51 protein-coding genes (2 of these 51 running past the window's edge) are annotated in these 56,264 nt (G+C 68.6%); 22 read left to right on the forward strand and 29 right to left on the reverse strand.

The window, feature by feature from the left end; all coding sequences use genetic code 11:
- The 8 genes from ASF34_RS10165 to ASF34_RS10200 all read right to left on the reverse strand — a co-directional run.
- On the reverse strand, positions 1-147 hold the 5' end (the start) of the coding sequence (locus ASF34_RS10165; protein ID WP_056160871.1) for a monovalent cation/H+ antiporter subunit D. It extends 1,461 nt beyond the left edge of the window; the window shows 147 of its 1,608 coding nt (coding positions 1-147); its start codon is at positions 145-147; its stop codon lies off the left edge, out of view.
- The gene (locus ASF34_RS10170) at positions 144-512 is read right to left on the reverse strand and encodes a Na+/H+ antiporter subunit C (RefSeq protein ID WP_018041828.1); all 369 of its coding nucleotides are present in this window, start codon (positions 510-512) and stop codon (positions 144-146) included. The genes ASF34_RS10165 and ASF34_RS10170 overlap by 4 nt, the downstream gene beginning before the upstream one ends.
- A complete protein-coding gene (locus ASF34_RS10175) occupies positions 512-3,442 on the reverse strand; it encodes a monovalent cation/H+ antiporter subunit A (RefSeq protein ID WP_056160873.1) in 2,931 nt (976 codons plus the stop codon). Before ASF34_RS10175 ends, ASF34_RS10170 begins: the two co-directional genes overlap by 1 nt.
- Before the next feature lie 197 nt (positions 3,443-3,639).
- Positions 3,640-4,203, reverse strand: coding sequence for a DNA-3-methyladenine glycosylase (locus ASF34_RS10180; RefSeq protein ID WP_082473256.1), 564 nt, complete (start codon positions 4,201-4,203; stop codon positions 3,640-3,642).
- A 14-nt stretch (positions 4,204-4,217) separates the two neighbouring features.
- Positions 4,218-4,934 (reverse strand): ribonuclease HI, encoded by a 717-nt coding sequence (gene rnhA, locus ASF34_RS10185; RefSeq protein WP_056160875.1) that lies wholly within the window; start codon positions 4,932-4,934, stop codon positions 4,218-4,220.
- 33 nt (positions 4,935-4,967) lie between these two features.
- The gene (locus tag ASF34_RS10190) at positions 4,968-5,633 is read right to left on the reverse strand and encodes a DUF1989 domain-containing protein (RefSeq protein ID WP_056160877.1); all 666 of its coding nucleotides are present in this window, start codon (positions 5,631-5,633) and stop codon (positions 4,968-4,970) included.
- Complete coding sequence (gene gntA / locus ASF34_RS10195; RefSeq protein WP_056147696.1) at positions 5,614-6,336, reverse strand: guanitoxin biosynthesis heme-dependent pre-guanitoxin N-hydroxylase GntA; 723 nt, start codon at positions 6,334-6,336, stop codon at positions 5,614-5,616. Before gntA ends, ASF34_RS10190 begins: the two co-directional genes overlap by 20 nt.
- A 265-nt stretch (positions 6,337-6,601) precedes the next feature.
- Positions 6,602-8,062, reverse strand: a complete 1,461-nt coding sequence (locus ASF34_RS10200; protein WP_056160880.1) for an aminotransferase-like domain-containing protein — start codon at positions 8,060-8,062, stop codon at positions 6,602-6,604.
- A 354-nt stretch (positions 8,063-8,416) separates the two neighbouring features.
- On the opposite strand from ASF34_RS10200, the gene ASF34_RS10205 reads away from it, so the two are divergent.
- The 8 genes from ASF34_RS10205 (at position 8,417) to ASF34_RS10240 (ending at position 15,514) form a co-directional block, all read left to right on the forward strand.
- The gene (locus tag ASF34_RS10205) at positions 8,417-8,899 is read left to right on the forward strand and encodes an MSMEG_0572/Sll0783 family nitrogen starvation response protein (protein WP_018041839.1); all 483 of its coding nucleotides are present in this window, start codon (positions 8,417-8,419) and stop codon (positions 8,897-8,899) included.
- 186 nt (positions 8,900-9,085) lie between these two features.
- Positions 9,086-10,177: a Nit6803 family nitrilase gene (locus ASF34_RS10210; RefSeq protein ID WP_156465696.1), complete on the forward strand. Its 1,092-nt coding sequence runs from the start codon at positions 9,086-9,088 to the stop codon at positions 10,175-10,177.
- Entirely contained in the window at positions 10,122-11,210 is a 1,089-nt protein-coding gene (locus tag ASF34_RS10215) for an MSMEG_0568 family radical SAM protein (protein WP_056160883.1), read from the forward strand. The genes ASF34_RS10210 and ASF34_RS10215 overlap by 56 nt, the downstream gene beginning before the upstream one ends.
- Before the next feature lie 8 nt (positions 11,211-11,218).
- The gene (locus ASF34_RS10220; RefSeq protein WP_056160885.1) at positions 11,219-11,764 is read left to right on the forward strand and encodes an MSMEG_0567/Sll0786 family nitrogen starvation N-acetyltransferase; all 546 of its coding nucleotides are present in this window, start codon (positions 11,219-11,221) and stop codon (positions 11,762-11,764) included.
- A gap of 2 nt (positions 11,765-11,766) precedes the next feature.
- Positions 11,767-12,741: a sll0787 family AIR synthase-like protein gene (locus ASF34_RS10225; protein WP_056160887.1), complete on the forward strand. Its 975-nt coding sequence runs from the start codon at positions 11,767-11,769 to the stop codon at positions 12,739-12,741.
- 5 nt (positions 12,742-12,746) lie between these two features.
- Positions 12,747-13,925 carry an MSMEG_0565 family glycosyltransferase gene (locus ASF34_RS10230; protein WP_056160889.1) on the forward strand — a complete coding sequence of 393 codons (1,179 nt, stop codon included), beginning with the start codon at positions 12,747-12,749 and terminating at the stop codon, positions 13,923-13,925.
- Positions 13,918-14,205: an MSMEG_0570 family nitrogen starvation response protein gene (locus ASF34_RS10235; protein WP_056160891.1), complete on the forward strand. Its 288-nt coding sequence runs from the start codon at positions 13,918-13,920 to the stop codon at positions 14,203-14,205. The genes ASF34_RS10230 and ASF34_RS10235 overlap by 8 nt, the downstream gene beginning before the upstream one ends.
- A 25-nt stretch (positions 14,206-14,230) precedes the next feature.
- Positions 14,231-15,514, forward strand: a complete 1,284-nt coding sequence (locus ASF34_RS10240) for an MSMEG_0569 family flavin-dependent oxidoreductase (RefSeq protein WP_056160893.1) — start codon at positions 14,231-14,233, stop codon at positions 15,512-15,514.
- Positions 15,515-15,594: 80 nt separating this feature from the next.
- On the opposite strand, the gene ASF34_RS10245 is transcribed toward ASF34_RS10240, so the two are convergent.
- From ASF34_RS10245 to ASF34_RS10260, 4 genes are all read right to left on the reverse strand, one after another.
- Positions 15,595-17,850, reverse strand: coding sequence for a xanthine dehydrogenase family protein molybdopterin-binding subunit (locus ASF34_RS10245; RefSeq protein WP_056160895.1), 2,256 nt, complete (start codon positions 17,848-17,850; stop codon positions 15,595-15,597).
- A 14-nt stretch (positions 17,851-17,864) separates the two neighbouring features.
- The gene (locus ASF34_RS10250) at positions 17,865-18,878 is read right to left on the reverse strand and encodes an FAD binding domain-containing protein (RefSeq protein ID WP_056160897.1); all 1,014 of its coding nucleotides are present in this window, start codon (positions 18,876-18,878) and stop codon (positions 17,865-17,867) included.
- Positions 18,875-19,393: a (2Fe-2S)-binding protein gene (locus ASF34_RS10255; RefSeq protein ID WP_056160898.1), complete on the reverse strand. Its 519-nt coding sequence runs from the start codon at positions 19,391-19,393 to the stop codon at positions 18,875-18,877. The genes ASF34_RS10250 and ASF34_RS10255 overlap by 4 nt, the downstream gene beginning before the upstream one ends.
- Before the next feature lie 258 nt (positions 19,394-19,651).
- Positions 19,652-20,617, reverse strand: coding sequence for a GlxA family transcriptional regulator (locus ASF34_RS10260; protein ID WP_018041851.1), 966 nt, complete (start codon positions 20,615-20,617; stop codon positions 19,652-19,654).
- Between the two features lie 118 nt (positions 20,618-20,735).
- Here ASF34_RS10260 and ASF34_RS10265 point away from each other — a divergent pair, with 118 nt between their 5' ends.
- Positions 20,736-21,413, forward strand: a complete 678-nt coding sequence (locus ASF34_RS10265) for an HD domain-containing protein (protein WP_056160900.1) — start codon at positions 20,736-20,738, stop codon at positions 21,411-21,413.
- Positions 21,414-21,715: 302 nt separating this feature from the next.
- Positions 21,716-23,101 (forward strand): dipeptidase, encoded by a 1,386-nt coding sequence (locus ASF34_RS10270; RefSeq protein WP_056160903.1) that lies wholly within the window; start codon positions 21,716-21,718, stop codon positions 23,099-23,101.
- A 286-nt stretch (positions 23,102-23,387) separates the two neighbouring features.
- On the opposite strand, the gene ASF34_RS10275 is transcribed toward ASF34_RS10270, so the two are convergent.
- The 6 genes from ASF34_RS10275 to ASF34_RS10300 form a co-directional block, all read right to left on the reverse strand.
- Entirely contained in the window at positions 23,388-24,068 is a 681-nt protein-coding gene (locus ASF34_RS10275) for a ParA family protein (RefSeq protein ID WP_056160904.1), read from the reverse strand.
- 228 nt (positions 24,069-24,296) lie between these two features.
- A complete protein-coding gene (locus ASF34_RS10280) occupies positions 24,297-24,704 on the reverse strand; it encodes a DoxX family protein (protein ID WP_056160906.1) in 408 nt (135 codons plus the stop codon).
- A 168-nt stretch (positions 24,705-24,872) separates the two neighbouring features.
- On the reverse strand, positions 24,873-25,361 hold the full coding sequence (cynS, locus tag ASF34_RS10285; protein ID WP_018041857.1) for a cyanase: 489 nt from the start codon (positions 25,359-25,361) through the stop codon (positions 24,873-24,875).
- 61 nt (positions 25,362-25,422) lie between these two features.
- Positions 25,423-26,385 carry an ABC transporter ATP-binding protein gene (locus ASF34_RS10290; RefSeq protein WP_056160908.1) on the reverse strand — a complete coding sequence of 321 codons (963 nt, stop codon included), beginning with the start codon at positions 26,383-26,385 and terminating at the stop codon, positions 25,423-25,425.
- A 9-nt stretch (positions 26,386-26,394) separates the two neighbouring features.
- Complete coding sequence (ntrB, locus tag ASF34_RS10295) at positions 26,395-27,234, reverse strand: nitrate ABC transporter permease (RefSeq protein ID WP_056160911.1); 840 nt, start codon at positions 27,232-27,234, stop codon at positions 26,395-26,397.
- Between the two features lie 3 nt (positions 27,235-27,237).
- Positions 27,238-28,599 carry a CmpA/NrtA family ABC transporter substrate-binding protein gene (locus ASF34_RS10300; protein ID WP_056160912.1) on the reverse strand — a complete coding sequence of 454 codons (1,362 nt, stop codon included), beginning with the start codon at positions 28,597-28,599 and terminating at the stop codon, positions 27,238-27,240.
- A 160-nt stretch (positions 28,600-28,759) separates the two neighbouring features.
- Here ASF34_RS10300 and ASF34_RS10305 point away from each other — a divergent pair, with 160 nt between their 5' ends.
- Positions 28,760-30,676 (forward strand): sigma 54-interacting transcriptional regulator, encoded by a 1,917-nt coding sequence (locus ASF34_RS10305; protein ID WP_056160913.1) that lies wholly within the window; start codon positions 28,760-28,762, stop codon positions 30,674-30,676.
- Positions 30,677-30,817: 141 nt separating this feature from the next.
- Positions 30,818-31,393: a PilZ domain-containing protein gene (locus ASF34_RS10310; protein ID WP_018041862.1), complete on the forward strand. Its 576-nt coding sequence runs from the start codon at positions 30,818-30,820 to the stop codon at positions 31,391-31,393.
- Positions 31,394-31,401: 8 nt separating this feature from the next.
- Here ASF34_RS10310 and ASF34_RS10315 read toward each other — a convergent pair whose 3' ends face one another.
- A complete protein-coding gene (locus tag ASF34_RS10315; RefSeq protein WP_056160915.1) occupies positions 31,402-32,328 on the reverse strand; it encodes a LysR family transcriptional regulator in 927 nt (308 codons plus the stop codon).
- Positions 32,329-32,457: 129 nt separating this feature from the next.
- On the opposite strand from ASF34_RS10315, the gene ASF34_RS10320 reads away from it, so the two are divergent.
- Entirely contained in the window at positions 32,458-33,390 is a 933-nt protein-coding gene (locus ASF34_RS10320) for a ring-cleaving dioxygenase (RefSeq protein WP_056160916.1), read from the forward strand.
- 56 nt (positions 33,391-33,446) lie between these two features.
- Positions 33,447-34,076: an alpha/beta hydrolase gene (locus tag ASF34_RS10325; protein WP_056160918.1), complete on the forward strand. Its 630-nt coding sequence runs from the start codon at positions 33,447-33,449 to the stop codon at positions 34,074-34,076.
- Here the strand turns inward: ASF34_RS10325 and ASF34_RS10330 are convergent.
- On the reverse strand, positions 34,034-35,281 hold the full coding sequence (locus ASF34_RS10330; RefSeq protein WP_056161165.1) for a glycosyltransferase family 4 protein: 1,248 nt from the start codon (positions 35,279-35,281) through the stop codon (positions 34,034-34,036). The genes ASF34_RS10325 and ASF34_RS10330 overlap by 43 nt on opposite strands.
- A 23-nt stretch (positions 35,282-35,304) precedes the next feature.
- A complete protein-coding gene (locus ASF34_RS10335; RefSeq protein WP_244478954.1) occupies positions 35,305-36,120 on the reverse strand; it encodes a class I SAM-dependent methyltransferase in 816 nt (271 codons plus the stop codon).
- Positions 36,121-36,433: 313 nt separating this feature from the next.
- Here ASF34_RS10335 and ASF34_RS10340 point away from each other — a divergent pair, with 313 nt between their 5' ends.
- Both ASF34_RS10340 and ASF34_RS10345 read left to right on the forward strand, forming a co-directional pair.
- Positions 36,434-37,525: an adenylate/guanylate cyclase domain-containing protein gene (locus ASF34_RS10340; protein WP_056160922.1), complete on the forward strand. Its 1,092-nt coding sequence runs from the start codon at positions 36,434-36,436 to the stop codon at positions 37,523-37,525.
- Positions 37,522-38,004 (forward strand): YaiI/YqxD family protein, encoded by a 483-nt coding sequence (locus ASF34_RS10345; RefSeq protein WP_056160924.1) that lies wholly within the window; start codon positions 37,522-37,524, stop codon positions 38,002-38,004. Before ASF34_RS10340 ends, ASF34_RS10345 begins: the two co-directional genes overlap by 4 nt.
- Before the next feature lie 45 nt (positions 38,005-38,049).
- Here ASF34_RS10345 and ASF34_RS10350 read toward each other — a convergent pair whose 3' ends face one another.
- Together ASF34_RS10350 and ASF34_RS10355 are read right to left on the reverse strand one after the other, a co-directional pair.
- Positions 38,050-38,997 carry an HD-GYP domain-containing protein gene (locus ASF34_RS10350; RefSeq protein WP_244478955.1) on the reverse strand — a complete coding sequence of 316 codons (948 nt, stop codon included), beginning with the start codon at positions 38,995-38,997 and terminating at the stop codon, positions 38,050-38,052.
- Between the two features lie 236 nt (positions 38,998-39,233).
- Entirely contained in the window at positions 39,234-40,565 is a 1,332-nt protein-coding gene (locus ASF34_RS10355) for a flavin monoamine oxidase family protein (RefSeq protein ID WP_056160928.1), read from the reverse strand.
- 270 nt (positions 40,566-40,835) lie between these two features.
- Here ASF34_RS10355 and ASF34_RS10360 point away from each other — a divergent pair, with 270 nt between their 5' ends.
- Positions 40,836-41,552, forward strand: a complete 717-nt coding sequence (locus tag ASF34_RS10360; RefSeq protein WP_018041872.1) for a sulfate transporter family protein — start codon at positions 40,836-40,838, stop codon at positions 41,550-41,552.
- A 12-nt stretch (positions 41,553-41,564) separates the two neighbouring features.
- Here the strand turns inward: ASF34_RS10360 and ASF34_RS10365 are convergent, their stop codons facing one another.
- Positions 41,565-42,722 carry a complex I NDUFA9 subunit family protein gene (locus ASF34_RS10365; protein ID WP_018041873.1) on the reverse strand — a complete coding sequence of 386 codons (1,158 nt, stop codon included), beginning with the start codon at positions 42,720-42,722 and terminating at the stop codon, positions 41,565-41,567.
- Between the two features lie 538 nt (positions 42,723-43,260).
- Between ASF34_RS10365 and sfnG the strand changes: the two genes are divergently transcribed.
- From sfnG to gltX, 3 genes are all read left to right on the forward strand, one after another.
- Positions 43,261-44,370, forward strand: a complete 1,110-nt coding sequence (gene sfnG, locus ASF34_RS10370) for a dimethylsulfone monooxygenase SfnG (RefSeq protein WP_056160930.1) — start codon at positions 43,261-43,263, stop codon at positions 44,368-44,370.
- Positions 44,371-44,675: 305 nt separating this feature from the next.
- Positions 44,676-45,926 carry an SfnB family sulfur acquisition oxidoreductase gene (locus tag ASF34_RS10375; protein ID WP_056160933.1) on the forward strand — a complete coding sequence of 417 codons (1,251 nt, stop codon included), beginning with the start codon at positions 44,676-44,678 and terminating at the stop codon, positions 45,924-45,926.
- A 73-nt stretch (positions 45,927-45,999) separates the two neighbouring features.
- On the forward strand, positions 46,000-47,346 hold the full coding sequence (gltX, locus tag ASF34_RS10380; RefSeq protein ID WP_056160935.1) for a glutamate--tRNA ligase: 1,347 nt from the start codon (positions 46,000-46,002) through the stop codon (positions 47,344-47,346).
- A gap of 282 nt (positions 47,347-47,628) precedes the next feature.
- Here gltX and ASF34_RS10385 read toward each other — a convergent pair whose 3' ends face one another.
- Complete coding sequence (locus ASF34_RS10385; protein ID WP_018041877.1) at positions 47,629-49,326, reverse strand: methyl-accepting chemotaxis protein; 1,698 nt, start codon at positions 49,324-49,326, stop codon at positions 47,629-47,631.
- A 358-nt stretch (positions 49,327-49,684) separates the two neighbouring features.
- A complete protein-coding gene (locus tag ASF34_RS10390; protein ID WP_056160938.1) occupies positions 49,685-50,596 on the reverse strand; it encodes a LysR family transcriptional regulator in 912 nt (303 codons plus the stop codon).
- A gap of 120 nt (positions 50,597-50,716) precedes the next feature.
- Here ASF34_RS10390 and ASF34_RS10395 point away from each other — a divergent pair, with 120 nt between their 5' ends.
- On the forward strand, positions 50,717-51,577 hold the full coding sequence (locus ASF34_RS10395) for a DMT family transporter (protein ID WP_056160939.1): 861 nt from the start codon (positions 50,717-50,719) through the stop codon (positions 51,575-51,577).
- Complete coding sequence (locus ASF34_RS10400) at positions 51,570-52,016, forward strand: DMT family transporter (RefSeq protein ID WP_056160941.1); 447 nt, start codon at positions 51,570-51,572, stop codon at positions 52,014-52,016. Before ASF34_RS10395 ends, ASF34_RS10400 begins: the two co-directional genes overlap by 8 nt.
- A 3-nt stretch (positions 52,017-52,019) precedes the next feature.
- Here the strand turns inward: ASF34_RS10400 and ASF34_RS10405 are convergent, their stop codons facing one another.
- The 3 genes from ASF34_RS10405 to ASF34_RS10415 form a co-directional block, all read right to left on the reverse strand.
- Positions 52,020-53,291 carry a hemolysin family protein gene (locus ASF34_RS10405; RefSeq protein WP_056160943.1) on the reverse strand — a complete coding sequence of 424 codons (1,272 nt, stop codon included), beginning with the start codon at positions 53,289-53,291 and terminating at the stop codon, positions 52,020-52,022.
- Between the two features lie 125 nt (positions 53,292-53,416).
- Complete coding sequence (locus ASF34_RS10410) at positions 53,417-54,646, reverse strand: MFS transporter (RefSeq protein ID WP_056160945.1); 1,230 nt, start codon at positions 54,644-54,646, stop codon at positions 53,417-53,419.
- A gap of 149 nt (positions 54,647-54,795) precedes the next feature.
- Positions 54,796-56,264, reverse strand: partial view of an OmpA family protein gene (locus ASF34_RS10415; protein WP_056160947.1) — the 3' portion only. It continues 658 nt past the right edge of the window; 1,469 of the gene's 2,127 nt are visible here — the last part of the coding sequence; the start codon falls outside the window, past its right edge; its stop codon occupies positions 54,796-54,798.

Here is a 56,264-nt window from a genome sequence, read left to right on the forward strand (position 1 = left end):
GAGGCTGAGTGCCCCTTTCAGCCGACTCCGGCGCTCGTCCATGAGGAACATCGCCCCGGCCACCGCGATCGGCAGAACGATGGGCAGGACGACGAGATGGTCGGTCCAGTCGCTGACCAGGGGGGCATTCAGAACCGTGGCGTTCATGGATGCGGGTTCTCTGGATTCGGCTCCGCCAGGTGCGGCTCGCGGCCGTCCACATGGTCGCTGCCGGTGATGCCGCGGGCGGCGAGCAGCACGACGAGGAAGAGCGCGGTGAGCGCGAAGCCGATCACCAGGGCGGTGAGGACCAGGGCCTGCGGCACCGGATCGTCCACGGAGACGATGTCGGCCCCTGCCCCGAGCACCGGCGGCGCGCCCACGGTCAGCCGGCCCATGGCGAAGATGAACAGGTTGACGGCGTAGCTCAGCAGCGAGATGCCGAGCACGACCTGGAAGGTGCGGGGACGCAGCATCAGCCAGATGCCCGAGGCGGCGAAGACGCCGATCCCCAGGGACAGCACGATCTCCATCAGGCGGGCTCCTTCTCGACGGCCCGCTCCGCCGCCGCCTCGGCGGGGCGGGTGCGCCGCAGGGATTGGTGCGCCAGGGCGACGAGCATCAGCGCGCTCGCGCCCACTACCAGCACCATGATCCCGAGATCGAACAGCAGCGCGCTCGCCACCGGGACCTTGCCCAGGAGCGGCGGCTTCCAATAGGCGAAATAGGCGGTCAGGAACGGACGCCCGAACAGCCAGGAGCCGGCGCCGACCGAGACGGAGACCAGCAGGCCGATGCCGATCCACGAGATCGGCTGGATCCGAAGCCGCGCCTCCACCCACTGCGCGCCCTGGGCCATGTATTGCAGCATGAAGGCGATGGTGAGCGCGATGCCCGCCGCGAAGCCGCCGCCCGGCAGGTCGTGGCCGCGCAGGAACAGGTGCAGGGCGAGGAGGACGATGAAGGGGAACAGCCACGTCATCACCACGCGTGGGACGAGGAGAGCATCGGCGGTGGTGTCGCCGAGCTCGCGGCCCTCGCGGGCATCGTCATAGGCGTCGTGGTTCACCTGCTGCTTGGGAGGCCCCAGACTGTCGGAGGCGGGTCGGAAGCGGCGAAGGAGCGCGAACACCGTCAGGCCGACGATGCCCAGCACGCAGATTTCGCCCAGGGTGTCGAAGGCCCGGAAATCCACCAGCAGGACGTTGACGACGTTGCGTCCGCCCGCCTGCGGGTAGGCCTCCTCGATGAACCAGCGGGCGATCCCGTCGACGGCGGGCCGGGTCATCACCGCGTAAGCCAGCCCGGCGAGCCCCAGGCCGGCAAAGGCGGCGATGCCGAGATCGATCATCCGTCGACGGCGGGACCGCGTCTTCTCCCAAGCCGGCGCCGGAATCGCCGCGTCGCGCTTGGGCAGCCAGCGCAGGCCCAGCAGCAGCAGCACGGTGGTGACGATCTCCACCAGGATCTGCGTCACCGCGAGATCCGGGGCGGAGAGCCAGAGGAAGGTGAGGCTGCTCACGAGCCCCGCCCCGCCGACGAAGATGGCGGCGGACAGCCGGTGGTACTTCGCCCGCTCCGCCGCGCCGATGGCGCAGGCCGCGCCCACGAGCCACATCAGCGCGAAGGCCGGGTCGAACTCCGTGGTCTTGCCCGGCGCGAACAGGTCGAGCCCCCGTGTCGCTCCCGTCGCTACGGCGGCCAGGAGCACGGTGAGGAAGAGGATGCGCAACTGCGCCTGGAGGCGCTCGGCGCCGAGCACGGCTTCCAGGCGGCGCGCGCCGTTCACGAGGCCGGTCATGGTCCGCTCGAACAGCCAGCCGCCGTCGATCCGGTCCATCAGCCAGGGTCCGCCGCGGGGGTTGGTGTTGATCCGCCGCCCGAACGCAACATAGAGCGCGATGCCGCCCAGCAGCGCCACCATGCTGAGCGCCAGCGGCGCGTTGAAGCCGTGCCAGATGGCGAGGTCGTAATCGGGGGTCCGCTCACCCAGGACCGCCCGGACCGCGCCTGCGAGGAGGGGGCCGATCGTCAGGTTCGGCACGAGGCCGATGGCGACGCAGACGAGGACGAGCAACTCGATCGGGATGCGCATCCAGCGGACCGGCTCGTGAGGCGCGTGCGGCAGGTCGTGCGGGGCGGGTCCGAAGAAGGCCTGCCGGATGAAGCGCACGGAATAGAGCATGGTGAAGGCGCTCGCCAACGTCGCCAGCACCGGCAAAGCGAGGTTGAGCAGGTGGCCGTCCGCGTTGTCGACCGCCTCCGCCAGGAACATCTCCTTCGACAGGAAGCCGTTGAGGAGCGGCACACCCGCCATCGCGGCGGCGGCCACCATCGCCAGGGTGGCGGTATAGGGCATGGCCTGCCACAGGCCGCTGAGACGGCGCATGTCGCGCGTCCCGGTCTCGTGGTCGATGATGCCCACCGCCATGAACAGCGAGGCCTTGAACGTCGCGTGGTTCACCGTGTGGAAGATCGCCGCCACGACGGCCAGCGGCGAGTCGAGGCCGAGGAGCAGGGTGATCAGCCCGAGATGGCTGATGGTGGAATAGGCGAGCAGACCCTTGAGGTCGTGCTGGAAGATCGCGCTCCACGCGCCCACCAGCATCGTGATCATGCCGGCGGTGCCGACGATCCAGTACCAGGCCTCGGTGTCGGCCAGCACCGGCCAGAACCGGATCATCAGGAAGATGCCGGCCTTCACCATGGTGGCCGAATGCAGGTAGGCGCTGATCGGCGTCGGTGCCGCCATGGCGCGCGGCAGCCAGATGTGGAACGGGAACTGCGCCGATTTGGTGAGCGCGCCGGCCAGTACCAGGACCAGGGCCGGCAGGTAGAGCGGATTGTTGCGGATCGCGTCGCCCGAGGCGAGCACCGCCGAGAGGTCGTAGCTGCCGACGATCTGCCCGATGAGCACCAGACCGACGAACAGGCAGAGGCCGCCCGCCGCCGTGATGGTCAGCGCCATCCGCGCGCCGTCCCGTGCGGAGGCGTTGTCGGACCAATAGCCGATGAGCAGGAACGAGACGATGCTCGTCAATTCCCAGAAGACGAAGAGCTGGATCAGGTTGCCCGAGAGCACGATGCCCAGCATCGCGCCGACGAAGGCGAGGAAATACGAGAACAGACGCGGCACCGGGTCCGCTTCCGCCATGTAGTAGCGCGCATAGAGCACCACGAGCGCGCCGATTCCGAGCACCAGGACGGCGAACAGCCAGGACAGCCCGTCGAGCCGCAGCACGAACCGGACGCCGAGCGTCGGCAGCCAGTCCACCGCCCAGATAACGGGGTCCGGGCCGGCGACGGCGGGGTAGAGTAGCCCGATGCAGGCGAGGCAGGTCACCATCACGACACCCGCAACGATCGCGGCGGCGTTGCGTGCGTTGCCCGGCAGGCAGATCGCCACGACACTGCCGAGTAAGGGCAGGATGGCGGCGGTGGCGAGGAGCAGGTGAGGCGGCATCGGCTCGGGCAAGACCCTCGTTGGGCGGGACCGCCATCCATGGGGTGTGGAGGGGATCCCGGCGAAGCGAAGAGCGGAGCGCTCGCGCGGATAAGCTGCGGTATAGGCTGCAACATCAGACGTGGCGAGGGCGGAGAGCCGCGAGATTCCGGGAATTACCGCGACATCGAAGGCACTTCCGCCCTGTTCCCGCCGGCCTATTCCCGTCGGCGCGACACCGGCTTGCTGAGATAGGCCGATCCCGCGAGGAGGAAGCGCCAGGGGGTATCCGCCCCACGCGTGATGCCGATGCGGCGGTCGGCCACGATGTCCGGCGTTGCGCTCCGTCGCTCCAGTTGGAAGGGCGGCCGGTCGAGAGGAAGGCCGTCGTGCAGGCTCGTCACCGCCAGGGCCTGACACAGGCGGCCCGGCCCCGCGCAGAGGAGGCGGAGCGCGTCGAGCCCGCGCCGCTCGCGCATGGTCTCGATCCCCTGGCCCGGCTCGATCGCGCGGATCAGTACCGCGCTCCCCGGTTCGCAGACGAGGTTGAGGCACCAATGCATGCCGTAGGAGCGGTAGACATAGGCATGGCCCGGCGGCCCGAACATGCTCGCATTGCGCCGGGTCGGGCCGTTGAAACTATGGGAGGCGGGGTCGCTCCGGTCATAGGCCTCGGTCTCGACCACGAGCCCGCCGATCCCGGAGACGAGGAGGCGGCATCCGATCAGGTCTGAGGCGACCGCCGCCGCCGGCCGCGCATAGAAATCCGCCCCGAGGCTCACGGCTTGCCCAAGGCTCACGGCTTGGCGGAACCGCCATCCAGCACGCGGGCGATGCCGTCTGGCCCGAGCTTCAGCGCCACGCGGATCGCCCGTTCGACGAAGGCCTGGGGCGTGAGGCCGGCGAGCTTGGCCCCCCGCGACACGTCGAGGCCGAGGCCGAGATCGATCGCCACCTGCGTCGTGCGGGGGGCAGGAGCCGGTGCTTCCGCCGCCACGCCCGGAGGAGGCACCACCGCCGGGACGGCGGGGGACGGAACCGGCTCGCTCGCCGGAGCCAGTCCGAGGGCCTGCCGCCGGCCCTGTGCCGCCAGCCGGTCGGCGCGCTCGTTGCCGACATTGCCGGTATGGCCCCGCACCCAGGTCCATTTCACGTCGCGGGCGGCGTTGAGGGCGTCGAGTTCCTGCATCAGTTCGACGTTCTTCACCGGCCCGGTGCTGGTGCGCCAGCCCTTCGCCTTCCAGCCGCGCATCCATTCGGTCACCGACTTGATGACGTACTGGCTGTCGCAGCGCATCTCGATCGCCGAGCCGGCGGGGAAATGTGACAGGGCCCTGATCGCCGCCGTCAGTTCCATGCGGTTGTTGGTGGTGGCACGATCACCGCCGCAGAGTTCGACCTTGCCCTCCGGGCCCTCGATCACCACGCCCCAGCCGCCGGGGCCGGGATTGGGATCGCAGCCGCCATCGGCATAGGCGACGGCGCGGGCGAGGGCGGGCTTCGTGGTCGTCATGGCGCTGGTCTCGTGTCCGGGGCAGCGGGGCCCCTAGCACGAGGCGCAGGGTAAGGGCGATTGCGGCGCCGCACCTGCGGGCCGGATCTCGTAATGGATCGGCTTGAAGGCATTGTTGTTCGATTGCAGGGCCGAGCAGGCGGTGAGGCCGATGATGAGGTCGGTCTCGGCCTCGAAGGTCACGTGATCGCCGGCCCGGCTCAGGGGCGGCTCAACCTTCAATTCCCCGGTCTCGCCGTTCACTGTGACGTTCATGAACACGTTGAAGGCCACCGGGATGCGGTCCGGTTCGATGCCGTAGGGCGCGAGCGCGGCGGCGAGGTTGCCGAAACAGCCGTGGTGCGGATGTGTGTCGCCATAGATGATCCGGAACGTGTCGGCCGAGCACGGGGTAAGCAGGAAATCGTGCCGCCCCACCGTATCCTCGACGATGCGCAGGAGGACGTTGGAGCGGTTCGAATAGATCGGATCGCCCGTCGTGAGGTAGATGCGGCTGGCGTAGTCGAGGGTGCGGCCCGACGAGATCACCTCGTCGCGGTCGGCCACGGAGAAGGCGAGGAGGTCTGCCACCTGTTCGCCCTTCGGGTCGATGATGGTCAGGCGATCGCCCTTGGCGAGCTCGAAGGCGACGCCGCTGCGGGGCGCGATTTCCTGGCGACGGATCGGGGGGAGGGCGGTGTCAGGCGGCATCGCGGCCATCCTCGGCGAGGCGGTCGTTGTCGCCCTTGGCCCGACCCTGGAACGGGCAGACCCAGTCGCCGCCGACGGCGCGGCCGCTGTACTGGCGCGCCTCGGAGGCATCGCCGTGCCGGGCCAGCATGGGGTTGATCGAGCCGGCCAGCGCCTCGTCGCGGGCGAGGATCGCCGAGCGCAGCCCCTCGTAGCGGCCCTCTTCACGCAGCTGCTCGAACTGTGCGCGCACATTGAAGACGAGGACGGGATGCGAGAAGCGGCGGGCCGGCCGGCTCGCGCCGGGATGCATCCCAACGAGGAAGAATGCCTCGCCACCGAAGGACAGGGCGAAATGCGGGTCATCCGGGTCGGCCTGCACGCGCTTGTCGTAGCGCTGGCCGAGGAAAGCGTCCTTGTCGGACAGGGATTGCACGCGATCCCAGAGGTGCCCCTCGAACCGCTCCTCGGACAGGGGCGACGCATCCTCGAACACCACGGCGAAGCTCTGGAACAGCTTCGGGTTCGCCCGATAGCGACAGATGAAGGCGAGGAGCGCCGGATAGATCCGTGTGTCGTCCCAGCCCGAGGCGACGTCGCGGGCGACCAGCACCTTCAGCTGGCCCTTGGCAAGGGCGGATTTCGCGCCGACGCAAGGGAAGGGCTGATCCTTGATGAAGGCGTGGAATTTCAGCGCGAGGGGATGCACGGAATCGTCGGTGGGAAACAGCATGAGGCTCCGGATCGTCGTCGGTCGAGGCTGGCCCCGAGGAGGACATGGCAAACCGATCGCCGCCGGGGAGGTTCCGCCCCGTGCAGGGACAGGTCGTCGCTGTCCACAGGATTGATTGATTCGAAAAAGATCAGTCCCGGATTATCGACACCCTCAGATGAAATCGATCAGTACTGTTTCAGACGATCCTTTGATATTCGCCTATGGGTTTCGCGAGACATCTTGACGCTATTGCCTTGGGCTGGCTGATCAGTGTCCCGCCCCGTCAGATATAAGCCGAAGCCAGCGCAGGCGAGTGCGACAGGGCATGGGCAAGCACCTCCAGCGATTGCGCGATTTCCGCGCTGCCGGCGAGGCCGCCGAGGCAGATCCGCACGGCTTCCGGGGCTTCGCCGGCGGCGAGGAAGGCGTCGCTCGCCACCGCGCCGATCCCCGCCGCGCGGGCCTGGCTGGCGAAGGCCGAGCGGGTCCAGCCCTCGGGCAGGGATAGCCAGAGGTGGAAGCCGGCGGGGTCGGCGGTCGCGCCGTGCCGCCCCAGCATGCCGGCGGCGATGCCTTGGCGAATCCGGGATTCCGAGCGGACGAAGGCGAGGATCGCCTCGGCGGTGCCGTCGCCGATCCAGCGCGTGGCGAGGGCCGTGGTGATCGGCGAGGCCATCACCGTGGAGGCGCGCAGGGCCGCCGTCAGCTGGAGCGCCGCCCGCGCGCTGGGCGCCAGCATGTAGGCGAGCCGCAGGCCGGCGCCGAGGCATTTGGCGAGGCCGGCCACGTGATAGGTGATCTCGGGTGCCAGCTGGTAGAAGCTCGTCGCCGGTGTCACCGGCACGAAACCGTAGGCGTCGTCCTCGATGATCGCCACGTTGTAGCGTCGTGCCACGGTGACGATGTCCGCGCGCCGCGCCGGCGAGATGGTGATCGTGGTCGGGTTCTGCAGGGTCGGGTTGAGGTAGAGCGCCTTCGGCGCGTGCCGGGTGCAGGTGGCCGCGAAGGCGGCGGCGTCGATCCCCTCCGCATCCATGGGCAACCCGACGAGGCGCATGCCGAGATGGGCGGCGAGCGCCCGCGCGCCGGGATAGGTCAACGTCTCGCAGCAGATCGTGTCACCCGGTTGCGCCACGAGACTCATCACGGCGCCGATGGCGGCATGGGCGCCGGGGCAGATCAGCAGGCGGTCGCGGGACGCTTCGAGGCCGCGGCGGCGCAGCCATTCGATCGCCGCGTCCTTGTCCTCGGGGGTACCGCCGAAGCCCTGGTAGCGCAGCAGGTTCGGCAGGTCCTCCGAGACTGAAGCGAGGCCGCCCTGCATCCGTGCCAGCAGGGCCGGGTCGTCGGGTTCGGGTGGCAGGTTCATGGTGAAGTCGACGGGGCCGTGCCGGCGCGGGGCCATGATCCTGGGTGCCGGCACCGGCATCGCCGGACCGGCCACGAACGTGCCCTGGCCGACCCTCGCCTCCACGAGGCCACGGCGCTGCGCCTCCACATAGCCGCGCGCCACGGTGGTGAAGTTCAGCTCCAGCCGCTCGGCGAGCGCGCGCTGCGGCGGCAGGCGTTCGGCGACGGCGAGCCGTCCGGTGCGGATATCGTCGGCGATGGCCTCGGCGATGGCGAGGTAATGCGGCTTGCCCCAGCGCCCGAGATCCGGCGTCCAGCCGTCCGGCGGCGGAGATGGGCTCGTCGTCGGCCCGGCGCTGCGGCCCGGCTTCCTCGATCCTCGTCCGATTGCCATCGCAGATCCAGTCAATATCCATCCCATGTTGGATTGTATGGATAGCAATCGTCGTGCCGCCGAACCCCTGAGTTGGTTCCGCATGGAATTCCAGTCAATACAGTCAAATAAGTCGGCAGTATCCGGATGCATGTGTCCAGCATCTATGCATCCGGTGTTCGGTTTTTAGGCATTATCGCGAGCGAGAGAGATGGCGCATCTCGCTGCGTATTGACTGCATGATTGTATGAATTGCCCAGCGTGGAATTGGCTGGATCGCATTGTCTTCGACGCTGGCACACGGATTGCCATCCCCTGATAGGCCGTCGCCGGCAATGATCGCGGCGGACATCGCGATATCAGGGAGTGTTTCCGATGCCAGCCGTCAGTGCCGAGCACCATAAGAAAGGCGATTACTTCGTCGATTACGAAGAGAAGGTCTTCGAGGACGTGAAGGCCGAGCCGGGCCAGAAGGCCCTCGTCACCTTCCACACGGTGGCGTTCGAGGGCTCCATCGGTTTCGTGAACCTGCTGCAGGCCACCCGTCTGCTGCGCAAGGGGTTCGAGACCTCCGTCCTGCTCTACGGGCCGGGCGTGACGCTCGGCGTCCAGCGCGGCTTCCCGACGCTCGGCGACGAGGCCTTCCCCGGCCACATGAACATGAACAACCAGATCGTGAAGTTCCTCTCCGAAGGCGGCAAGGTCTATGCCTGCCGCTTCGCGCTCCAGGCCCTTTACGGCCACGGCGAACCTTCGCTGATCGAGGGTATCCGCCCCATCGCCCCCACCGACGTCCTCGACCTCGTCCTCCTGCACAAGCGCGACAACGCCGTGGTGATCGACACCTGGACGGTGTGAGACAGGACGACCCTCCCACCTCTGCGGGGGAGGGTGCCTGCGGAGCAGGCGGGAGAGGGGGCAACCTCTCCGGAGATGGCGCTCCCCTCTCCCGACCCACTTCGTGGGCCACCCTCTCCCGCAGAGGGGAGAGGGAATGCGCGCGTACCATGTCGAACGAGGAACGGACCCATGTCCGAGTCACGCTTGTCCGAGTCACGCATCGTGCGCGCCGCCGCCGTCCAGATCTCCCCCGATCTGGAGCGGCCGGGCGGGACGCTGGAAAGAGTGCTTGCCGCGACAGACGAAGCGGCGGGCAAGGGCGCGCGGTTCATCGTGTTCCCCGAGACCTTCGTGCCGTACTACCCGTACTTCTCCTTCATCGCCCCGCCGGCGGCGCAGGGGCCGGAGCACCTACGGCTCTACGAGGGCGCGGTGACGGTGCCGGGGCCGGTGACGCAGGCGGTCTCGGCGGCCGCACGCCGGCATGGCGCGGTGATCGTGCTCGGCATCAACGAGCGCGACCACGGCTCGCTCTACAACGCGCAGCTGATCTTCGATGCGGACGGGACGCTCCTTCTCAAGCGTCGCAAGATCACCCCGACCTATCACGAGCGCATGGTCTGGGGGCAGGGCGACGGCGCCGGGCTCACGGTGGTCGAAACCGCGGTGGGCCGGGTCGGGGCTCTCGCCTGCTGGGAGCATTACAACCCGCTCGCCCGCTACGCCCTGATGGCGCAGCACGAGGAGATCCACGCGGCCCAGTTCCCCGGCTCCATGGTGGGTCAGATCTTCGCCGACCAGATGGAAGTGACGATCCGGCACCACGCCCTGGAGGCCGCCGCCTTCGTCGTCAACGCCACCGGCTGGCTCACCGAGGCGCAGATCGCCACGATCTCTCCCGACGAGCGGATGCGCGGGGCCCTGCGCGGCGGCAACTGCACCGCCATCGTCTCGCCGGAAGGCAAGCACCTCGTTCCGCCGATGAATGAGGGCGAGGGCATCCTCGTCGCCGACATGGACATGGCGCTCGTCACCAAGCGCAAGCGGATGATGGATTCGGTCGGCCACTACGCCCGCCCCGAACTCCTCAGCCTCAACCACGACGCGCGTCCCGCCCGCACGGTGGTGACCACGCCCGCATCGGACATCCCGCATCCCCGGAGCACCGACCATGAGCGACTCTCCGCTGCTGACCTCCCCGGCCGCTTCCTCGCCGGCGCCGTCCCCGGTCTACCAGGGGATGCCGACGGAGCACCTGATCAACGCCCTGCAATCCTACGGAGTCAGGCTGGCTGACACCCGCGCCGGTGTCGCCAGCCGCCGGGGCGGGGCCGGGCCCTCCGACCACAAGGCGATGACCATCGCCGGCCGCACCGTGATGGTGCCGGTCCATACGGCGGGCGCCTTCGATTCACCCTACCTCGTGCGCCGGCCCGATGCCGACGGGTCGAGCGTGATCGAGCATGACGGCACGGTGATCGGCCGGGTGACGTTTCCGGGCAAGCCGCGCTTCTACGGGCTCCAGACCCTCGACGGGGTGCCCTATTCGAAGATCGCCGTGCTGCACGGGCGCGACGTGCTCGCCACCACGGTGCTGCAGACCTGCATCCGCTACCAGAGCCGCACCAAGACCTGCCGGTTCTGCTCCATCGGGCAGTCGCTCGCGGCCGGGCGTACCATCGCCCACAAGGCGCCGCAGCAACTCGCGGAGGTGGCCCGCGCCGCCGTCCTTCTCGACGGCGTCAAGCACATGGTGATGACCACGGGCACGCCCAACGCCACCGACCGCGGCGCCGCGGTCCTGTGCGAGAGCGCCTTCGCGGTGAAGGCGGCCGTCGACCTGCCGATCCAGGCCCAGTGCGAGCCGCCGGACGACGACCGCTGGTTCGCCAGGCTGAAGGCGTCGGGCGTCGATGCGCTCGGCCTGCATCTTGAGGCGGTGACGCCGGAGGTGCGCGCCGCGATCATGCCCGGCAAGGCGAGCGTGCCGTTGGAGCGCTACGTCCAGGCCTTCGCCGCCGCCGTGCCGGTCTTCGGCAAGGGTCAGGTCTCGACCTACATCCTCGCCGGTCTCGGCGACACGGCGGAAGCCATCCTGACGATGTCCGAGCGCCTGATCGGCATGGGCGTCTACCCGTTCGTGGTGCCGTTCGTGCCGATTTCCGGCACGCCGCTGGAGGACCATCCCGCCCCCTCGCCGGATTTCATGCATTCCGTGCTCCAGCCGCTCGCGGCGATGCTGGCGGGGGCGGGTTTGCGCTCCACCGACATCAAGGCCGGCTGCGGACGCTGCGGCGCCTGCTCGGCCCTCTCCACCTACGAGCGGTGAGCGGGACGATGTTCGAGCCCGTTCCCACCTACCGGTCGAGCCATTTCCGGATCAAGTTCGCCACCGCGCCCTGGGAGCGGGCCGGCACGGCGTCCCTGCGCCGGCAGGTCTTCTGCGCCGAGCAGGCGATCTTCGACGGCGACGACCGCGATGCCGTCGACGCGGTGGCGATCCCGATCTGTGCCCTCTCGACCCTCGGCGGCGCCCCGGATGCCGTCGTCGGCACCGTGCGCATCCACGAGACCGCCGACCGGCCCGGCGAATGGTGGGGCTCGCGCCTCGCGGTGGCCCGCGACTACCGCCGGGTCGGGGCGCTCGGCGCCGGCCTGATCCATGTGGCTGTGGCCTCCGCACATGCGCGGGGCTGCACCCGCTTCCTCGCCCATGTGCAGAGCGCCAACGCGCCCCTGTTCCAGGCGCTGCACTGGACGAGCCTCGCCGAGGTCGAGCTGCATGGCCGCGTCCATCACCTGATGCAGGCCGATCTCGGGCATTACCCGCCCATGGCCGACCCCGAGCGCGGCCTCGTCACGCTCCTCCGGCGGGCGGCCTGACCATGACCCTGCCCCCCTCCCTCGCCGAGATCGCCCACGGCATCCGCCACGGGCGCGGCCTCGCCCACAAGCGGGACATCGACGCCGTGATCGGCCGGCTCGGCCTCGGCGGGCGCGCCGCCGCCGTACCGCTCGGCGACGATTGCGCCGCCATCCCCGACGGGGACGGCTACCTGCTCCTGGCCATTGAGGGGTTCATGGACGGGTTCGTGGCCGACGATCCGTATTTCGCCGGGTTCTGCGGGGTGATGGTCAATGTCAGCGACATCGCCGCCATGGGCGGCCGCCCCATCGCGGTGGTCGATGCCCTGTGGAGCCGCGACCAGTCCCATGCCGATCCGGTCCTGGCCGGCTTAAGGGCTGGGGCCGAGACCTTCGGCGTGCCAGTGGTCGGCGGGCACAGCAACACCCGCAACGCGGGCGAGCATCTCGCCGTCGCCATCCTGGGCCGGGCAAAGCGCCTCCTCACCAGCTTCGACGCCATGCCCGGCGACAGCCTCGTCGCGGCGATCGACCTGCGCGGCCGCTTTCGCGATCCGCATCCCTATTGGGATGCGGCCACCGGTGCCCCGGCCGAGCGCCTGCGCGGTGACACCGCGATCCTCGCCGGCATCGCCGAGGACGGCCTCGCCAAGGCGGCCAAGGACATCAGCATGGCCGGCCTCGTCGGCACGGCGCTGATGCTGCTCGAATGCTCCCGCGTCGGCGCCGCCATCCGGCTGGACCGCATCCCGCGCCCCGAGGGGATCGATCTCGCCCGCTGGCTCACCGCCTTTCCGAGCTTCGGCTACCTCCTCAGCGTGTCGCCGTCGAACGTCGCGCCGGTCCTCCGGCGCTTCACGGATCGCGGGATCGCCGCCTCCGTCATCGGCGGCGTGGATGCGGGCCGCATCGCGACGGTGTCCGACGGGACGGAGGAGGCCGTGGTCTGGGACTTCGCCGCGAGCCCCCTCATCGGCTGCGGGCAGGAGACGTGACGGGAATGACCGGGCCTCTGCGCATCGCGATCCTCGCGCATTCCACCCATCCGCGCGGCGGGGTAGTCCACGCCCTGGCGCTGGGCGAAGCGCTCGCCGCCCTCGGCCACAGCGCGACGGTCCATGCGCCGGATCCTTCGGGGACCGGCTTCTTCCGCAAGACGTCCTGTCCGGTGATCTCGGTGGCGGCGCGGCCGGTCTCGGGATCGACGGTAGACCTCGTCCGCACCCGGATCGAGGATTACCTGCGCCATTTCGCGTCGCCGGCGGCCTGCGATTACGACGTCTTCCATGCCCAGGACGCGATCAGCGGCAACGCGCTCGCCACCCTCACCCGCCGCCGCCTGATCCCCGGCTTCGTGCGCACGGTCCACCACGTCGACCTCTTCTCCGATCCGCAGCTCGCCTACTGGCACGACCGGGCGATCTTCGACGCCACCGCGCTGCTCTGCGTCAGCAGCCTGTGGCAGGGCGCGCTCACGCGGGATTACGGGCTTGCCGCCCTCACTGTCGGCAACGGTGTCGATACCGGCGCCTTCGGACCCGAGCCGGGGCAGGGGGACGCCGCCCTGCGGAGCGAGTGGGGCCTCGGCGAGGGGCCGATCCTCCTCAGCGTCGGCGGGTTCGAGGAGCGCAAGAACAGCCTCGCCATCATCGAGGCCTTCGCCCGGCTGAGGCAGGAGCGGCCGGCGGCGCAGCTCCTCGTCGTCGGGGGCGCCTCGCTCCTCGACCATTCCGGCTACCAGGCCCGCTGCCGCGCGGCCCTCGACCGCAACGGCCTCGATGTCGGCCCCGGCCGTCCGGTGGTGCAGACGGGGCCGGTGCCCCAGGCCGCGATGCCGGCCCTCTACCGCCTCGCCGACGCCCTGGTGTTTCCCTCCCTCAGGGAGGGATTCGGCCTCTGCGTGCTCGAGGCGATGGCGAGCGGCACGCCGACCATCGTCTCCGACCGGGCTCCCTTCACCGAGTATCTCACGGCCGCGGACACGGTGTTCGTCGACCCGGAGGACGAGGGATCGGTCCTCCACGGCATGCGCACCGCCCTCCGGCCCTCTGCCAGGGAGCGGTTGGCCAAAGCGGGCCTCGCCGTCGCCGAAGCGCATTCCTGGCGCGCCTGCGCCGAGAAGCACCGGCCCGCCTACGCCTCCCTCGCCGCCCGCAAACAGGAGATGTCGGATGCCTGAAATGCATTTTCACGTGCGCTGGCCTGATGGCCAACGCGAGGCCTGCTACTCGCCCTCCCTCGTGATCAAGGAGCATTTCGGGGTCGGCGAGACCTATGCCGTCGTCGATTTCGTCGCCCGCAGCCGGGCGGCGCTGACCATCGCCAGCGCGCGCGTGGAGGCCCGCTACGGCTTTCCTTGCAGCCTCGCCCTGGGACAGCTCGCCCGGATCGAGGCGCGCGCGACGGCGCTCTCCGCCACGCCCGACGCCCGCGTCACCGTCGAAGCCTTCGAGGAATAGCGGCCCGAGCCGGAAGGACGCCCCCATGAACCAGACCCCGACGCTCCCCTCGCACCATTCGGTCATCGTCGTCGGCGGCGGCCAGGCCGGCCTGTCGATGAGCTACCAGCTCCGCCGGCACGGCATCGACCACATCGTGTTCGAGAAGAACACCATCGCCCATGCCTGGAAGACCCAGCGCTGGGACAGCTTCTGCCTGGTAACGCCGAACTGGCAGTGCCAGCTGCCGGGCTTCCCCTATCCGGGAGAGGAGCCGCACGGCTTCATGCCCAGGGACGAGATCGTCGGCTATATCGAGGCCTATGCAAGGGCGATCGAGGCGCCCGTGGTCGAGGGCGTGGCGGTGACCGCGATCCGGCGCAGGCCTAAGGGCGGCTTCACCGTCGCGACGAGCCGGGGCGAACACACCGCCGATCAGGTGGTGATGGCGATCAGCGGCTATCACGTGCCCGCGATCCCGGCCTTCGCCGCACGCCTGCCCGCCGGATTACGGCAGATCCACTCCTCGACCTATCGCAATCCGAGTCAGATGCCGGACGGCGCGGTGCTGGTGGTGGGCTCCGGCCAGTCCGGCTGCCAGATCGCCGAGGACCTTCATCTGTCCGGCCGCAAGGTCCATCTCGTGGTGGGCTCGGCTCCGCGCTGCCCGCGCGTTCATCGCGGGCGCGACGCCGTCGATTGGCTCGCCGATATGGGCCAGTACGACCTCCCCGTGGAGGACCATCCGCTCAAGGAGGATGTGCGGCGCAAGGCCAACCACTACCTCACCGGCCGCGATGGCGGCCGCGACATCGACCTGCGCCGCTTCGCCCTGGAAGGCATGAGCCTCCACAGCCGCCTCGAATCCATCGACGGCCCGGTGCTGCGTTTCGCCGACGACCTGGGCCGGAACCTCGACAATGCCGACGCGGTCTATACCGGCATCCAGGGCGCCATCGACAGGCACATCGCCGCCAAGGGGATCGCCGCTCCCGAGCAGGCGCACTACACCCCGCTCTGGGCGCCGGGACCTCACGCGCCGAGCCTCGATGCCGAGGCGGCCGGCATCGGCAGCGTGATCTGGGCGACGGGCTTCCGCGCCGATTACGGCTTCATCGACGCCCCCGCTTTCGACGGGCGCGGCCTCCCGATCCACACGCGCGGCGTGACCCCGGTGGACGGCCTCTATGTCGTCGGCCTGCCCTGGCTCCACACCTGGGGCTCGGGCCGCTTCTCCGGCATCGCGCGGGATACGGAATATCTGGCCGAGCGGGTGGTGGAGTTGCGGGCGAAACGTGTCGTCGGGGAGAAGCTGTCGTTGGCGAGTTGAGCCGACTGCCGTCACCGAACGACCCGGACCGTCGCGGATGGCCCGGATCGCTTGGTGGTTCCATCATTCCGTCGCTTCGATCACCCGATGATCTTGTCGATGGTGATCGGCAGGTCGCGGATGCGTTTGCCGGTGGCGTGGAACACCGCGTTGGCGATGGCTGCTGCCGTGCCGACGATGCCGATCTCGCCCAGCCCCTTGACGCCCATCGGGTTGGCCTTGTCGTCTTCCTCCACGAAGATCACGTCGATGTCGTGGATGTCGGCATTCACCGGCACATGGTACTCGCCGAAATTGTGGTTCATGAACCGGCCGACCGTATGGTCGAGCATGGACTCTTCCTCCAGCGCCGAGCCGATCCCCATGACCACGCCGCCGAGAATCTGGCTGCGGGCGGTCTTGAGGTTGATGATCCGGCCCGCCGCTATGGCCGAGACGATCCGGGTGAGGCGGACCTGGCCCAACTCCTCGTCGATCTTCACTTCCGCAAACACGGCCGAGTGGGTGTAGGAGGCGAACTCCTTCATGTGGCCCGCATCCGGACCGGCGCTCTCTGTCGCCTCGACCTTGTCGACGCCGGCCGCCTTCATGGCGTCCACGAGGGAGACGCTGCGCGACGGGTCGCCCGCCATCTCGATCCGGCCGCCGGTGAAGACGACGCGCTCGAGATCGACATTGGCGAGCGGCGAGTCGTCCATGGCGCGGGCCATGGCGAAGACATCCGCCGCGATCTTGCGGCAGGCCTTCATCACCGCCGTGCCGGACGAAGCCGCCGTCCACGAGCCGCCGGCCACGGGCGCCTCGGCGAGGTCGGTGTCGCCGAGCTTCGTCGTCACGTCTTCCATCGGCAGGCCGAGGGCATCGGCGGCGATCTGGGTGAGGATCGTATAGGTGCCGGTGCCGATATCGCCGGTGGAATTACCGACCACCAGCTTGCCGTCGGCGGTGAGCGTCGCCTGGGCCGCGGATTTCTGCATCAGCGCTTCCCACACGCCGGTGGCCATGCCCCAGCCGACGAGTTCCTTGCCGTCTCGCATGGAACGCGGCTCGGGATTGCGCTCGGACCAGCCGAAGAGCTCGGCGCCCTGCTCGTAGCATGCGCGCAGGGCCTTCGAGCCGAAGGGCTTGTCCTCGGTGGGGTCGCGGTCGGTGTAGTTCTTGAGGCGTACCGCGATCGGGTCCTGGCCGGTGGCATGGGCCAGTTCGTCCATGGCGATCTCGAGGGCGAACACCCCCGTCACCGCCCCCGGCGCCCGCATGTCAGCGGGGGTGTAGGTGTCGATCTGCGTCAGCTTGTAGTCGAGGGAGACGTTCTCGCAGGCCCCGTAGAGGATGGCCGACCAGTTGACCACGACCTCCTGGTAATCCTCGAACCGCGAGGTGCCCGACAGGGCATCGTGCTTGATCGACCGGAGCTTGCCCCCCTCGTCCGCGCCGAGGGAGATGGTCTGGCGCACGTCGGGGCGGTAGCCGAAGGTGAACATCTGGTCGCGTGTGAGTGTCACCCGCACCGAACGTTCGAGCTCACGCGCGGCCATGACCGCGAGGAAGAGCTGGTATTGCGGGCGCAGGCCGAGGCCGAAGCCGCCGCCGAGATACGGGTTGAGCACCCGCACCTTGTCCTTGTCCATGCCGAACACGCCCGCGATGTAGCCCTGGCTGTTCGAGACACCCTGGATCTTGTCGTAGACGGTGATCGCGCCGTCGCCGTCCCAGACCACCGTGGAGGCGTGTGGCTCCATCGGGTTGTGGTGCTCCACGGCGAGCGTGTAGTCGCCTCGCAGCTGTATCGGGGCTGAGGCGAAGGCGGCATCGGCATCGCCCCAGGGCTTGGGCGGCGGCTTGATGCCGGCGCGCTTCTTCGGCGGCTCGTAGCCGAATTCGCGCTGGCGCTCGACGTCGGTCAGCGGCTCCTCGGCCTCGTAGGAGACCTTCACCAGGGACGCGGCATAGCGGGCGGTGCCGAAATCCTCGGCCACCACGAGGGCCACCGGCTGGCCGCTGTAATGGATCTTGTCGTCGTAGAAGGCGCGGAACGGTGAGCCGGGGGGCGCCACGGCGTCCTGGTAATTGTAATCGAGCCAGGCCGTGCGCGGCCGGTTCTCGTGGGTGAAGACCTTGAGCACGCCGGGCACGGCTTCCGCCGCCGCGCTGTCGATGGCGGTGATGCGGCCCTTGGCGATCCCACCGGAGACGACGTAGCCATGGGCGAGATCGGCGGCGGTGAATTCACCCGCGTATTTCGCGAGGCCGGTGACCTTGGCGGGGCCGTCGACGCGGCTACGCGCGGTTCCGACGAAGCTGTCCGTGCCGGTGGAGGAGATGCTGTTTGCCATGTCTGGACGGGTCCTCAGGCGATGCGCTTGTCGGATTGCGACTGGGGGGTGCCGGCAGCGGCCTGGGTCAGGCCCCGGATGATGGCGCGCCGGGCGAGCTCGATCTTGAAACCGTTCTCGGATTGTGGCTTGGCCTCCCGCATCACGATCTCGGCGGCGGCCTCGAAACTCTCGCGGGTGGCGGGCTTGCCCTTGAGGGAGCTTTCCGCCTCGGTATTGCGCCAAGGCTTGTGCGCGACGCCGCCGAGGGCGAAGCGGGCCTCGGTGATCGTGTCGCCGTCGAGCTTCATCACGGCGGCCACCGAAACCAGGGCGAAGGCGTAGGAGAGCCTGTCGCGCAGCTTCAGGTAGGTGTGGTGGCCGGCGAAATCCGCGTCCGGAAGATCGACGGAGAGGACGATCTCGTCCGCCTTCAGGGTGGTGTCGTATTGCGGTGTGTCCCCCGGCAGGCGGTGGAACTCGGCGAAGGGGATGCGGCGCTCGCCGCCCGGTCCGGTGACGCGGACCTCAGCCTCGAGGGCCGCCAGCGCCACGCACATGTCGGACGGGTGGGTGGCGATACATGCCTCGCTGGTGCCGAAGATGGCGTGGATGCGGTTGACGCCGCCGATCGCCTGACAGCCCGAGCCCGGCTCCCGCTTGTTGCAGGGCGTCGCCTCGTCATAGAAATAATAGCAGCGGGTGCGCTGGTTGAGGTTGCCGCCCGTGGTGGCGGCATTGCGCAGCTGGCCCGAGGCACCGGCCAGGATCGCACTCGACAGGAGCGGGTAGCGCTTCCTGATGCGCTCGTCGTAGGCCACCGTCGAGTTTGTAACGAGGGCGCCGATGCGCAGGCCCCCGTCATGGTCCTCGATGGCCTCCAAGGGCAGGCGTGTGATGTCGACGAGGCGCTCGGGCCGCTCGACATTGTACTTCATCAGATCGACGAGGTTGGTGCCGCCGGCGATGAAGCGGGCATTGGCGGCGGAGCCGATGGCCCGCACCGCCTCCTCGACCGTGGTCGGACGAACGTAATCGAAGCGGTTCATCGGGCGGCTCCCGCGTGCATCACGTCTTCGATGGCATCGACGATGTTGGTGTAGGCGCCACAGCGGCAGATGTTGCCGCTCATGGCCTCGCGGATTTCTTCGCGCGACGTGGCGTGACCTTCCGAGATCATGCCGGCGGCCGAGCAGAGCTGGCCGGGGGTGCAATAGCCGCACTGGAACGCGTCGCGCTCCACGAAGGCGGCCTGGAGCGGGTGCATCGCGCCGTCCTGGCCGGCATGTTTGGCCAGCCCCTCGACGGTGACGATCTCGGCGCCGTCCTTCATCACGGCGAGCGCGAGACAGGAATTGATGCGCGTGCCGTTCACCAGCACGGTGCAGGCGCCGCACTGGCCGTGGTCGCAGCCCTTCTTGGTGCCGGTGAGGTCGAGATCCTCGCGCAGGAGGTCGAGGAGGGTGGTCCACGGCGCCACCTGAAGCTCACGAACCTCGCCGTTGATGGTCAGGCTGATGCCGATGGTGGCCGGAGCGCCGGGCGATCCGCTGTCGATGAGCATGGGCGTGTCCTGAAGGATCAGGGGCCGGGCAGAGCACCGGCCGCGTTTCTCGAATGGGCGGAGGCACGAGGGGAAGAAACGTCCACGCCCCGCGCCGGTCCACTCGATAACCGTTCCAATCTGTGCCTGTTCCCGGAAGGGTGGTTTCCTCCTGCGGGAAGGGTGTCGGGTGCTCGGTGGGGCTTGTGAATGGACGAGCGCCGATTCAGCGGAGCCTGAACGGTAGAGCGGGCGTGCAGCTCCGGATGCGCGGGCGGCTCAGCGATGCAGATGCCGTCGACGATACTCCGCGGGCGTCGTCCCGACACGCCGCATGAAGGCCCGCCGGAGGGTGTCGGCGTCGAGGAACCCGCAAGCGTTCGCGATTTGCTTGAGAACGATGTCGTCCGTTTCCAGAAGGCGCCGGACAGCCTCGATCCGGACGTTCTCCACGTAGGCGGCCGGTGTCAGTCCCGTCTCGGTCCTGAACAGGCGCGCGAAATGGCGCGGACTCATCCCCGCTCGCCCCGCGAGCTTCTCGACCGCGTGATCCTCCGCGGGATATGCGGCCACCCAGCGCTGGACTTCCTGCAAGGCCGAGCGGCCGGCCGGTGCACTCAGCCCGCGGCGGCTGAACTGCATCTGCCCGCCGCCGCGTCGAAAGAACATTACGAGCTGGCTGGCGACCCGGCGCGCGATCTCCGCGCCGAGATCCTCCTCGACGAGGGCCAGCGCGAGATCCAGCCCCGCGGTGACCCCGGCCGCCGTCCTCAGCGGGCCGTCGAAGAGGCAGATCGCATCGGCCTCGACCGACGCCTCCGGGTAGCGCGCCGCCAGCACCTCCGCCACGGCCCAATGCGTCGTCACCCTCCGGCCGTCCAGCAGGCCTGCCTGACCGAGCAGGAACGCTCCGCTGCAGACCGAACCGTAGCGCCGGCACTGCGCCGCAGCCGTCACGAGCCAGTCCACCAGACCGTCATCGACGTCCGTCTCGTGCATGCGGGGCGCTCCGGCGACCAGCAGCGTGTCGAAGCCCATCGGATCGAAACCGGGAGCCACGAGATCCGCGACGAGGCGGCGTCCCGACGATGTGAGGATCGTATCGGCGGCCGTCCCGACGATGGCGAGATCGTAGATGGGCTCGCCGCTCTGGACGTTCGCCTCGGCGAAGACGTCGAGCGGGCCGGCCACATCGAGCAATTGGACCCCGGGAAGGGCGAGGATGGCGATGGAGCGGGGCGCCATCGGAGCTCCGTGGCTGAGGATGCATGAACGATGGCAGAAAACGCCGTCATACGACGATTGATGCCAATGATGGAGTTTTGTAGCCCGATGGGAGGCTCAGCGCAAAGGAACCCCGATCTTGAGCATTCCCACCTTGGCAACCGTTCCGGACAGCAAATTGGCCCGTGCCGTCACGGAGTTCGTCCGGGACACGGAAACCGAACTCCTCTTCAATCATTCGAGCCGGGTCTACCAATTCGGCGCCCTGGCAGGCATCCGCCGCGACCTGACCTTCGACAGCGAACTTCTCTACGCGGGAGCGATGTTCCACGATGTCGGCCTCATGCCGGACCACAGCAGCGCGGAGGAGCGCTTCGAGGTCGACGGCGCCAACGCGGCGCGCGACTTCCTGACAGCGCACGGGGTACCGGAGGCGGACGTCTACACGGTCTGGACCGCCATCGCCCTGCACACGACGCCCGGCATCCCGGTCCACATGCATCCGGTCGTGGCGCTCGTCACCGCCGGCGTCGAGATGGACGTGCTCGGCCTGACCTACGGAGAATACTCCGACGCCGAGCGTGAGGCGGTGGTGTCCGCGTTCCCGCGGACGCCCGAATTCAAGGAGGACATCATCCAAGCCTTCTACGACGGCATCCGACACAAGCCGGATACGACGTTCGGCAACGTCAAGGCGGACGTCATCGCCGACAAGGAACCGAGCTTCCGCAAGGGCAACTTTTGCGACCTGATCCGTCGCTCGCGCTGGCCTACCGGGGCCCATGCTTCGGGATGCGGCTGCGCTCAGCACGCGTGACGCGCGGGCCTTCTCGGCGAGCGGGGAGATCCTTGTCCAGCGCCGCGACCGACGGCTTCATAGCCATGCGGGACGGTGCGGACGCAGGGCCGACGCCTTGGCCTCAGATGCCGTCTACACGGGTCCGAGCACTGCTCGATGCCCCCGGAAATTGCGGTTTCGGGGGTGTCGACCCTTGAACTCTCCTTAACCGAACGCCTTCCAGCCCAGTTTGCAGCCCTGAACGGCCATGTCTGCGGTTTGCGCCCGCCCATCCCCTCGGCTAACCCTGTCGCCATCCCCGCTTGCCACAAGGACGCGCGATGGCCGCCCTCGACCCGGTTCTCAACGACATCGACCGCGACCTCGACAATGCCCTGGAGCGGTTGCTCGCCTTCCTGCGAATCCCGTCGATCTCCACCGATCCGGCCTATGCCGGGCATTGCCGCGACGCGGCGCAGTGGCTCGGGGGCAACCTGACGGCGCTCGGCTTCGAGACGGCCATCCACGAGACCTCGCTGCATCCGGTGGTGCTGGCGCATGCGCCGAAACCCGGCAAGCCGCACGTGCTGTTCTATGGCCATTACGACGTGCAGCCGGTGGACCCGCTGAACCTCTGGGAGACGCCGCCCTTCGAGCCGCGCCTATCGCTGAACGCCAAGGGCGAGAAGCAGATCGTGGCGCGCGGTGCCTCGGACGACAAGGGTCAGGTGATGACCTTCGTCGAAGCCTGCCGCGCCTTCATCGCCATGGAAGGCGAGCTACCCTGCGGCGTCACCCTCCTCATCGAGGGCGCCGAGGAGAACGGCTCTCAAGGCCTGCCCGAATGGGTCGCGGCCAACCGCGACAAGCTTGCCGCCGACATCGTCCTCGTCTGCGACACCAGCATGTGGAACTCCACCACGCCGGCCATCACCACGTCGCTTCGGGGGCTCGCTTATTTCGAGGTCAAGGTCACCTGCGCCGACCGTGACCTGCATTCGGGCTTCTTCGGAGGTGCCGCGCGCAACCCGATCCACGTCCTGTCGACAATCATCGCCGACCTGCACGATTCGGATGGAAGAGTGGCCCTGCCGGGCTTCTACGACGGCGTGCGCGAGACGCCCGCCGACATTCTGGAGCAGTGGCGCGGGCTCGACTTCACGGCCGAGAAGTTCCTCGGCCCAATCGGCCTCAAGGAGCCTGCCGGCGAGCGCGGCCGGATGCTGATCGAGCTGATCCAGTCGCGCCCGGCCTGCGACGTCAACGGCATCATCGGCGGCTATACCGGCGAGGGCACCAAGACGGTCATCGCGGGGGAGGCCAGTGCCAAGGTCTCGTTCCGCCTCGTGGACGATCAGGACCCCGAGCAACTCGCGAAGACCTTCGAGGCCTTCGTGCGTGAGCGCATCCCGTCGGACTGCTCGGTGGAGGTGATCTGCTACAAGGGCAGCCGCGCCATCAGCCTGCCCTTCGACATGCCCGAACTGGACATCGCGAGGGGGGCGCTCGCCGAGGAATGGGGCGTGCCGGCCGTGACCATCGGTGCGGGCGGCTCGATCCCCATCGTCGGCGATTTCAAGCGGCTGCTCGACCGCAACACGCTCCTCATCGGCTTCGGCCTCGACGACGACCGCATCCACTCGCCCAACGAGAAGTACGACCTCAAGAGCTTCCACAAGGGCACCCGCTCCTGGGCGCGCATCCTGGCGGCATTCGGGGAGCGCTGAGCGGGTTTCGCGTCCTGAAACCCGAGACATCGACAGAGCTCGTTTGCGGTGTTCGTCCAAGGCTTCACCTCATCCTGAGGTGCCGCATAGCGGCCTCGAAGGAGGCTTCCAGGGATTGCGCGCCGATTGGAGGCCTCGTTCGAGGCCTCCGCTACGCTCCGGCGCCTCAGGATGAGGAGGTCTGCTTGGATGATCGACTCTGCCATGAGTATCTGCCGCGAGCCGATCAGGCAGGCTTCAAAAAATCAAGGCGCGGTGACGGGTCGGTTCGCCGATGGGAATCCGGTCAGGATGCTTCCGCACCCGATCGGCTCATCTTCGCGTCGAGCCAGCCCCACAGGGCGCGGATCTCCTCGGCGGCCCGGCCGCAGGGCGCGTATTCGGTGACGCCGAGGCCGGAGGCCACGGCGTCCTGGTGATCCACCCGGTGCACGATGCTGGGTTCGGCCAGCACGCCCAGCGAGCGGAGTTGCGCCGCATAGGCATCCGTGCGCGGGGAGGGCGGGGGCGGGCATTGGTTGAGGACGAGAGCCAGCCGGCTCCGCATCCCGAGGCCCACGAGGGTCTGGAGGGTCGGCCTCGCGGCCACGAGGTCGAGCCGCGACGGGCGCACCGGCACGACCACGAGGTCGGCCGTGCGCAGGGCCGGGGCCAGACCCGTGGCGGTGCCGGCGGTGTCGATGACGACGAGGGTGGTTCCGTTCTCGCGGCAGCCTTCCAGGATCTCGGGCATCTGCCCGATCTCCCAGGCCTGGATGCGCTCGACGGTCACTCCGTCCTTGCGCCGCAGGGCGCCCCAGCCGGCCAGCGACCCCTGCGGATCGAGGTCGAAGGCGATCACGCGTTCGCCGTCCTCCGCCGCCGCCACGGACAGGGAAGCGGCGAGGCTCGTCTTGCCGGTGCCGCCCTTCTGCACGGCCACGGCGACGACGCGGATGCGCCGGTCGTCGGCAGGCTCCTCCGTCATCACACCGCCCCCCTCTACGCGCGGCCCCGGGGTGTCGTCAGGCGCCATGCGACCCGCCTCCGTCACCTCGACGACCCGGCATCGGCTGCGACCGGTGCGACCGTGAAGGCGACCTGCCCGCCGGCTTCAGGGGACGCCGTATGGCAGGAATCGTCTCTCGATCGGACGGAGCGCGGCTCCTCCGATCGATCCGGCCGGGCATCGCCGGCGCGAGCCCCGAGCCCCGGCTCAGAACCGCCCGCGGCGCCGCGCGTCGAGGCTCCACGGACCGGCGCCGGCCGCGGCGAGGTAGAGGAAGAGGAAGCAGAACAGGATGGCCGCGTCGCCGCCGTTTAAGGCCGGGAACTGGCTCTTCGGCGCATGGGCGATGAAATAGGCGAAGGCCATCTGGCCGGAGAGGATGAACGCCACCGGCCGGGTGAACAGGCCGAGGATGATCAGCGCGCCGCCGACGATCTCGAGGACGGCCGCGAACCAGAAGAGTGTGAACAGCGCCGGTGCCGCCCCGCCGCCCATGCGCACGGGAAACCCGAACAGCTTCTGCGTTCCGTGCTCCAGGAACAGGACGCCGGCGACGATGCGCAGGACGCTGAGAAGCCGGGGGGCCCAGGTGGCCGAGATCGCGTTGAGGTTCATGCGGAAACAATCTCCGAGGGGGAGGGCCGTGCGTGCGGCCAAGCCTCCGCAATCAGCACGAAACCCCCTCCGCCGTCGACTCGCCGCGCGTGAGAAAAGTCACCGCGGCCTCTTTTGAAGCCGCGGTGCCGCTATAGTCCAGAACGCTTGCGAAGCATGGCTCCAGATTTACGGCTCCTTGAAGCCGTAATCCGGCACGCCTTCTTCGTTGTCATAATATTTATACGGCAAAAATTTTCCGGACAAGTTCATCTTCACCCGGTCGCCCTTGTTGTTGGGCTCTCGTTCCATGGTCATGTTGAAATCGATCGCCGACATGATGCCGTCACCGAAATCCTCCTGGATCAGTTCTTTCCAGGTGGTGCCGTAGACCATCACCAACTCATAGAAGCGGTAGATCAGCGGGTCGGTGGGCGGCATCTGCGGGATCGAGCCGCGATAGGGCGCCTCGTTCAGCATCCGCTCCTCGGATTCGGTCAGGCCGAACAGCTCCGCCGCCTTCTTCGCCTGGGCTTTGGGCAGCTTCATCTGCCCCATGCAGGCGGCGGTGATGAGGATCGGCGAGAGTCCGCCGATCTCGGCCTGGATGTGCTTCCAGGTCCAGCCCTTCTCGCGCTTGATGTCGAGGAGCTTTTCCGTGAGGTCTTCGCGCTTCATGTGAGGTCTCCGATGAAGGAACGTGGGTGAGAGGCGGCGCGCGGATCCGAGAGCCGCGGATTCACGAGGCGGCGGGGACGGGGATCGGCTCCGGCCCGTCCGCACCCGGCCGCACCACCGGCGGATGGCGCTGGTCGTAGCCGGCGGGCATGGCGTCCCGCAGGCTCTTCGAGCGGCTGACGAGGAAGTCCATCAGGTGGTTGCGCAGGGCGTAGTAGCCCGGCGCGTGATGGAGGTTCGCGCGCTCGCGGCGCTTGGGCAGCGGGTTCTCGACGATCTCCGCCACCTTGGCCTCGGGGCCGTTGGTCATCAGCACGATGCGGTCGGCGAGGTAGATCGACTCGTCGACATCGTGGGTGATCATGAAGACGGTCTGGCCGGTCTCGATGCAGATGCGGCGCACCTCGTCCTGCAGGGTGCCCCGCGTGAGCGCGTCCAGCGCCGAGAACGGCTCGTCCATGAGCAGGATCTTGGGCTCGATGGCGAGCGCCCTGGCGATGCCGACACGCTGCTTCATGCCGCCCGAGAGTTCGGACGGGCGCTTATGCTCGGAGCCGGCGAGGCCCACCGTGGCGATGGCCTTGCGGGCGCGCTCCTCCACCTCGGCGCGGGACGCCTTGCGCCAGCGTGAGGAGACCGCATAGGCGACGTTGCCGAGCACCGTGCGCCAGGGCAGCAGGGCATGGCCCTGGAAGATCACCGCCCGGTCGAGGCTGGTTCCCTCGATCGCCTGCCCGTCGACGATGACGACGCCCTCGCTCGGCGCCTCCAGCCCGGCCAGGATGTTGAGCACCGTGGTCTTGCCGCAGCCGGAATGGCCGATCATGCAGACGAACTCGCCCCGCCGCATGGGCAGCCACAGGTTCTCGAACACGGTGTTTGGCTTGCCGCCGGGGGCGGGATAGCGCCGGGCGATCCCCTCGATGGAGATGAACTTCTCAGACGACGACATGCGGCTGGTCCCGGCGGCGGGGTCGGGAGCGGCGCTCGCGGAGCGCCGCGCGAAGGGGATGAGCTTGCTCATGGCGCGGCCTCACTCGGGGAAGGTGACGAGGCGCTGCGCCCGGGCGAGCAACTGGTCGAGGATCATGCCCACGAGGCCGATGACCAGGATCGAGACGATCACATTGGTGATCGAGAGGTTGTTCCACTCGTTCCAGACGAAGTAGCCGATGCCGGTTCCACCCACGAGCATCTCGGCCGCCACGATGACGAGCCAGGCGATGCCGATGGAGATGCGCATGCCGGTGAGGATGGTGGGCGCAGCCGCCGGCAGGATCACCGTGAAGGCGCGCCGGATCGGCCCGACCTCCAGGGTCCGGGCGACGTTGAGCCATTCCTTGCGCGTTCCGGCGACACCGAAGGCGGTGTTGATCAGCATCGGCCAGAGCGAGCAGATGAAGATCACGAAGATCGCCGACAGGCTGGAATCCTTGATCGTGTAGAGGGCGAGCGGCATCCAGGCGAGCGGCGAGACCGGCTTCAGGAGCTGGATGAACGGGTCGAGCGCCCGGCCCATCAGCGGCGACATGCCGATGAGGAAGCCGATGGGGATGGCCACCAGCACCGCGAGACCGTAGCCCAGCGCCACCCGGCCGATGGAATAGGCGAGCTGGATGCCGAGACCCTTGTCGTTGGGGCCGCGATCGTAGAACGGGTCCTTCAGGTGCTTCCAGGCGGCGGCGGCGACGTCGAGGGGCCCCGGCATCGCCGACTTGCCGGTTGTGGCGCTCGCACCCATGAGGGCCGCGTATTCCGGGTCCATGGCTTCGGTCTTGGCCACCCCGCCCACCGCGATCTGCCAGAGCAGCAGGAAGGCGGCGAGGACGGCCAGGGAGACGATGCCGGCGCGGAGCGAGAGAGAGGCCTTCATGGCTCAGCCGGCCCGCTTGATGGCGAAGGAGTTCAGATACTCCTCGGGCTTGGCCGGATCGAAGGCCTTGCCCATCACCGAGAAGGATTTCGACGTGGCGGTCGGCGGGGTGAGGCCGGCCTCCTTCATCAGCCGGGCTGCGTCGGTGGCGAGATAGACCTTCTCGGCCACCGCCTTGTAGTCGACATCGCCCTTGATCTGACCCCAGCGCTTCATCTGGGTCATGATCCAGACCGCGAAGGACGACCACGGGAAGGCGTCGAAATCGACGCGGTCCGGCACCTTGCGGACGTTGCCGAGGCCGTCGGCGAAGGTTCCGGTGAGCACCTGTTCCACCACCGTCACCGGCTGGTTGAGGTAGTTGGCCGGCGCGATCTGCGCGGCGATCTCCTTGCGGTTCTCGATCTTCGAGGCGTAGGCCGTCGCCTCGATCACGGCGCGGAGGAGGGCGGCGTAGGTGTTCGGGGTCTGGGTGACGAAATCCTGGGAGGCCGCGAAGGCGCAGCACGGGTGCCGGTCCCAGATCTCCTTCGACAGGATGTGGATGAAGCCGACGCCGTCATAGACCGCGCGCTGGTTCACCGGGTCGGGAGCGAGGAACCCGTCGATGTTGTCGGCCCGCAGGTTCGCGACCATGTCCGGCGGCGGGACGGCGCGGATCTGCACGTCGGTATCGGGGTCGATCCCGGCTTCCGCGAGGTAGTAGCGCAGCAGGTAATTGTGCATCGAATAGTCGAAGGGCACCGCGAGCCTGAAGCCCTTCCAGCTCTTCGGGTCGCGCCTGTCCTTGTGCTTCATCGCCAGGGTGATCGCCTGGCCGTTGACGTTCTCCACCGCCGGCATCGTGTAGGGGACGGGGTTCGATCCGACGCCGAGCGAGATGGCGATGGGCATCGGCGCCAGCATGTGGGCGGCGTCGTATTCCTTGTTCAGGGTCTTGTCGCGGATCACCGCCCAGCCGGCGGTCTTCACCACCTCCACGTTCAGCCCCTGCTTCTCGTAGAAGCCCATGGGTTTCGCCATGATGATCGGCGTGGCGCAGGTGATCGGGATAAAGCCGACCTTCAGGTCGGTCTTCTCGGGCTTCGCCCCTTGCGCGAAGGCCTCGGCCACGAATTTCGTCGGCAAGAACTGGCTCACGGCGGCCAGCGCCGTCGCCGCGCCGACGCTCCTGAGGAAGGCGCGCCGCTGGGCATCCTCGGGGAACAGGGCCCGCATCACCGCGCCTTCGACGGCCCGCGTGACCGCGGCGTCGCCGGACGGGGCTTCGGCATCGTGCGCGGCTTGATCGCGATGGTTTCCGCAGGAGCAGCCGCCGCGCTTCAAGGTCAGCCGGGCGTTGAACGGATCGTCGAAGAGCGCCATGTCGCGGACCTTTCTGCGGAGACGGTTCCTTCATGGCAAACGCTGTGCCAGCCGCAATTTCAATGAAAAATACAATCGGAACAATGGTTTGAGATAAAGGCAAACATTACGAAATGTCGTCGATTACGGTTTTTCGTGACCTGTGCTACGAAATATCGTGATGGAAAGATCAGACGCGCCGACCGCCTCGCCCTATGGCCCCGCCTTCGACAGGGCGGCGGAGGCGATGCTGGTGCTCGATCCGGTGGCCGACGAGATCCGGGACGCCAACCCGGCCGCCGCGCGGCTGCTCGGCTACGATCCCGATGTCCTGCGGGGCATGCGCGTCACCGGCCTCCATCCCGATCAGGTGCCGACGCTGATCGTGTTCACCCAGGCCGTGCAGGCGCGGGGCCGCGACTGGACCCATGCCCTCTCGCCGAGGCACGCCGAGGGGCACGGCCTCCATGTGGAATATAGCGGGACGATCCTGCCGGGTGAGCCGGCGCTCCTCCTCGTCAGCCTGTTCGACCTCGACGAGCGTCGCCGCCGCCTCGTGGATACGGAGGCCGATGCGCATATGCGGGCCGGCCTGACCGAGTGGCAGCGGATGGAGCGGATCTTTCGCGATATCGAGCGCGAGAACCAGCTGATCCTGCGCGCGGCCGGCGAGGGCATCTACGGGGTCAATGCCGAGGGCATCACCACCTTCATCAACCCGGCGGCCGAGCGGATGCTGGGCTGGGACGCGGCCGATCTCGTCGGGCGCGACATGCATGCCACCGTCCACCACAGCCACCCGGATGGCTGCCATTACCCGCACCAGGATTGCCCGATCTACGCCGCCTTCCGCGATGGGGCCGTGCATCAGGTCGACACCGAGGTGTTCTGGCGCCGGGACGGCACCCCGATCTTCGTGGAATACACGTCGACGCCGATCCGCGACCGGGGCCGGCTCCTCGGCGCGGTCATCGTCTTCCGCGACATCAGCCAGCGGCGGGAGGCCGACGAGCGCCTGCGCCAGGCCCTGGCGGAGGTCGATTCCCTGCGCCAGCGCCTGGAGCTCGAGAACGCCTATCTGCGCGAGGAAATCCGCGAGGGCGGGCACCACCAGGGCATCATCGGCCGTTCTCCGGCCATCGAGGCGACCCTCCGGCAGATCGACCTCGTGGCCGGCACCGACGCCACCGTCCTCGTCACCGGCGAATCCGGCACCGGCAAGGAGCTCATCGCCCGCGCCATCCACGAGGCGAGCCGCCGCCGGGACCGGCCGCTGATCCGGGTGAATTGCGCGGCGATCCCGCGCGAGCTGTTCGAGAGCGAGTTCTTCGGCCACGCCAAGGGCGCCTTCACCGGCGCCCTGCGCGACCGGGTCGGGCGGTTCGAGCTCGCCGATGGCGGCACCCTGTTTCTCGACGAGGTCGGCGAAATCCCCATCGACCTGCAGGGCAAGCTCCTGCGGGTGCTGCAGGAGCGGCAATTCGAGAGGGTCGGCGAGGAGCGCACCCGCCTCGTCGACGTCCGCCTCGTGGCCGCCACCAACCGCGACCTCAAGGCCGAGGTGAAGCGGGGGCGCTTTCGCGAGGATCTCTACTTCCGCCTCAACGTCTTCCCCATCGCGGCCGTGCCCCTGCGCGAGCGGCCCGAGGATATTCCCCTCATCGCCCAGCACTTCCTGAAGGGCGTGGCCCGGCGCCTCGCCATGCCCGACCTGCGTCTCACGGAAGGCGATGTCCGCCGCCTCGCGCGCTACGACTGGCCCGGCAATGTCCGCGAGTTGGAGAACATCGTCGAGCGGGCGGCGATCCTGGCCGTGCGCGGGCGGTTGCGGTTCGACCTGCCCGAGGCCGAGGGCAGCGGTCCCGTCGAGGGGCGGCGCCCGCAGGGCGAGGTCGCGGCCGGCGCCACCCCCGCCACCGAGGCCGAGCGAAGGGCACGCGACCGGGCCGACATCTCGGCCGCCCTCATCTTGAGCAAGGGCCGCGTCTTCGGGGCCGGAGGGGCGGCCGAACTGCTCGGCGTCAAGCCGACGACGCTCGCCTCCCGCATCAAAGTGTATGGCCTGACGGGGGTCGGCCGGTCGGGCGGCGGAGCCTGATCCGATCCGCTTCACTCGCCTTACGTGTAATGGCTGTAGACTGAGTTGTTGATGCAGGATATTGAATCGAATTCTCTCGATCGTGAAAGCTTCGCCTGAAGACTCGCCAGCATAGGAAGGCTCAACGCAACAAGGAATGCGATGAGCGACAGGCGGTCGGAGGCGCGATACAAGGTCATCCTGCCAGCTCTTTGCTGGGGGCGGCATCGGCAGAATTTCTATGCGGTCACCGACGATCTCTCCTCGGACGGAATTCGTTTCAAGTCCTCGGTCGTGCCCGCCGTCGATGAGCGACTGACCTGCAGTATCCGCCATGCCGGATCTATCGAAGCCATCGTCGTGCGAGCGGAGACATCCGCTTTCGCCATACGGGTTCTGAGCGCCGACCATCCCCTCGGGCTCGTGGTGCAGAGCCTCCTCAGCGTCGCGAAATCGCAAAATCCCCCACCCCTGGTGACACGCGCCTTTCCGCGCATCGTGCCGGAAATCCAGGACGTGCTGGTCACGACCGAGGCCGGATCGATGCTGCCGGGCCGTGTCATCAACATCTCGGCATCGGGGGTCGCCGTCTCCATGGAAGAACCCCTCGACGTCGGCACGCTGATCGTCATCGGCAGGACCAGGGCCAAGGTCGCCCGCCGGTTCGACAACGGCATCGGCGCGGCCTTCCTCTCGCCGCTCCACGCGGACGCGGTCGGCCCGCATGTCGTGCTCTGATCGCGGCCTCAGGGCTGTACGGCGGCGCCGTTCGACCAGGGGGCCGCCGCGAACCGGGCCGCCAGGAAGGCGATGAGTGCGAGGACGCGGGCGGGGCGCGGGTCGCCCGGCGGCGTGACCAGATGCAGGGCGATGGGCGGCAGGTCCCAACCGTGCAGCACCCGTTCGAGCCGCCCTGCCCGAAGATCCTCCCAGACCATGAAATCCGGCTGGACGGCAAGACCGAGCCCGGCGCGAAGGGCGGGGGTCAGGGCGTCGGCATTGTTGGCCCGCAGCGGCCCGGCAGGGACGATGACCGCTTCCTCGCCCTCGCGGCTGGTGAAGATCCAGCGGTCCGGGCTCGGCAGGTAAGCGTAGCCGAGGCAGGGATGGCGGGCGAGGTCGCGCGGATGCTCCGGCCGGCCATGCCGGTCGAGATAATCCGGCGATGCCACGAGGGCGCGGTTCACGAGGCAGAGGCGTCGCGCCCGCAAGGAGGAATCCGCCAGCGCGGCGATGCGCAGGCCGATATCGAAGCCCCCGCCCACGAGATCGACCAACGCATCGCTGAGATGGAGATCCACCGAGACCTCCGGATACTGGCCCAGGAAATCCGGAAGGATCGGGGCGACGTGGAGGATGCCGAACGACATGGGGGCGGCGAGCCTCACCATGCCGCGCGGAACCGATGACGAGGCCGTGGCCTGGGCTTCCGCCGCCTCACCCTCCGCGAGGATGCGCGCGGCCCCCTCCCGCGCCGCATGGCCAAGTTCCGTCAGGGCGATCTTGCGTGAGGTCCGATGGAACAGGCGACCGCCGATCCGGCCTTCGAGGCGGGTGATCGCCTTGGAGACCGTGGCCTTCGACAGGCCGAGTTCATCCGCCGTTCGCCCGAACGCACCCGTCTCCGCGACTTTGGCGAAGATCGCCCAGGCTTCGAAATCCGGCAGTTTCATAGGCGCAGTTCCAGAAACGATAGGTTTCCATCGTTTCTGTTTTCATGCGGCATGCCAAGCCCCAGATTGTCGTCATCACGAAGCGGCGCGGTGGTCATCCACCGGCCAGCGCGTCCGGGAGACACGACCATGTCCGATAACGGCCTGCACCACGTCACCGCCTATGCCGGCGACATCCAGCGCAACCTCGATTTCTACCGGCGCGTCCTCGGCCTGCGCCTGGTGAAGAAGACCGTCAATTTCGACGATCCCTCGACCTATCACCTCTATTACGGCGACGATGCCGGACGGCCCGGCACGATCCTGACGTTCTTTCCCGTCGCCCATGCCGCGCGGGGACGGGTCGGGATCGGCGAGACACAGGAGACCGCCTTCCGCGTTCCCCGCACCTCCATCGGCTGGTGGACTCACAGGCTAATCGAGAAGGGCGTCGACCATGACGCCCTGGTTCAGCTCTTCGGCGAGCCGGTCCTCCGTCTGCGCGATCCCGACGGGATGGTGCTGGCCCTGGTCGGGGTCGACGAGGCCACCGAGGGGGCGCCTTCCTGGACCGGTGCCGAGGTTCCGGCCGAGCACGCCATCCGGGGCTTCCACGGCGTCACCCTGCTCCTCAAAGAGGCGGAGCCGACGGCGCGTATCCTCACCGGGGTGTTCGGCTTCTCCGAGGCCGGACGCGACGGTGCGATGACCCGCTACGCGAATGGCGGTGCTCTCGGCGGGTTCGTCACCCTCCGGGCGGTGGGCGAGTTCCTGCGCGGACGGCCCGGTGCGGGCTCGGTCCATCACATCGCCTTCCGGGCGAAGGACGATGCCGAGCAGGCGTCCATGGTGGCCGATCTCACCGGCACCCACGGCCTCCAGGTGACCGAGCAGCGCGACCGCGCCTATTTCCGCTCGGTCTACTTCCGTGAGCCCGGCGGCGTGCTGTTCGAGATCGCCACCGACATTCCTGGCTTTGCCGTCGACGAGCCGGCCGAGGCCCTGGGCGAGGCGCTCAAGCTCCCCGCCTTCCTCGAAGCGCACCGCGCGCGGATCGAGGAGGTTCTCCCCGTCATCGCCTGACACGGCCGCCCCTCCGCGAGGAGGGGCGGTTCCCACGCACCTTTCGCGAGGCCGTCATGACCAAGCTGTCCTTCACTCACCGTTTCGAGCCCGCGACCGTGGCCGGCTCGCCTCCGCTCCTGCTGCTCCACGGCACCGGCGGCGACGAGAACGACCTGCTGCCCCTGGGGCGCGCCGTCTCGCCGGGCTCCGCCCTGCTGTCGCCGCGCGGCCCCGTCCTGGAGAACGGCATGCCGCGCTTCTTCCGGCGTCTCGCCGAGGGGGTCTTCGACGAGGCCGACCTCCGGCGCCGTGCGCGGGAGCTCGCGGATTTCATCGCGGAGGCCCGTGAGGCCTACGGCATCGCCGCACCCGTGGCGCTCGGCTTCTCCAACGGCGCCAACATCGCCGCCGCCCTTCTCCTGCTCCATCCGGGCGTGCTGGCGGGAGCGGCGCTGCTCCGGCCGATGATGCCGCTGGCGGAACCGCCCGTTCCCGACCTGACCGGCACGCCCGTGCTGATGCTGTCGGGCATGGCCGATCCGATCGTGCCGGCCGAGAACGCCGCGCGTCTCGCTGGAATCCTCGGCCGGGCCGGGGCGGATGTGGCGCACGACATCCAGCCGGCCGGGCACGGGCTCGGCCAGGCCGACGTCACGGCGGTTCAGGCGTGGATGGCCCGGATGGTCGAGGGGGAGCGCGCGTAAGCGAGGCTGCTCCGGTAGACCGCCTCGATCCCGTCGAGATGCCGGTCGAGGGTCAGCGGATCGGCCCAGAACAGGTCGTAGGCCGCATCCGACATCCGGCGCGCAACCGAGTCGTCGGAGAGACGCATGAGGGCGGCGGCGAGGGAATCCGGTTTGCCGGACGCGAACCAGAGACCGTTGACGCCGTCCTCCACCGCCTCCCGTCCGGCGCAGATGTCGCTGACGATCACCGGCGTCCCCGCCGCCAGGGATTCGAGCACGGTGAGGGGCTGGCCCTCGTACCAGACCGAGGGGAAGACGAGGGCGCGGGCCGCGCGCATCAGCGCCTTGACCTCGGCCGGGTTCTTCCAGCCGAGGAAGCGGGCCTCCGGATAGTCCGACTCCAGCTGCGCCCGCTGCGGGCCGTCGCCAATGAACACGGCCGTCTGCCCGGCGAGGCGGGCGGCCTCGGCGAAGACGTTCGCGCCCTTCTCGGGGGAGACCCGCCCGACGAAGACGATGTCGCCCAGCGGCCGATCCGCCTTCCGGCCGAGGGGCTCCGCGTCCACGGGGTTCGAGACCTCGAAATAGCGCGTCCGTTTCGGCAGGTAGGGGGCCAGAACGGTCTTCTGCAGCCGGCTGATGGTGATGACGGTGGCCGCGCTGCCCACCAGCCCCGACCCCCGCATCAACGCATGACGGCCGACCCGCATCAGTTTGCGGGCATAGCTCCGCGAGTCGCAATTGTAGGCGATGCAGGCGGGCGAGAGCGGGGTCCGGTGGCAGGCGGCCGAGATCGGGTAATCGTAGAAGCCGCCATTGGGGCAGGCGAGGTAGTATTCGTGCATGGTGAACACCACCGGAACCCTCGTCGCCTTCAGCACCGGTCCGATGGAGGGCGACAGGGCCTTGGCCCAGCCATGGACGTGGACGACGCTGTCTTCCGGATCGTAGCCGGAGAGGAGCGCTTGGAGGCGGAGCGCCGCCGGCCGGTTCCAGAGCCATTGCACGCCGAAACTGGCGAGCGAGGTGGTGAGCGCCACGTCGGTCTGGCCAAGCACGATCACCGCGATGCCGGCGGCCGCGAGACGCGGATCGGCCGGGCCGACGGCTGCGAAGAACACGACCCGATGGCCACGCCCGGCGAGGCCGAGCGCGCTCTCGATGGCGACCTTCGCCTGCCCGCCATTGATGAAGGCGTGATCGGCGACGATGATGATGGTCATGACCGCATCGGACCGGGGGGTGGTCATTTACGGGCGATGACGAAGGCGAAGCTCGTGAAGGTCCGCCAGTCGCGGCTCCGGGCGAGGCGGGTGAACGCGTCGTCGATCTGGCGCAGGCCGGGCAGCTTGTGGAAGTAGCTGTAGCCGTAGAACGGCAGCACGACGATCTCGCGAAAGCCGATCTCCTTCAGGAGCGGCACGATCGCCGCCTCGCTGCCCCGGCAGTAATTGTAATGCGCCGGGAATTTCGGGTTGCCGCCATCGTCCCTGCGGTCCGGGAACAGGGTGTGGAGCACGGCGCGCGACAGGGCCTCCGGCATGAGCTGGTTGGCGACGAAGGGCGGCGCGAACAGGGTGGGAAAGAAGCTCAATGCCGCGCCGCCCGGCGCGAGGAGGCCATGGATGTTGCGCCACATCTGCGCCACGTCTGGCACGTGCTCCATCACCATCGAGCAATAGGCGAAGTCGAACCGGTTGCGGCCGATGGCGTCGAGGGTGGAGGGCGAGGCGATGTCGCAGCAGAGTTTCGCGAATTCGGGCGGCGCGAGGTCGAGTTCCTTCTGCGAGATGTCGTTGATCGTCACCTTGATCCCGTGCCGGACCAGTTCCGGCGGCTGGAAGACCGGGTCGCGCCCGCCGCCGATCTCGAGATGGTCGCGAAGGCCGTACTCGTTGGTGAGGGCGACGATCGTATTCTTGTAGTTCTCCCAGCTCCAGTTCCAGTCGGGCGAATAGCCGAGGTCGCGCGTGATGGCGCGGATGTCGCGCGGTGCGACCAGCGGGCGTATGGCCGGGGTCCCGGAAGCGGTCGGGTCTGAGTTCGCACTGGTCATGCTCATCGCGATGCGCGCCTTCTGAAGCGGTTGAGCCGCATTGCAGCGGTGAGGGCTGCCTGTCTGACAACGAGCCTAAAGCGTACCCGGTTACGGAGATCTCACGGTCTTCCGGGCGGTCAATGAATTTCGAGGGCAGGCTTAACGGCCCATGGCCTTAATCGCGCCATCATGGACCGTTGTTCAGGGTGGGCCGGTCGTCTCGGCGCGGTTCCTCGTCCGCGCCCTCCGATCGATGGCCTTCCGAAGGATGCCACGCCTTGCTTCTCCCCGCGCGCCGCCATCGTCTTCGTGACGAGCCAGACCGGGGTGGTGTCTGATGCTGCCGCCGCACCGCTGGTTCTGGATCCTCATTCTCGTCGCCTGCAGCGGCGCCGGGCTCCTCTACGACCTGCTGTTCGCCAACGGCGCCTCGCCGCTGGCCGGGGTGATCTATGGCCTCGCGGTGGGGGCGACCACCCTCGCCTTCGACCGTGGCCTGATCTTCGGCGGCCTTCAGGCGCGCCTGCGCCAGTTGCCGGCCAAGATCTACGTGCTCACGGCCGAGCTCGCCTATGTCCTGATGATCGCCAGCGGCATCGCGCTCGGCGGCCTCGTCGTCTGGGCACTCGGCCTCACCGGGGACGCGCTCAGGGACGCCGTCAAGATCACCCCGCGGGTCCTCGCCTATTCGCTGGCGGTGTCGGCGATGCTCGTCTTCGTGATCCGCATGCGCGATCTCATCGGCGGCGAGGTGTTCGTGAACTTCCTCGTCGGCCGCTATCATCGGCCGGTGCGCGAGGACCGCATCTTCCTCTTCCTCGACGTCGTCGGCTCCACCGCCTTCGCCGAGACCCATGGCGACCTCAAGGCCCAGGCCTATCTCGGCGCGGTCTTCGCCGCCCTCGCCGAGCCCGTGCGCCGCAATCACGGCTCCACCGACGATTACATCGGCGACATGGCCATGATCACCTGGCCGATGGAGCGGGGCCTCAAGGATGCCCGCTGCGTCGCCTGCGTCTTCGACGTCCTCGACAGGATCGAGGCCGAGGCCGCGGCCTGGCAAGCCCGTTTCGGCGTGGTGCCCCGCCTGCGGGCGGCGCTGCATGGCGGCTCCATCGTCACGGCGGAAGTCGGGGTCGACCGGCACAAGATCGCGTATTTCGGCGATACGGTGAACGTGACCTCGCGGATCGAGGCCCTGTGCCGGCCCCTGGGCACCGAGATCCTGATCTCGGACGATCTCCTCGCACGCCTGCCGCGCCTGCCCGAGGGGGTTCATGCCCGCTCGCTCGGCGCCCATGCCCTGCGCGGCCGAGGCCAACCCCTCGCCGTCTCGACCCTGGAGCGCGCGGCTCCGGCGCTCGAGGCGAGCGAGGGCGAACGGAACGTGACCGCGCCCTCGGCCGTGCCCTTGGCGGCATCCGCATGAGCGAGCCGGCCGCAGACCGTTCGATCGTCGTCTTCATCGATGCCGATGCCTGCCCGGTGAAGGACGAGACCTACCGGGTCGCCGGCCGCTACGGCCTGCATGTCTACGTGGTGGCGAACAGCTTCATCACCCTGCCGCGCGAGCCCTGGATCGAGCGCGTCGTCGTCAGCGACGGTTTCGACGCCGCCGACGATTGGATCGCGGAGCGCGCCCGGCCGGGTTCGGTCGTCGTCACCTCGGACGTACCGCTCGCCAGCCGCTGCGTGAAGGCGGGCGCCGAGGTCCTCGCACCCAATGGAAAACCCTTCAGCGAGAGCGGGATCGGTCTCGCTCTGGCCACCCGCAACCTGATGCAGGATCTGCGCGAGGCGGGCACGGTCACGGGCGGCCCGCGACCCTTCTCGGCGCGGGACCGCTCCGCCTATCTCGGCGCGCTGGATCGGACCGTCATGCGGCTCAGGCGGGGCGGCTTCGGCTGACCTTCGCCCTGTCCCGAGCCGCGTCCGGGAGCCGTTTCGGCGTCGTCACGAGCCGTTCCCCATGGCCTCGCCGAAGGACTGGACCAGCCTGTCCTCCAGCCGACCCTTCATGTCCGAGAGGATCGCCATGGCGACGGCGTTCGGCATGGCCGGCTTGTAGGCGCGTTTCTCGGTCAGCGCCGAGTAGATGTCGCAGATCGTCATCAGCCGCACGGTATCGCCGATGGAATCCCCGCTGAGGCGGTCGGGATAGCCCGAACCGTCGAGCATCTCGTGGTGATGCCGAACGGCACCGAGGGTGAGGGCATCGCAGCCGGACTCCTTCAGCTTCTCGTAGCCGATGACCGGATGCGTGCGCATGATCGCCATCTCGCCATCGTCGAGCCGGCCAGGCTTGTTGAGGATCTCCAGCGGAATCCGGGCTTTCCCGATGTCGTGGAGCAAGGCGGCGCGGACGAAGTGATGACGGTCTCTGGCCGAGAAGCCGAGGTGAAGCGAGAACTTGGCGGCCACGCCCGCCACCAGCAGGCAATGCTGGTAGGTGGCGTCGTCATGCGTCCAGACCCGGTCGAGCCAACGGGTCAACCCACCTTCGCGAACCGCCGCGATGATCGGTTCGAGGCTGGCATCGACCCGCGTCAGGGAGACCGGATCGTTCGACCGCGCCACGTCGAACAGGCGGGTCAGGACTTCGGTGGCCCGAGCCACGCCGCGCTCGATGCTCCGGGCCGGCCTCTCGGCGCGGTTCTGGATCACCTGCGTCATCATCGTGCGGGCGACCATGACGGGGTTCGTCAGAGCCGAGAGGCAGCAGGTCGCACCGAGATTCCTGGCATTGCGCATGCCGATCTCGCTCATGTTCCGAAGGAGGCAGATGACGGGAACGTCCGCGATCCTCAGCCGTGCGAAGGCCCGGCGCATGGCGGAGGCGGCGTCGCGCCGGTCGAGGGTCACATCCGACACCGCACCGATGGGCACGGACTTCAAGTCCATTGCCGCATCGAATCTCATGACCTTGCAGTCCGCCACGAGGCTCAGCTCGTGTCGCAACAATTCACTGCTGTCGGGCCGATCCGTAATGAGAATGACTGTCCCATCTAACATTCGGAGTAAGCCTGAGGTCCCACGATTTCGGCATATTCGTGATAAATTGGAAATATGGAGGGAAGCTTAATCCAATCTCCGGGTGCATTACTACCATCGGGATGTGGCATTTGTCAGGCTCGGCGTTACTGTTCGCGCAACTTGAGATAAGTCTGAACGACATGCGCAGCCTCCGCGGCCGCTCTCATGCCTTCTTGATAGGCTCCGCCGGCGGTTCCCCATTGCAGGCGGGACAGCGCCTCTCCGGCGAACCAGACCTTGTCGGCCAGCGGGGCCTGTAGCTGTCCGCGTGCCGGAGCGTGTCCGGGCGGGACGACGGCCCATGAACCGAGCGACCAGGGGTCGTGGCGCCATTCGCTGATCGCTGGAATTGCAAGGTCGTGCAGGGCGCGGTGACCGAGATGCTCCGCCAGGACGGCGCGGACCAGTCGGCGGGTGGTATCCGGGTGCCGGTCCCGTGCGTCGAGGGCGCGGATCATCGGCGTGTCGAGCTCGAAGAAGTGGAAAGGCGTCCCGTCCACCCGGGTGAGCAGTCCGGGGGGCTTGTGGCGCCCGCCGACCAGGGCGGCGAGGCGGTCGCGACCGAGGAAGGGCGCGGAGGGCCAGTGCAGCACGGCGTGTTCGTAGATCCCGCTGGAAAATCCGTCGATGGCCGCGAGCGTCTCCGGCGGCAGGGACGGGGTGAAGAGCGGCGCGGCGCGCAGCACCATCATCGGGATCGTGACGATCACCGCCTTGGCCCGCCGCACCGATCCGTCCGCCGTCTCGACGGTGACGCCCGTCCCCGACCAGTCGATGCGCACCACCGGCGTGTTCAGCGCGATGGGCAGGCCCTGCGCCAGGCGGGCGAGATAGCCGCCGAAGCCGCCGGCGATGAAACGGTTGTCGCCGTATTCTATGCTGGGAAAATCATGGAGTGAGACGTCCGTCAGGGGGCGACCCGACACGAGGCCGTGGACGAGGGCGATGCGCTCGGCCCAGGGGCCGAGGCCGGGCGGGAGTGCGCTCGAAGCCGGGCGGTCGGGGCCGCCGAACCCGGCCTGGGTGGTCAGGGCGCGATCGGCCACCGAAAAGGCGCGGGCATGGGCGGCGGCCTCGGCCGGGCGCCCCTTCCGCCCCGATACGAACAGATGCCCCTCCTGCGCGGCGATCCTCAAGGGTTCGCCCCGAATCTCGCCCAGGCGCACCAGCGGGTTGATCGGTCCGGCATGGAGCCAGTGCCCGCCGAGATCCACCGGATGGCCCCGCAGCATCGTGGTGATCAGCCGCCCTCCGACCCTGTCGCGCGCCTCCAGCACGGCCACGGAGACGCCGCGCTCCGTGAGGGTCCGTGCCGCGGCGATCCCGGCGGCACCCGCGCCGACGACGATCACATCTGCGTGGTCGGGCAGTGGCGCGAGGCGCGGGGAGATGCTCGGCCGGAAATGCGCGTGGGCGGGACGGGGTGTCGGCATCATGCGGTGGGCAGGCATCCGTGAAGGCGGGTCGTGAAGGGCCGAGGGCCGGTAGAGTGACCCGCGAGTCTCTACCGACGGTTACGGGAGAAGGGATCGCACGTCCTCAAACGTCGCCGATCTCTTGCAGGAACGCGCGGCAGCGGCAAAAAGGTTCAGCGCGGTACGGCCGGCCGGGGTTGCGCCGCAACGCCGGCGCCGCCAGAACCCGGCGCTGACGGCGGCTCCCGGACGGGCGCCCGCCCTCGCGCGGAACTCAAGGATTCGGGCGCCATGCTCATTCAGGCGGCCTACGCTGCGGTCAAGCAGGTGCTCTCGCCGCCCCTGCGCGCCATCCTGTGGAAGTCGCTGGCCCTGACCCTCGGGCTCCTCGTCCTGATCTGGGCCGGCCTCACCAAGGCGATCGACTGGTTCCTCGCGAACCATCACTTGTCGGCGAGCTACCCTTTCCTCGATACCCTGGCGGTGTTCTTCGCCGGCGCCGGCCTGTTCATCGGCCTCGCCTACGTCATGCCGGCGGTCTCGATCCTGGTGGCGGGCTACTTCCTCGACGATGCCGCCGCCATCGTGGAGCGCACCGACTTTCCCCAAGACGCGCCGGGCACGGCGCTGCCGATCGGATCGGCGATGCTCTACGCCCTGCGCTTCGCGGGCCTCGCCCTGCTGGTGAACCTCGTGGCGCTGATCCTGTTCTTCGTGCCGGGCGTGAACCTCGTGGCGTTCTTCCTCGCCAACACCTACCTCCTCGGGCGCGAGTATTTCGAACTCGCCGCCGGGCGCTTCCGGCCCATGCAGGAAGCGGGCGCCATGCGCCGGCATTTCGGCCTGACCACGATGACCGCCGGCGCCATGCTGGCGGGCCTGATGGTGGTCCCCGTCCTCAACCTGCTGACGCCGCTCTTCGGCATCGCCCTGATGGTCCATGTCCACAAGGGGCTGAGCCGCAAGGCCGCCCTGGCCGAGCCGGATGTGCGCAAGCGGATCGGTTGAGCGCGGCCCGCCTCAGCCCCGCGTCCCCCACCGCACGCCCATCCGGCTCGGGGCCGTCGCGTCGGGGCCGATCGGAGGACCGCTCGGGCGTGTGACCGGCGGGGATGACGGCTCCGCCGCCTCCTCCTCGGAGATGGTGATCGTCTCCTTGGCGAACTGGCCGGCCTTGCGGAAGGTCCAGAGATAGCCCGGCACGACGGCCGCCATGGCGGTGGGCAGGATGCCGAGGCCGTCGAGGGTCCGCCCCTCGGCCTTGGCCGCCTCCGAGACCACGTTGTCGGTCTGCAGCAGGGTGACCTGGTCGCGCGTGAGCTTGAGGCTGTCCGGCAGAAGGCCGAGGCTCAGGGTGTCCACGGTCTCGATCACGCGGGCCTGCAGCATGGCGAGGGGCTTGGGCAGGTCGACCACGAGGCGGCGGCGCATGGTGGTCTTGAGCATGTAGCGAACGAGGGCGTCGAGGGTCTCGATTTCGGGACCGCCGAGTTCGAACACCCGGCCCGCCTCGGCCTGTCCGTCCACCGCGCGGGCGACCGCCTCGGCCACGTCGCCGACGAAGACCGGTTGGAAGCGCGTGCCGGCGCCGGCCAGGGGCAGGACCGGGAGTACGCGGGCGAGCGACGCGAAGCGGTTGAAGAAGCTGTCGCCGGGGCCGAAGACCAGGGAGGGGCGCAGGATCACGGAGCGGGGCTGGGCCGCCAGGACGTTCGCCTCGCCCAAGGCCTTGGAGCGGGCGTATTCGGACCCGGACGTCTCGTCCGCCCCGATGGCCGAGACATGGACGACCGGCGCGCCGACGCTTGCCGCCGCGCGAGCGATCTCGCCCGCCCCCTCGGCCTGGAGGCCCAGGAAGCTCTGCTTGCCGCTCTCCTGCAGGATGCCCACGAGGTTCACCACCACGTCGGCGCCCTCCACCGCCCGGGCGATGGAATCGGGATAGCGCAGGTTCGCCTGGACGGCGACGATCTGCCCGACCTTGCCCAGCGGCTGCAGGAAGAGCGCGAGGTCGGGGCGGCGGACGGCGACGCGGATGCGATAGCCGCGCTTGGCCAGCGCCCGCACCACATGGCGCCCGAGGAAGCCGGAGCCGCCGAAGACGGTGACGAGCTGCGATGACGGACGCGGCAAGGACGGTCCGGCGAAAGGAGAGGTCGAAGCGTCGAAGCCGGTCATCGCCTGGGTTCCACCTGTCATCCGAGATGCCCCGCCATGCCCCGTTCGGGGCGGGGCGGGGCCCGTATCCGTCACCATCGAGCGTCTCTCACACGACTCCCCTGCGCAATCGTGCTCCGCGCGAGAAACGACCGTGACCGGGAGTGTGTGAAGCCCTCCGAGTGCGGGGATTACCATCGCTGGCGCATCGATAGCTAGGGCCGTTTGCCGCCGTGCGGGAGGCTCCGGTGACCGGGAAAGGTCGACGCCCGGGAAAATCTCGCGGACCGGCCCTTCCGAGATGCCGCGCCCCCGCCGATCCCGGTCCTGCCGGAACACGATCGTGTCGTTCGAGGCCGGTTTGCCGGAAGATTGTCCCGACATGGCGCAAGAAAAAGTATTTCTCTTCCTTTGACTATGCCTCGTCTTCGTAAGACATTCGGCACACCAAAGCTACAACGCAAGCTTATCTTCGTCGTATGCTTGATATCATAATGTATTCACTTGCGGTCGCGGCGTCGACTGGGCCGCACGATGTCTCGAATTCGCGGATAGATGCATGACTCTCCCGAACCATTTCGCCCCGGAGCCGATCCGTTTTGCCTATTGGGTGCCCAACGTGTCCGGCGGCCTCGTCATCAGCAAGATCGAGCAGCGCACCAGCTGGGATGCCGACTACAACCGCAAGCTCGCCCAGATCGCGGAGGAGGCGGGGTTCGACTACGCCCTGACGCAGATTCGCTTCACCGCCGGCTACGGCGCCGAGTTCCAGCACGAATCGGTGGCGTTCAGCCACGCCCTGCTGGCGGTGACCACGAAGCTCAAGGTCATCGCCGCGCTTCTGCCCGGCCCTTGGAACCCGACCATCGCCGCCAAGCAGATCGCCACGATCAGCCAGCTCACCAACGGGCGCATCGCCATCAACGTCGTGTCGGGCTGGTTCTCCGGGGAGTTCCGCGCCATCGGCGAGCCCTGGCTCGACCATGACGAGCGCTATCGCCGCTCGGAGGAGTTCATCCGCTCGCTTCGCGGGATCTGGACCCAGGACGACTTCACCTTCCGCGGCGATTTCTACCGCTACACCAACTACACCCTGAAGCCGAAGCCGGCCGACCCGCAGCCCGAGATCTTCCAGGGTGGCTCGTCACGCGCGGCGCGCGACATGGCCGCCCGCGTCTCCGATTGGTACTTCACCAATGGCAACACCCCGGAGGGCATCCGGGCGCAGGTGGACGACATCCAGGCCAAGGCCTCGGCCAACGGGCATTCGGTGAAGGTCGGCGTCAACGCCTTCGTCATCGCCCGCGACACCGAGGAAGAGGCCCGCGCCGTCCTCCAGGAGATCATCGACAACGCCGATCCCGATGCGGTGAAGGCCTTCGGCCACGAGGTGAAGAACGCCGGCAAGGCCTCCCCGGAAGGGGAGGGCAACTGGGCGAAGTCGAGCTTCGAGGATCTCGTCCAGTACAATGACGGCTTCAAGACCAACCTGATCGGCACGCCCGACCAGATCGCCGAGCGCATCGTCGCCCTGAAGGATGCCGGCGTCGACCTCGCCCTCCTCGCCTTCCTGCACTTCCAGGAGGACGTCGCTTATTTCGGTGCCCACATCATCCCGAAGGTGAGGGCGCTGGAGGCCGCGCGCGAGCGCCGGGCCGAGGCCGCCTGAGCGGCCTCTTTCAACGCCCGCTGACGAGAGCCGCGCATTCCCCTCTCCCCGCGCGCGGGGAGAGGGCCGCGACGACCACGCCGTCGGCGCGGCGAGGCGGCAGCCGACGGTGAGGGGGCTCGTCCGGATGAGACTCCTTCGGAATCGTCCCCTCACCCTCGCTTCGGCTTCGCCTCCGCTTGCCTCGCCCCCGACGAGGGGGGCTCGGCCCTCTCCCCGCGGGCGGGGAGAGGGGGGATCCGGCCGAGGTCTTCAAACGCCCGTTCAAACCAGCCCATCGTCTGCCCGGTACCCTGGAGCCATCCATGAACATCGCCGTCAGCGCCCAGTCGCTCGAAACCGCCCGGGGCGCGCCGCCGGTTCTCCGTCCGGCATCCCCCGCCCATGTCATCCGCGACGATGCCGAGGCGATCCGCGTCGCCCATGGCCTCGCCAGGGAGTTCCGCGAGGGCGCGTCCGAACGCGACCGGACCAACCGGCGGCCCTATGCCGAGCTCGACTCGTTCTCGCAGAGCGGGCTCTGGTCGATCAACGTGCCCAAGGCCTTCGGCGGGCCGGAGGTCTCCTACAAGACCCTGGCACAGGTCGTCGCGATCATCTCGGCGGCGGACCCCTCGATCGGCCAGATCTCTCAGAACCATCTCGGCATCGTGGCGGCGATCCGCACGGTGTCCGACCCCGATCAGCAGGCGCTGCTGTTCGGCGAGGTCCTGAAGGGCACCCGCTTCGGCAATGCCTTCTCGGAGATCGGCACGCCGCGCGCCACCGACTTCAAGACCCACTTCATCGATCACGGCGACCACGTCATCGTGCGCGGCAAGAAGTTCTATTCCACGGGGGCATTGCTCGCCCATCTCGTCCCCATCGTCGCCCTCGATGGCGAGGGCCGCGCCTGGTACGCCATCGCCGACAGGGGCGCGCCCGGCCTCACCGTCATCGACGACTGGTCCGCTTTCGGCCAGCGGACCACGGCGAGCGGCACCGTTCTCATCGACGACGTCCGGGTGCCCAAGACCCATCTCGTCCCGGCCTGGAAGGGCTATGAGCAACCGCGCTCCGACGGGGCGATCTTCCAGATCATCCAGGCGGCGGTAGATGCCGGCATCGCCCGCGAGGCCATCGACGACACCATCGCGTTCGTGCGCACCAAGACCCGCCCCTGGGTCGATAGCGGCCAGGACCGTGCCTCCGACGACCCCTACACGATCCAGGCGATCGGCGAGCTGACGATCCGGCTCCATGCCGCCGAAGCCATCCTTGACAAAGCCGGCCTCGCCCTCGACGAGGCGGTCGCCAACCCGAGTGCCGAAACGGTGGCTGCGGCCCAGCTCGCCGTGGCCGAATCGAAGGTGCTCACCACCGAGATCGCCGTCAAGGCGAGCAGCAAGCTGTTCGAGCTCGCCGGCACCCGCTCGACGCTCGCCGAGAGCAACCTCGACCGGCACTGGCGCAACGCTCGTACCCACACCCTCCACGACCCGGTGCGCTGGAAATACGCGATCATCGGCAACCACGCCCTCAACGGCGTGAACCCGCCGTTCCACGCCTGGAGCTGACGGGCTCGTCTGAACTGGCAGTCTCTCGGAACCAACAGTCCCCAGGAGAATGAAAATCGGCTAGGAGGCGGACATGACATCTGCCCCTCTCGTCCGCTTCGCGCCCTCTCCCACGGGGTATCTCCATATCGGCAATGCCCGTCCGGCCTTATTGAACGCCTTGTTCGCGCGGGCGCATGGCGGGCGCTTCCTGCTGCGCCTCGACGATACCGATCGGGAGCGTTCGACGGAGGAATTCGCGCGTGCCATCGAGGAGGACCTCGCCTGGCTCGGCATCGTGCCCGATCTCTTCGTTCGCCAGTCGGACCGCTCCGCCATCCACGACGCGGCGGCCGAGCGCCTGAAGGCGGCGGGCCGGCTCTATCCCTGCTACGAGACGCAGGAGGAACTCGAGCGTCGCCGCCGGCGCCAGCTCGGACGGGGCCAGCCGCCGATCTACGACCGGGCGGCGCTCGGCCTCACCGATGACGAGCGCGCGGCTTTGGAGGCCGAGGGGCGCACGCCCCATTGGCGCTTCAAGCTCGATGCCCGCACCGTCGCCTGGGACGATCTCGTGCGCGGGCCGGCGCATGTGGATTGCGCCTCCCTCTCGGACCCGGTGCTGATCCGCGCCGATGGCAGCTACCTCTACACGCTGCCCTCCGTGGTGGACGATGCCGAAATGGGGATCACCCATGTGATCCGCGGCGAGGACCACGTCACCAATACCGGCGTGCAGGTGCAGATCTTCGAGGCCCTGGATCAGCCGGTGCCGATCTTCGGCCACCACAATCTGCTCACCACCGCCGACGGCGAAGGTCTGTCGAAGCGCCTCGGCCACCTCTCGCTGAGGGGCCTGCGGGAGGCGGGCTACGAGCCCGGCGCCGTGCGCTCGCTCGCCGTGCTCACCGGCTCGGCCGAGGCGGTGCGCGCGGTGCCTGGCCTCGACGACCTCGCTGCCCTGGTCGATCTCTCCCACATCTCGCGGGCGCCGGCGAAGTTCGACCCGCAGGAGCTCGACGGGCTCAATGCCCGCCTGATCCACGCCATGCCCTATGACGAGGCGCGCGAACGCCTCCTCGCCCTGGGCATCCCGGAGGCGCGGGCGGAAGCGTTCTGGGCGGTGATCCAGCCCAACCTCACCAAGGTCGGGGACGCCGCCGAATGGTGGCGGATCGTGGCCGGGGAGGTGACTCCCATCATCACGGATGCGGGCTTCGCCGCCGCCGCCCTGGACGTGCTGCCGCCCGAGCCCTGGGACGGTCAGACCTGGAAGGCCTGGACCAATGCGGTGAAGGAGCGGACCGGCGCCAAGGGCAAGGCCCTGTTCATGCCCCTCCGCCTCGCGGTGACAGGGCTGGAGCACGGGCCGGACCTCTCGGGCCTGCTGCCCCTCATCGGCCGGGACATCGTGGCGGCGCGGCTCGGCGGTCGAGACTGAAGGCCTCGGCCCGAAAAGCGGATTCCGACTTTCAGACCAAGAGGCGCTGATCCCGACCGATGGTCGTCCTCAGCGGGTTCGGCGGACGGCCGCCGCCGCGCAGTCGTGCGGGCAGCCGACGATAAGTTCCCCTCATCGTCGGCCGGTATCAGACCGATGCCGGCCGGCCTCATTCCCCTCCGGTCGATCGCTTCGGTCAGTATGGCCGGAGCAGGCGCCCTTTCCTTCCAAGAGAGGGGGGGCGCGCTCGCCGGGCAGCGAATGCAGCAGCCGGAGACGGCCTCAGGCCGCGCGCACGGTGTCGAGGAAGCGGCGGACCTCGCCGTTCAGGTGTTCGGACTGGCGCGAGAGTTCGCCCGCCGCCCCGAGCACCTGGGACGCGGCGGCCCCCGTCTCCTCGGCGGCCCCCGCGACGCCGGAGATGTTGCTCGTCACTTCGCTCGTTCCCGTCGCGGCCTGGGCCACGTTGCGGACGATCTCCTGGGTCGCGGCCCCCTGCTGCTCCACCGCCGCGGCGATGGTGGTCGCCACCGAATCGATCTCGCGGATGCGGGACGTGATGGAGGCAATGGCTGACACCGCCTCGCCGGTGGCACCCTGGATCTGGGCGATCTGGCTGGAGATCTCCTCGGTGGCCCGCGCCGTCTGGCTGGCCAGTTCCTTGACCTCCGTGGCCACCACGGCAAAGCCCCGGCCGGCTTCCCCCGCCCGCGCCGCCTCGATGGTGGCGTTGAGGGCAAGAAGGTTGGTCTGGGCGGCGATGTTCGAGATCAGGCCGACGACGTCGCCGACGCGGGAGGCCGCCTGGGACAGGGTCTGCACCAGGGCCGCCGTCCGGTCGGCTTCCGTCACGGCACCCTGGGCGAGATCGGCCGACCCGCTGACCTGCCGTCCGATCTCCTGCACGGAGACGCCGAGCTCCTCCGCCGCTGCCGCCACGGTGTTGACGTTGGTGGCGGCTTCCTCGGCGGCGGCCGCCACAGTCATGGACTGGCTCGCCGTCTGCGTGGCGGTGGAGGTCATGGTCTGGGCGGTGGCCTGGAGTTCGGTGGCCGAAGCCGAGACCATCTCGATGATGCCGCCAACGGCGCCTTCGAAGCTGTCGGCCATCGCGATCATCGTGCGCTTCCGTTCCGCCTGCGCGGCGTCCTCGGCGATGCGCCGGATGTCGGCTTCCTCGGCGGCCTTCCGGGCGACCATGGCCTTGATCTCTTCCACGGCCTTGCCCACCGCGCCGATCTCGTCGCCGCGCTTGGCCTCCTCGATCTCGGCGTCGATGTCGCCCTGCGCCATCCGCTGCAGGACCGAGACGAGATGGCCCAGCGGGCGGGTGATGCCGAACGTGACGATGAGGCCGGCCAGGATCGCGGCGGCGGTGAGGCCGATGGCCGCGATGGCGATCAGGCTCCGGACGGTATCGGTCACCTGCGCTTCCAGAGCCAGCTTGCCCGCCTGCATTTCCTCCGTGATTCGCTGGGTGCGCTGCCCGATGAATCCGTTCAGCTTGTTCCGTGCCGGCTGGGCTTCCTGCTGGACGATCTGTAGCGACCTGGGTGTCTCGCCTTGCATAGCGAGCGCAGTCGCGCGGTGGACAACGGCAAAATATGATTCGGTCATCTGCCGAAGATCCTGGCCAATCTTGCGACGCTCCGGCGTTTCGGCCAGCTGGATCAATTTGTCGACAGACTCGAACGTCTCCTTCTCCGCCTGTTCATACCGCTGCTTGTAATCGGACATTTTATCCTTGTCGGTCACCAAGAGGATATTGCGGCTCAGGAGAGCTGCTTCGCCGAGTTTGATCTGAATCCGCAGATAGGTCTCCTGCCGGACACTCAGAATTTCCGCGTAATACTTCGTCTGTTCCGCGACGCTGTTCAGGGTGATGCGGGAATAGACCACCAACCCAATAGCCATCAGGCCCATCAGGGCCAGCGGGATGGCGATCTTCAGCATCACGCTGGCTTGCCTGACGACCTTCATCTCAAACCCCGGATTGATATGCGCTCAGGCGCAGCAGAATGCGAAGCAAGATTACAAGAGATCGTCTAAAGATAAGCTTAAGCGCGCATCTGTGGGCAAGCGATTTGTCGCCGGCCGTATCCATCAAGCAAGTGAGAAGGAATCACTGTGTCAATCGGCAGGATTATGCCGGATATCAAGACCGGGATATGTCGTGACTTGGGTCCGACGCGAGCGATCTTGTCGTTCGGGCGAACGTCACCGAGCTAAGCTCTCGATATGGGGTCGCTCATGGGGGAGCCTGCAAGGAGGCGAAGCGTTCCGTCCCGCCGACTGTCTTCAGCCAGGTTGCCCCGTCCCGATCCAGCGCGGCTCGGGTTCAGTCGCCTCCGCCCACCGCCTTCGGCAGGAGTGCGTCCCGTTCCCGGAGGAGATGTCCCACGAGCCGTTCCGCCGCCCGGCCCGGCGGTCGTCCCGCAGGGCGGATCAGCATCGTCTCGATGGGCAGGCGCGGCCGGAACGGTCGAAGCACGATGGATAGGCCGCCGAGGTCGCGGGCGGGAAGGGGATCGACGATGGCGATCCCGAGCCCTTCGGCCACGAGGCCGCAGCGCGCGGACGTATACTGCGCCATGAGGCCGAAGCGCGGGGCGATGCCGGCCGCCGCGAAGGCCGCTTCGATCGCCTGCTGGAACACCCCGGTTCCGCCCGCGATCAGGGGCTCGTCGGCGAGATCGCCCACCTCGATCGCCCGCCTGGCCGCGAGGGAATGCCCCCGGGGCAGGGCGCAGACCGCATCGATGGCGAGGAAGGGCTCGCCGATCACGCCCGCATAGCCGGACCGGGGCCGCACCAGGCCGAGATCGCATTGACCGGAGGCGGCCCAGGACCAGATCGTCTCCGGCGCCGGCACATGGACCGCGACCCGGACGCCCGGTAACTCCTCGCTCAACCGCCGGATCGCCCGCGGCAGCAGCCGCGAGGCCAGGGACGGTTGGCAGGCGATGCGCAGCGGCCCCGTGCCGAGGTCGCGGATCTGGCGGGCCGCCTGGGACAGGTGGTCGAGCCCCGCATAGGTCCGCTCCACCTCACGTGCGAAGGCTTCGCCCTCCTGCGTCGGCAGGGCGCTGCCATGGCCGCGCACGAACAGCGCGAAGCCGAGATCGGCCTCGAGCTGCGCTATCGCGCGGCTCACATGGGGTTGCCCGATGCCAAGGGCGGCAGCGGCCCGCGTCATCCCGCCATGACGCAGGACGGCGCGAAAAAGATCGAGATGGGCCGGGTTCATCATGCCTGTTTCGCATGGACAGCGACGGGTCAAGCATTTGACGGCATGAGTGCTAGATGGTTGTCAAGGCGTCCGCGCCGAGACCTCTCCGGTTTGGCGGTCCGATCGGGATGAGACGACGCGATGCAACGGATTACGGCGGGATGGGGCAGCGGCCTTCTGGGCGTCATCATCTTCAGCGCCTCGCTGCCGGCGACGCGGGTGGCGGTCGGCGGGTTCACGCCGCTCTTCCTGACCTCGGCGCGGGCGGTGATCGCGGCCCTGCTCGGCGCGACGATGCTGTTCGCTCTGCGGCAGAAGCGTCCCGAAAGATCCGATCTCGCGTCGCTGGCCATCGTGGCCGTGGGTGTCGTGGTCGGTTTCCCCCTCCTGACGGCGCTGGCGCTCCAGCACATCACGTCGGCTCATTCCATCGTCTTCATCGGCCTGCTGCCGCTCGCCACCGCCATCTTCGGCGTGATCCGGGGCGGAGAGCGTCCGAGCCCGGCCTTCTGGCTGTTCTCCGGCATCGGCAGTCTCACGGTGGCGGGCTTCGCGCTGTTCCAAAGCGGGGGCGGCTCGCTCACGGGCGACCTCCTGATGGTGGCCGCGATCGTGCTCTGCGGCCTCGGCTACGCGGAGGGCGCGACCCTGTCGCGCCGGCTCGGGGGATGGCAGGTGATTTCCTGGGCCCTGGCTCTGTCCCTGCCGCTCATGGCCGCCATCGCCCTCGTGAACCTGCCCCCGGCCTGGAGCGGCATCGGCCTGCCGGCCTGGATCGGCCTCGCCTACGTCTCGGTCTTCAGCATGCTGGTGGGGTTCGTGTTCTGGTATCGCGGGCTGGCCCTGGGCGGGATCGCCGGCGTCGGGCAGCTCCAGCTGCTGCAGCCGTTCTTCGGCCTGGCTCTCGCGGGCCTGCTGCTCCACGAGCCCGTGGCCCCGAGCATGCTGGCGGTGACCGGCATCGTCGTTCTCTGCGTGGCGGGGGCCAAGCGCTATGCCTGAACTCCTCCTCCTCACGGCCCTGGCCCTGGCGGCCGGGGCCAGCGTCGTCACGCAACAGGTTCTCAACGCCAATCTCAGGGCGGCTCTCGGTTCGGCGGCATGGTCCGGCTTCGTCAGTTATGCCCTTGGCCTGGGCTGCATGGCGGTGTTGGCCGTCGTCCTGCGCGATCCCCTGCCGTCCCTCGGGGCCGCAGCGCGCATCCCATGGTGGGGCTGGAGCGGCGGGGTGTTCGGAGCCCTGTTCATCGGGCTCTCCATCGTCCTCGTACCGAAGCTCGGGGCCGCCACCTTCATCGCGCTCCTCGTCACCGGGCAGATGCTCGCATCGGTGACGGCCGACCATTTCGGCTGGCTCGGCCTCGTCCGGCGCTCCCTCGACATGCCGCGCCTCGCCGGCATCGCGCTCCTGATCGGCGGCGTCATCCTGATCCGGCGATGATGTTCAGGCGATCCGCGACACCAGGATCTTGTCCACCCGGCGCCCGTCGAGATCCACCACCTCGAAGCGCCAGCCGGCGATGTCGCAGGTCTCGCCGGTCTCCGGCAGGCGCTGCAGCTTGGCGATGACGAGGCCGGCGGCGGTTTCGTAATCGCGGCTCGATTCGAGCTTGATGCCGAGCTGGTCGGCCATCTCGTCCACCGGCATCCAGCCGGCGATGAGCCAGGACCCGTCCTGGCGCTGCACCGCCTCGGGCTCGGAATCCTCCGAATGGAACGCGCCCGCGATGGCGTCGAGGATGTCGGCCGGGGTCACGAGCCCGTCGAAATGGCCATACTCGTCGTGGATCAGGGCCATGGGAACGTCGGCCGCCTGGAGGGCGGTGAGCGCGTCGAGGGCGTCGAGGGTGTCGGGGAGCACCGGGGCGCTGCGGATATAGGCGCGCAGGTCGAACCGTTCGTTCTCGATGAGCGCTTTGACCAGTTCGCGCACCTGCACGACGCCGAGCATGTTGTCCGGGTTGCCCTCGCCGACCGGGATGCGCGAATGCGGGCTCGAGACCAGCATGGCGCGGATCTCCTCCGGCGCCTTGTCGAGGTCGATCCAGTGCACGTCGGTGCGCGGGGTCATGACGCCCCGCACGGCGCGGTCGCCGAGGCGCAGCACGCCGGCGATCATCTTGCGCTCGTCGGTCTCGATCACCCCCGCCGTCTCGGCCTCCGCCACGATGGTGCGGATCTCCTCTTCGGTCACCGCGCTGGCGCTGGAGGCTTCCTGGCCGACCAGCCGGAACACCGCGCGGGTCGAGGCGTCGAGGAGCCAGACCGCCGGAAGCGCGATCCGCGAGATCAGCCGCATCGGCCGGGCGACGAAACAGGCGATGCCCTCAGGGTCGCGCAGGGCCACGTGCTTGGGCACGAGTTCGCCGATGATCACCGACAGATAGGTGATGATGGCGATGACGATCCCGTAGCCGAGGGGATCGGCCACGGGTTTCGACAGGCCCGCCTCGAACAGGATCTCGGTGAGGCGTTCGCCGAGCGCCGCGCCGGAGACGGCGCCGGACAGGATGCCGACGAGGGTGATGCCGATCTGGACGGCGGAGAGGAAACGTCCCGGATCTTCGGCGAGGGTCATTGCCGCCTGGGCACCGGGCCGGCGCGCCTCCACCATCATCCGCAGCCGGGACTTCCGCGACGAGACGACGGCGAGTTCGGACAGCGCGAAGGCCCCGTTGAGGGCGATCAGTGCGACGGCGACGGCGAGCTCGAACACGTTCGGTTCCGTAAGCCGGAGCCGCTTGGACCAAGCGTGCCGGACTTCCTAGTTTGCGGCGATCGCTCGCCTGTCGCTCCGGTGAGCGACGACGAGCGCCTAGATGGGCTGTCGAACCGGGCTGGTCAACGGTCGGGGTCGGACGATGGACCCGGAACGAGGGGGGGCAGGCGCGAAAGGCGGAGTGCGATGGCCAATGCCAGACCGTAGAGGGCCCCGAAGAAGGCGACGACCCCCGACCATCCCGCATGTTCGAAGAACCAGCCCCCCGCCGTTCCGAGCACCGACGAGCCGAGGTAATACAGGCACAGATAGACCGAGGAGGCCTGCGCCCGGTCGCGCAGGGCGCGCCGCCCGATCCAGGAACTCGCCACCGAATGGGCGCCGAAGAAGCTCACCGTGACCACGACGATCCCCGCGATGATGAGGGGAAGGCGCTCGGACAGGGTCATGAGGATGCCGACGAGGCCGAGCAGGATCGCGAGCCACAGCACCCGGCGCCGCCCGAGCCGGCTCGCGATCTCACCCGTCACCGCCGAGCTGAACGTGCCGGCGAGATAGACCACGAAGATCGCGCCGATGGCCGACTGGCTAAGGTTGTAGGGCGGATCGAGCAGGCGGAAGCCCACGTAATTGTAGACGCTGACGAAGCCGCCCATGAGCAGGAACGCCTCCGCGAAGAGCCAGGGCAGGCCCGGATCGCGGAAATGCTGGCCGAACGTACCCGGCACCTGTCGCCAGCGCATCCGGTTGGGGAGGAAGCGCCGCGACGGCGGCAATCCGCGCCAGAACAGGATGGCGGCGACGAGCGCCAGGATTCCAATGGTGCCGAGGCCGACGCGCCAGGAGGCATGGTCGGTGATGATGCCGGCGATCAGCCGCCCGACCATGCCGCCCATGGCGTTGCCGCCGATGAGGAGCCCCATGGACAGGCCGATGGCGCGGGAATCCATCTCCTCGCTGAGATAGGCCATGGCGACGGCCGGCAGGCCGCTCGCGGCCAACCCCGTGAGCGCGCGCAACGCCAGGAAGCCGTGCCAGCTCGGCACGATCACGGCGATGAGGGTGAGGATCGCCGAGGCGAAAAGGGAGGCGACCATGATCGGCTTGCGCCCCCACACTTCGGAGAGGGGGCTGACGACGAGGAGCGCCAGGGCCAGCATCGCGCAGGGGAGCGACAGCGACAGGCTGCTCTCGGCCGGCGAGACATGGAACTCGTCGGCGAAGACCGGCATCAGCGGCTGCACGCCGTAGAGCACGGCAAAGGTGGAGAAGCCCGCGGCGAACAGAGCGAGGGTGGTCCGACGAAAGATCGGCGTCCCGGCTGTGATCAGGCGGTCGCTCTCCTCGGCCATGCTCGCCGGTCTCCTCGATATCGCGCGCTCGCGGGAGTGTTGCAGAAGCACGGAACGACGCGGGCCGCACCCCTCTTTCGAGACATGCGGCCCGTGACGTCACGACAATGCGGCCAAGCCGCCTTACTTGCCCGGCTTACTTGCCCCGCTTACTTGGGCGGAGCTTCCGCAGCCTCGCCCTGCTGCTGGATCAGCGGGGTGATGCGGCGCACCGTGACCCGGCGGTTTTCGCGCGAGGCCTCCTGGGTGTTCACCTTGAGGGATTGCTCACCGTAGCCCTGGGTGGTCAGGTTCTCCGGGGGCACCTGGAAGTTCTGGCTGAGCACCGTCGCCACCGACTGGGCGCGGCGATCCGAGAGCGACAGGTTGTCGACCTCGCTGCCCACCGCATCGGTATAGCCCTCAATGAGGAACACTTCCTGCGGGTTGGCCTTCACAGCCTGGTTGATCGCCGCCGCGATGTTTCCGAGCCGCGAGGCCTGATCGGGCGTCACGTCGAACGAACCCGTATCGAAGGTGATCGTGTCGATGTCGACGCTGCGCATCCGTGCCCGCAGCTGCGGGCTGTAGCGCACCTGATCGAGGGTGTAGCGGCGGTCCACCGCCACCACCGGCGGAGCGGACAGGGCCTCGTAGACCTGCCGCTCGTCGGCGCCCTCGTAATTCACGACGTAGCGGTCGCGGGGGATGCGGATGTCCGGCGGCGGCAGGTCGATCACGTCCTCGTAGATCGGACGCTGGGGACCGCCGAAGCCGTTGTCGATGATCACGACTTCGCGGCCGTCGCGGAACCGGCGCGAACGGCGCACGAGGCGGCCGTCATCGTCCACCACGGTGACGATCTGGATGCCGCCCGGACGGTCGAGATAGGTGATCGTGTCGCCGCCGCGGCGCTCGCTGCGGTAGGCGCCGCGGTCGAGATAGCGGAAGCGCTCGTTCTCGTCGTGCCGGATGAAGTAATTGTCACGATCCCGCACGATGATGCGGCCGGGCTCGCGGATATAGGTGCGTCCGCCCTCGTTGAACTCACGCCGGTCACGACGGACCTCGTCGTAGCTGCGCACGTCGTTGCCGCGGAAGCCGCCCTCGACATAGCCGGGCCGGCCCGGACGGTTGAAGACGTCGCGGCGGTCCCGCTCGTCCTTGCGCTCGAACGCCTCGCGGCGTTCGCGGTCGCGGCGCTCGATCTCGCCACGCCGCTCGGTGTCGCCCGCCGCCGGGCGGTTGGCGCCGCCGGGCCGGTTGTCATCCGCGCCACGCCTGTCGTCCGGTCCGCGCCGGTCATCCGCGCCACGCCTGTCGTCCGGCCCGCGCCGGTCGTCCGCACCGCGCTTGTCGTCACGGTCATTCTTCTCCTGCGCCTGACCCGGCGGGACGAAGGGCTTACCCGGAACGCCCGGCCGGGTGTTGGGAGCCGGCTTCGCGTCGGGGGCTTTGGTATCGGGTGTCTTAGCATCCGGCGTCTTGGCATCCGGCGTCTTGGCATCCGGCGTCTTGGCATCCGGCGTCTTTGCATCCGGCTTCTTGGCATCCGGAGTCGCGTCCGGTGCGCCGCGACGGGCGGGGTCGGTCTTGTCGTTCCGGTCCGGCTTCTCGTTCCGGTCCGGCCTGCCCTCAC

This window comes from Methylobacterium sp. Leaf106 (assembly GCF_001422895.1).
In the GTDB taxonomy this organism is placed as follows: domain Bacteria; phylum Pseudomonadota; class Alphaproteobacteria; order Rhizobiales; family Beijerinckiaceae; genus Methylobacterium; species Methylobacterium bullatum.

Excerpts from the sequence above, each read along its gene's own strand:
- ASF34_RS10275 (WP_056160904.1), bottom strand. The coding sequence starts at position 24,068 with ATGACGGAGGAGCCTGCCGACGACCGGCGCATCCGCGTCGTCGCCGTG.
- ASF34_RS10395 (WP_056160939.1), top strand. The coding sequence starts at position 50,717 with ATGCAACGGATTACGGCGGGATGGGGCAGCGGCCTTCTGGGCGTCATC.
- ASF34_RS10245 (WP_056160895.1), bottom strand. The coding sequence starts at position 17,850 with ATGGCAAACAGCATCTCCTCCACCGGCACGGACAGCTTCGTCGGAACC.
- ASF34_RS10375 (WP_056160933.1), top strand. The coding sequence starts at position 44,676 with ATGAACATCGCCGTCAGCGCCCAGTCGCTCGAAACCGCCCGGGGCGCG.
- ASF34_RS10385 (WP_018041877.1), bottom strand. The coding sequence starts at position 49,326 with ATGAAGGTCGTCAGGCAAGCCAGCGTGATGCTGAAGATCGCCATCCCG.
- ASF34_RS10225 (WP_056160887.1), top strand. The coding sequence starts at position 11,767 with ATGACCCTGCCCCCCTCCCTCGCCGAGATCGCCCACGGCATCCGCCAC.
- ASF34_RS10305 (WP_056160913.1), top strand. The coding sequence starts at position 28,760 with ATGGAAAGATCAGACGCGCCGACCGCCTCGCCCTATGGCCCCGCCTTC.
- ASF34_RS10330 (WP_056161165.1), bottom strand. The coding sequence starts at position 35,281 with ATGACCATCATCATCGTCGCCGATCACGCCTTCATCAATGGCGGGCAG.
- sfnG (WP_056160930.1), top strand. The coding sequence starts at position 43,261 with ATGACTCTCCCGAACCATTTCGCCCCGGAGCCGATCCGTTTTGCCTAT.
- ASF34_RS10360 (WP_018041872.1), top strand. The coding sequence starts at position 40,836 with ATGCTCATTCAGGCGGCCTACGCTGCGGTCAAGCAGGTGCTCTCGCCG.
- ASF34_RS10205 (WP_018041839.1), top strand. The coding sequence starts at position 8,417 with ATGCCAGCCGTCAGTGCCGAGCACCATAAGAAAGGCGATTACTTCGTC.
- ASF34_RS10255 (WP_056160898.1), bottom strand. The coding sequence starts at position 19,393 with ATGCTCATCGACAGCGGATCGCCCGGCGCTCCGGCCACCATCGGCATC.
- ASF34_RS10365 (WP_018041873.1), bottom strand. The coding sequence starts at position 42,722 with ATGACCGGCTTCGACGCTTCGACCTCTCCTTTCGCCGGACCGTCCTTG.
- ASF34_RS10345 (WP_056160924.1), top strand. The coding sequence starts at position 37,522 with ATGAGCGAGCCGGCCGCAGACCGTTCGATCGTCGTCTTCATCGATGCC.
- ASF34_RS10355 (WP_056160928.1), bottom strand. The coding sequence starts at position 40,565 with ATGATGCCGACACCCCGTCCCGCCCACGCGCATTTCCGGCCGAGCATC.
- ASF34_RS10390 (WP_056160938.1), bottom strand. The coding sequence starts at position 50,596 with ATGATGAACCCGGCCCATCTCGATCTTTTTCGCGCCGTCCTGCGTCAT.
- ASF34_RS10230 (WP_056160889.1), top strand. The coding sequence starts at position 12,747 with ATGACCGGGCCTCTGCGCATCGCGATCCTCGCGCATTCCACCCATCCG.
- gntA (WP_056147696.1), bottom strand. The coding sequence starts at position 6,336 with ATGCTGTTTCCCACCGACGATTCCGTGCATCCCCTCGCGCTGAAATTC.
- ASF34_RS10300 (WP_056160912.1), bottom strand. The coding sequence starts at position 28,599 with ATGGCGCTCTTCGACGATCCGTTCAACGCCCGGCTGACCTTGAAGCGC.
- ASF34_RS10315 (WP_056160915.1), bottom strand. The coding sequence starts at position 32,328 with ATGAAACTGCCGGATTTCGAAGCCTGGGCGATCTTCGCCAAAGTCGCG.
- ASF34_RS10190 (WP_056160877.1), bottom strand. The coding sequence starts at position 5,633 with ATGGCCGCGATGCCGCCTGACACCGCCCTCCCCCCGATCCGTCGCCAG.
- ASF34_RS10400 (WP_056160941.1), top strand. The coding sequence starts at position 51,570 with ATGCCTGAACTCCTCCTCCTCACGGCCCTGGCCCTGGCGGCCGGGGCC.
- ASF34_RS10200 (WP_056160880.1), bottom strand. The coding sequence starts at position 8,062 with ATGGCAATCGGACGAGGATCGAGGAAGCCGGGCCGCAGCGCCGGGCCG.
- ASF34_RS10340 (WP_056160922.1), top strand. The coding sequence starts at position 36,434 with ATGCTGCCGCCGCACCGCTGGTTCTGGATCCTCATTCTCGTCGCCTGC.
- ASF34_RS10235 (WP_056160891.1), top strand. The coding sequence starts at position 13,918 with ATGCCTGAAATGCATTTTCACGTGCGCTGGCCTGATGGCCAACGCGAG.
- ASF34_RS10215 (WP_056160883.1), top strand. The coding sequence starts at position 10,122 with ATGCCGACGGAGCACCTGATCAACGCCCTGCAATCCTACGGAGTCAGG.
- ASF34_RS10270 (WP_056160903.1), top strand. The coding sequence starts at position 21,716 with ATGGCCGCCCTCGACCCGGTTCTCAACGACATCGACCGCGACCTCGAC.
- ASF34_RS10325 (WP_056160918.1), top strand. The coding sequence starts at position 33,447 with ATGACCAAGCTGTCCTTCACTCACCGTTTCGAGCCCGCGACCGTGGCC.
- ASF34_RS10240 (WP_056160893.1), top strand. The coding sequence starts at position 14,231 with ATGAACCAGACCCCGACGCTCCCCTCGCACCATTCGGTCATCGTCGTC.
- ASF34_RS10170 (WP_018041828.1), bottom strand. The coding sequence starts at position 512 with ATGGAGATCGTGCTGTCCCTGGGGATCGGCGTCTTCGCCGCCTCGGGC.
- gltX (WP_056160935.1), top strand. The coding sequence starts at position 46,000 with ATGACATCTGCCCCTCTCGTCCGCTTCGCGCCCTCTCCCACGGGGTAT.
- ASF34_RS10175 (WP_056160873.1), bottom strand. The coding sequence starts at position 3,442 with ATGCCGCCTCACCTGCTCCTCGCCACCGCCGCCATCCTGCCCTTACTC.
- ASF34_RS10280 (WP_056160906.1), bottom strand. The coding sequence starts at position 24,704 with ATGAACCTCAACGCGATCTCGGCCACCTGGGCCCCCCGGCTTCTCAGC.
- rnhA (WP_056160875.1), bottom strand. The coding sequence starts at position 4,934 with ATGACGACCACGAAGCCCGCCCTCGCCCGCGCCGTCGCCTATGCCGAT.
- ASF34_RS10290 (WP_056160908.1), bottom strand. The coding sequence starts at position 26,385 with ATGAGCAAGCTCATCCCCTTCGCGCGGCGCTCCGCGAGCGCCGCTCCC.
- ASF34_RS10320 (WP_056160916.1), top strand. The coding sequence starts at position 32,458 with ATGTCCGATAACGGCCTGCACCACGTCACCGCCTATGCCGGCGACATC.
- cynS (WP_018041857.1), bottom strand. The coding sequence starts at position 25,361 with ATGAAGCGCGAAGACCTCACGGAAAAGCTCCTCGACATCAAGCGCGAG.
- ASF34_RS10260 (WP_018041851.1), bottom strand. The coding sequence starts at position 20,617 with ATGGCGCCCCGCTCCATCGCCATCCTCGCCCTTCCCGGGGTCCAATTG.
- ASF34_RS10310 (WP_018041862.1), top strand. The coding sequence starts at position 30,818 with ATGAGCGACAGGCGGTCGGAGGCGCGATACAAGGTCATCCTGCCAGCT.
- ntrB (WP_056160911.1), bottom strand. The coding sequence starts at position 27,234 with ATGAAGGCCTCTCTCTCGCTCCGCGCCGGCATCGTCTCCCTGGCCGTC.
- ASF34_RS10250 (WP_056160897.1), bottom strand. The coding sequence starts at position 18,878 with ATGAACCGCTTCGATTACGTTCGTCCGACCACGGTCGAGGAGGCGGTG.
- ASF34_RS10220 (WP_056160885.1), top strand. The coding sequence starts at position 11,219 with ATGTTCGAGCCCGTTCCCACCTACCGGTCGAGCCATTTCCGGATCAAG.
- ASF34_RS10410 (WP_056160945.1), bottom strand. The coding sequence starts at position 54,646 with ATGGCCGAGGAGAGCGACCGCCTGATCACAGCCGGGACGCCGATCTTT.
- ASF34_RS10335 (WP_244478954.1), bottom strand. The coding sequence starts at position 36,120 with ATGAGCATGACCAGTGCGAACTCAGACCCGACCGCTTCCGGGACCCCG.
- ASF34_RS10350 (WP_244478955.1), bottom strand. The coding sequence starts at position 38,997 with ATGGACTTGAAGTCCGTGCCCATCGGTGCGGTGTCGGATGTGACCCTC.